Source organism: Xanthomonas sp. NCPPB 1826 (assembly GCF_056725285.1).
Genome location: NZ_CM161521.1, coordinates 400,151 through 457,368, shown reverse-complemented (window position 1 = coordinate 457,368; position 57,218 = coordinate 400,151). Strand labels below are relative to the sequence as shown.

Annotated in this window: 52 protein-coding genes (2 of these 52 running past the window's edge); 29 read left to right on the top strand and 23 right to left on the bottom strand. The window is 63.0% G+C overall.

The window, feature by feature from the left end; translation table 11 throughout:
* Window positions 1-122, top strand: partial view of a dihydroxy-acid dehydratase gene (ilvD, locus tag AC1PLA_RS01970; protein ID WP_167707617.1) — the 3' portion only. Its footprint begins 1,717 nt before the window's first position; the window shows 122 of its 1,839 coding nt (coding positions 1,718-1,839); its start codon lies beyond the left edge, outside the window; the stop codon is at window positions 120-122.
* A gap of 115 nt (window positions 123-237) precedes the next feature.
* Here ilvD and AC1PLA_RS01965 read toward each other — a convergent pair whose 3' ends face one another.
* Complete coding sequence (locus tag AC1PLA_RS01965; RefSeq protein WP_481105470.1) at window positions 238-1,257, bottom strand: integron integrase; 1,020 nt, start codon at window positions 1,255-1,257, stop codon at window positions 238-240.
* Between the two features lie 170 nt (window positions 1,258-1,427).
* Here AC1PLA_RS01965 and AC1PLA_RS01960 point away from each other — a divergent pair, with 170 nt between their 5' ends.
* The 10 genes from AC1PLA_RS01960 to AC1PLA_RS01915 all read left to right on the top strand — a co-directional run bounded on the left by AC1PLA_RS01960 (window position 1,428) and on the right by AC1PLA_RS01915 (window position 9,652).
* Window positions 1,428-2,096, top strand: a complete 669-nt coding sequence (locus AC1PLA_RS01960) for a S1 family peptidase (RefSeq protein WP_481105469.1) — start codon at window positions 1,428-1,430, stop codon at window positions 2,094-2,096.
* 71 nt (window positions 2,097-2,167) lie between these two features.
* Window positions 2,168-2,380, top strand: a complete 213-nt coding sequence (locus tag AC1PLA_RS01955) for a hypothetical protein (protein WP_481105468.1) — start codon at window positions 2,168-2,170, stop codon at window positions 2,378-2,380.
* A gap of 128 nt (window positions 2,381-2,508) precedes the next feature.
* On the top strand, window positions 2,509-3,315 hold the full coding sequence (locus tag AC1PLA_RS01950; protein WP_481105467.1) for a hypothetical protein: 807 nt from the start codon (window positions 2,509-2,511) through the stop codon (window positions 3,313-3,315).
* Between the two features lie 57 nt (window positions 3,316-3,372).
* Window positions 3,373-3,753, top strand: coding sequence for a DUF6547 family protein (locus AC1PLA_RS01945; RefSeq protein WP_481105466.1), 381 nt, complete (start codon window positions 3,373-3,375; stop codon window positions 3,751-3,753).
* 754 nt (window positions 3,754-4,507) lie between these two features.
* The gene (locus AC1PLA_RS01940; protein WP_184620724.1) at window positions 4,508-5,047 is read left to right on the top strand and encodes an NIF family HAD-type phosphatase; all 540 of its coding nucleotides are present in this window, start codon (window positions 4,508-4,510) and stop codon (window positions 5,045-5,047) included.
* Between the two features lie 68 nt (window positions 5,048-5,115).
* Window positions 5,116-5,484 (top strand): hypothetical protein, encoded by a 369-nt coding sequence (locus AC1PLA_RS01935; protein ID WP_481105465.1) that lies wholly within the window; start codon window positions 5,116-5,118, stop codon window positions 5,482-5,484.
* Between the two features lie 364 nt (window positions 5,485-5,848).
* Window positions 5,849-6,325 (top strand): hypothetical protein, encoded by a 477-nt coding sequence (locus AC1PLA_RS01930; protein WP_039517390.1) that lies wholly within the window; start codon window positions 5,849-5,851, stop codon window positions 6,323-6,325.
* Between the two features lie 932 nt (window positions 6,326-7,257).
* Complete coding sequence (locus AC1PLA_RS01925) at window positions 7,258-7,716, top strand: DUF2846 domain-containing protein (RefSeq protein ID WP_146098511.1); 459 nt, start codon at window positions 7,258-7,260, stop codon at window positions 7,714-7,716.
* A gap of 415 nt (window positions 7,717-8,131) precedes the next feature.
* Window positions 8,132-8,707, top strand: coding sequence for a hypothetical protein (locus AC1PLA_RS01920; RefSeq protein WP_481105464.1), 576 nt, complete (start codon window positions 8,132-8,134; stop codon window positions 8,705-8,707).
* A gap of 135 nt (window positions 8,708-8,842) precedes the next feature.
* A complete protein-coding gene (locus AC1PLA_RS01915; RefSeq protein WP_212583612.1) occupies window positions 8,843-9,652 on the top strand; it encodes a hypothetical protein in 810 nt (269 codons plus the stop codon).
* A 110-nt stretch (window positions 9,653-9,762) separates the two neighbouring features.
* Here the strand turns inward: AC1PLA_RS01915 and AC1PLA_RS01910 are convergent, their stop codons facing one another.
* Window positions 9,763-9,984, bottom strand: a complete 222-nt coding sequence (locus AC1PLA_RS01910) for a SymE family type I addiction module toxin (RefSeq protein WP_003471083.1) — start codon at window positions 9,982-9,984, stop codon at window positions 9,763-9,765.
* Window positions 9,985-10,354: 370 nt separating this feature from the next.
* On the opposite strand from AC1PLA_RS01910, the gene AC1PLA_RS01905 reads away from it, so the two are divergent.
* On the top strand, window positions 10,355-11,227 hold the full coding sequence (locus AC1PLA_RS01905; RefSeq protein WP_212583613.1) for a DUF2971 domain-containing protein: 873 nt from the start codon (window positions 10,355-10,357) through the stop codon (window positions 11,225-11,227).
* Between the two features lie 38 nt (window positions 11,228-11,265).
* Here the strand turns inward: AC1PLA_RS01905 and AC1PLA_RS01900 are convergent, their stop codons facing one another.
* Entirely contained in the window at window positions 11,266-12,615 is a 1,350-nt protein-coding gene (locus AC1PLA_RS01900) for a Tle-like phospholipase domain-containing protein (protein ID WP_481105463.1), read from the bottom strand.
* Window positions 12,612-13,274: a hypothetical protein gene (locus tag AC1PLA_RS01895; RefSeq protein WP_481105462.1), complete on the bottom strand. Its 663-nt coding sequence runs from the start codon at window positions 13,272-13,274 to the stop codon at window positions 12,612-12,614. The genes AC1PLA_RS01900 and AC1PLA_RS01895 overlap by 4 nt, the downstream gene beginning before the upstream one ends.
* 803 nt (window positions 13,275-14,077) lie before the next feature.
* Between AC1PLA_RS01895 and AC1PLA_RS01890 the strand changes: the two genes are divergently transcribed.
* The 5 genes from AC1PLA_RS01890 to AC1PLA_RS01870 all read left to right on the top strand — a co-directional run bounded on the left by AC1PLA_RS01890 (window position 14,078) and on the right by AC1PLA_RS01870 (window position 18,161).
* Window positions 14,078-14,431, top strand: a complete 354-nt coding sequence (locus AC1PLA_RS01890) for a SymE family type I addiction module toxin (RefSeq protein WP_481105461.1) — start codon at window positions 14,078-14,080, stop codon at window positions 14,429-14,431.
* Between the two features lie 300 nt (window positions 14,432-14,731).
* Complete coding sequence (locus AC1PLA_RS01885) at window positions 14,732-15,040, top strand: hypothetical protein (RefSeq protein WP_146096778.1); 309 nt, start codon at window positions 14,732-14,734, stop codon at window positions 15,038-15,040.
* Window positions 15,041-15,770: 730 nt separating this feature from the next.
* Entirely contained in the window at window positions 15,771-16,142 is a 372-nt protein-coding gene (locus AC1PLA_RS01880) for a hypothetical protein (protein ID WP_481105460.1), read from the top strand.
* 778 nt (window positions 16,143-16,920) lie between these two features.
* Entirely contained in the window at window positions 16,921-17,724 is an 804-nt protein-coding gene (locus tag AC1PLA_RS01875; protein ID WP_481105459.1) for a hypothetical protein, read from the top strand.
* Between the two features lie 98 nt (window positions 17,725-17,822).
* On the top strand, window positions 17,823-18,161 hold the full coding sequence (locus tag AC1PLA_RS01870) for a YfeK family protein (protein ID WP_231103910.1): 339 nt from the start codon (window positions 17,823-17,825) through the stop codon (window positions 18,159-18,161).
* Window positions 18,162-18,253: 92 nt separating this feature from the next.
* Here the strand turns inward: AC1PLA_RS01870 and AC1PLA_RS01865 are convergent, their stop codons facing one another.
* The 3 genes from AC1PLA_RS01865 to AC1PLA_RS01855 all read right to left on the bottom strand — a co-directional run bounded on the left by AC1PLA_RS01865 (window position 18,254) and on the right by AC1PLA_RS01855 (window position 21,781).
* A complete protein-coding gene (locus AC1PLA_RS01865; RefSeq protein ID WP_481105458.1) occupies window positions 18,254-20,353 on the bottom strand; it encodes a methyl-accepting chemotaxis protein in 2,100 nt (699 codons plus the stop codon).
* Entirely contained in the window at window positions 20,350-20,847 is a 498-nt protein-coding gene (locus tag AC1PLA_RS01860) for a hypothetical protein (RefSeq protein ID WP_481105457.1), read from the bottom strand. The genes AC1PLA_RS01865 and AC1PLA_RS01860 overlap by 4 nt, the downstream gene beginning before the upstream one ends.
* A 499-nt stretch (window positions 20,848-21,346) precedes the next feature.
* Window positions 21,347-21,781 carry a winged helix-turn-helix transcriptional regulator gene (locus AC1PLA_RS01855; RefSeq protein WP_039513244.1) on the bottom strand — a complete coding sequence of 145 codons (435 nt, stop codon included), beginning with the start codon at window positions 21,779-21,781 and terminating at the stop codon, window positions 21,347-21,349.
* 134 nt (window positions 21,782-21,915) lie between these two features.
* On the opposite strand from AC1PLA_RS01855, the gene AC1PLA_RS01850 reads away from it, so the two are divergent.
* Both AC1PLA_RS01850 and AC1PLA_RS01845 read left to right on the top strand, forming a co-directional pair.
* On the top strand, window positions 21,916-22,803 hold the full coding sequence (locus AC1PLA_RS01850; RefSeq protein WP_184230427.1) for an SDR family oxidoreductase: 888 nt from the start codon (window positions 21,916-21,918) through the stop codon (window positions 22,801-22,803).
* Window positions 22,804-23,348: 545 nt separating this feature from the next.
* Entirely contained in the window at window positions 23,349-24,794 is a 1,446-nt protein-coding gene (locus tag AC1PLA_RS01845) for an OprO/OprP family phosphate-selective porin (RefSeq protein WP_047127880.1), read from the top strand.
* A gap of 152 nt (window positions 24,795-24,946) precedes the next feature.
* On the opposite strand, the gene AC1PLA_RS01840 is transcribed toward AC1PLA_RS01845, so the two are convergent.
* The 3 genes from AC1PLA_RS01840 to msuE form a co-directional block, all read right to left on the bottom strand.
* Entirely contained in the window at window positions 24,947-25,978 is a 1,032-nt protein-coding gene (locus AC1PLA_RS01840; protein WP_039517461.1) for a methionine synthase, read from the bottom strand.
* A 28-nt stretch (window positions 25,979-26,006) separates the two neighbouring features.
* Window positions 26,007-26,990, bottom strand: a complete 984-nt coding sequence (locus AC1PLA_RS01835; protein WP_481105456.1) for a DUF1852 domain-containing protein — start codon at window positions 26,988-26,990, stop codon at window positions 26,007-26,009.
* A 168-nt stretch (window positions 26,991-27,158) separates the two neighbouring features.
* Window positions 27,159-27,752, bottom strand: coding sequence for an FMN reductase (gene msuE / locus AC1PLA_RS01830; protein ID WP_181098365.1), 594 nt, complete (start codon window positions 27,750-27,752; stop codon window positions 27,159-27,161).
* Between the two features lie 97 nt (window positions 27,753-27,849).
* Between msuE and AC1PLA_RS01825 the strand changes: the two genes are divergently transcribed.
* The 4 genes from AC1PLA_RS01825 to AC1PLA_RS01810 all read left to right on the top strand — a co-directional run bounded on the left by AC1PLA_RS01825 (window position 27,850) and on the right by AC1PLA_RS01810 (window position 32,653).
* The gene (locus AC1PLA_RS01825; protein ID WP_104576500.1) at window positions 27,850-28,764 is read left to right on the top strand and encodes a LysR family transcriptional regulator; all 915 of its coding nucleotides are present in this window, start codon (window positions 27,850-27,852) and stop codon (window positions 28,762-28,764) included.
* Window positions 28,764-29,429, top strand: a complete 666-nt coding sequence (locus AC1PLA_RS01820) for an epoxyqueuosine reductase QueH (protein WP_481105455.1) — start codon at window positions 28,764-28,766, stop codon at window positions 29,427-29,429. Before AC1PLA_RS01825 ends, AC1PLA_RS01820 begins: the two co-directional genes overlap by 1 nt.
* 114 nt (window positions 29,430-29,543) lie before the next feature.
* Window positions 29,544-30,410 (top strand): methylenetetrahydrofolate reductase, encoded by an 867-nt coding sequence (locus AC1PLA_RS01815; RefSeq protein ID WP_219722229.1) that lies wholly within the window; start codon window positions 29,544-29,546, stop codon window positions 30,408-30,410.
* A gap of 284 nt (window positions 30,411-30,694) precedes the next feature.
* A complete protein-coding gene (locus tag AC1PLA_RS01810; protein WP_104573302.1) occupies window positions 30,695-32,653 on the top strand; it encodes a choice-of-anchor X domain-containing protein in 1,959 nt (652 codons plus the stop codon).
* Between the two features lie 959 nt (window positions 32,654-33,612).
* On the opposite strand, the gene AC1PLA_RS01805 is transcribed toward AC1PLA_RS01810, so the two are convergent.
* A complete protein-coding gene (locus tag AC1PLA_RS01805; protein ID WP_481105454.1) occupies window positions 33,613-34,371 on the bottom strand; it encodes an SDR family oxidoreductase in 759 nt (252 codons plus the stop codon).
* 98 nt (window positions 34,372-34,469) lie between these two features.
* Here AC1PLA_RS01805 and AC1PLA_RS01800 point away from each other — a divergent pair, with 98 nt between their 5' ends.
* Complete coding sequence (locus AC1PLA_RS01800; RefSeq protein ID WP_481106142.1) at window positions 34,470-35,414, top strand: AraC family transcriptional regulator; 945 nt, start codon at window positions 34,470-34,472, stop codon at window positions 35,412-35,414.
* 106 nt (window positions 35,415-35,520) lie between these two features.
* On the opposite strand, the gene AC1PLA_RS01795 is transcribed toward AC1PLA_RS01800, so the two are convergent.
* From AC1PLA_RS01795 to AC1PLA_RS01785, 3 genes are read right to left on the bottom strand one after another with little or no spacing between them, the layout of a single operon-like run.
* Window positions 35,521-36,975: an efflux transporter outer membrane subunit gene (locus tag AC1PLA_RS01795; protein ID WP_481105453.1), complete on the bottom strand. Its 1,455-nt coding sequence runs from the start codon at window positions 36,973-36,975 to the stop codon at window positions 35,521-35,523.
* Window positions 36,975-40,124: an efflux RND transporter permease subunit gene (locus AC1PLA_RS01790; RefSeq protein ID WP_065047128.1), complete on the bottom strand. Its 3,150-nt coding sequence runs from the start codon at window positions 40,122-40,124 to the stop codon at window positions 36,975-36,977. The genes AC1PLA_RS01795 and AC1PLA_RS01790 overlap by 1 nt, the downstream gene beginning before the upstream one ends.
* A 9-nt stretch (window positions 40,125-40,133) precedes the next feature.
* Window positions 40,134-41,408: an efflux RND transporter periplasmic adaptor subunit gene (locus AC1PLA_RS01785; RefSeq protein ID WP_065047130.1), complete on the bottom strand. Its 1,275-nt coding sequence runs from the start codon at window positions 41,406-41,408 to the stop codon at window positions 40,134-40,136.
* Between the two features lie 237 nt (window positions 41,409-41,645).
* On the opposite strand from AC1PLA_RS01785, the gene baeS reads away from it, so the two are divergent.
* Together baeS and AC1PLA_RS01775 are read left to right on the top strand one after the other, a co-directional pair.
* Window positions 41,646-43,025: a sensor histidine kinase efflux regulator BaeS gene (gene baeS, locus AC1PLA_RS01780; protein ID WP_481105452.1), complete on the top strand. Its 1,380-nt coding sequence runs from the start codon at window positions 41,646-41,648 to the stop codon at window positions 43,023-43,025.
* Window positions 43,025-43,729 carry a response regulator gene (locus tag AC1PLA_RS01775; protein WP_481105451.1) on the top strand — a complete coding sequence of 235 codons (705 nt, stop codon included), beginning with the start codon at window positions 43,025-43,027 and terminating at the stop codon, window positions 43,727-43,729. Before baeS ends, AC1PLA_RS01775 begins: the two co-directional genes overlap by 1 nt.
* A gap of 82 nt (window positions 43,730-43,811) precedes the next feature.
* Here the strand turns inward: AC1PLA_RS01775 and AC1PLA_RS01770 are convergent, their stop codons facing one another.
* The 7 genes from AC1PLA_RS01770 to AC1PLA_RS01740 form a co-directional block, all read right to left on the bottom strand.
* On the bottom strand, window positions 43,812-44,951 hold the full coding sequence (locus tag AC1PLA_RS01770; protein WP_104561743.1) for an MFS transporter: 1,140 nt from the start codon (window positions 44,949-44,951) through the stop codon (window positions 43,812-43,814).
* Between the two features lie 132 nt (window positions 44,952-45,083).
* A complete protein-coding gene (purU, locus tag AC1PLA_RS01765) occupies window positions 45,084-45,935 on the bottom strand; it encodes a formyltetrahydrofolate deformylase (RefSeq protein ID WP_016901474.1) in 852 nt (283 codons plus the stop codon).
* A gap of 68 nt (window positions 45,936-46,003) precedes the next feature.
* Window positions 46,004-46,396 carry an XVIPCD domain-containing protein gene (locus AC1PLA_RS01760; RefSeq protein WP_016901471.1) on the bottom strand — a complete coding sequence of 131 codons (393 nt, stop codon included), beginning with the start codon at window positions 46,394-46,396 and terminating at the stop codon, window positions 46,004-46,006.
* Window positions 46,397-46,748: 352 nt separating this feature from the next.
* Window positions 46,749-47,624, bottom strand: coding sequence for an NAD(P)-dependent oxidoreductase (locus AC1PLA_RS01755; protein WP_245104374.1), 876 nt, complete (start codon window positions 47,622-47,624; stop codon window positions 46,749-46,751).
* A 37-nt stretch (window positions 47,625-47,661) separates the two neighbouring features.
* Window positions 47,662-48,780 carry an NADH:flavin oxidoreductase/NADH oxidase gene (locus tag AC1PLA_RS01750; protein ID WP_481106141.1) on the bottom strand — a complete coding sequence of 373 codons (1,119 nt, stop codon included), beginning with the start codon at window positions 48,778-48,780 and terminating at the stop codon, window positions 47,662-47,664.
* Between the two features lie 60 nt (window positions 48,781-48,840).
* Window positions 48,841-49,722, bottom strand: coding sequence for an NAD-dependent protein deacetylase (locus tag AC1PLA_RS01745; protein ID WP_481105450.1), 882 nt, complete (start codon window positions 49,720-49,722; stop codon window positions 48,841-48,843).
* Window positions 49,719-50,384, bottom strand: coding sequence for a TetR/AcrR family transcriptional regulator (locus AC1PLA_RS01740; RefSeq protein WP_065047144.1), 666 nt, complete (start codon window positions 50,382-50,384; stop codon window positions 49,719-49,721). Before AC1PLA_RS01740 ends, AC1PLA_RS01745 begins: the two co-directional genes overlap by 4 nt.
* Before the next feature lie 525 nt (window positions 50,385-50,909).
* Here AC1PLA_RS01740 and AC1PLA_RS01735 point away from each other — a divergent pair.
* Together AC1PLA_RS01735 and AC1PLA_RS01730 are read left to right on the top strand one after the other, a co-directional pair.
* Window positions 50,910-53,393, top strand: coding sequence for a TonB-dependent receptor (locus tag AC1PLA_RS01735; protein WP_481105449.1), 2,484 nt, complete (start codon window positions 50,910-50,912; stop codon window positions 53,391-53,393).
* Window positions 53,394-53,494: 101 nt separating this feature from the next.
* Entirely contained in the window at window positions 53,495-54,502 is a 1,008-nt protein-coding gene (locus tag AC1PLA_RS01730; RefSeq protein ID WP_349780192.1) for a phospholipase C/P1 nuclease family protein, read from the top strand.
* Between the two features lie 119 nt (window positions 54,503-54,621).
* On the opposite strand, the gene AC1PLA_RS01725 is transcribed toward AC1PLA_RS01730, so the two are convergent.
* Complete coding sequence (locus AC1PLA_RS01725) at window positions 54,622-55,557, bottom strand: alpha/beta fold hydrolase (protein WP_481105448.1); 936 nt, start codon at window positions 55,555-55,557, stop codon at window positions 54,622-54,624.
* Between the two features lie 89 nt (window positions 55,558-55,646).
* On the opposite strand from AC1PLA_RS01725, the gene AC1PLA_RS01720 reads away from it, so the two are divergent.
* The gene (locus AC1PLA_RS01720; RefSeq protein WP_481076107.1) at window positions 55,647-56,075 is read left to right on the top strand and encodes a MerR family transcriptional regulator; all 429 of its coding nucleotides are present in this window, start codon (window positions 55,647-55,649) and stop codon (window positions 56,073-56,075) included.
* A gap of 64 nt (window positions 56,076-56,139) precedes the next feature.
* Here the strand turns inward: AC1PLA_RS01720 and AC1PLA_RS01715 are convergent, their stop codons facing one another.
* Window positions 56,140-57,218 carry the 3' portion of an MFS transporter gene (locus tag AC1PLA_RS01715; protein WP_481105447.1) on the bottom strand. The gene runs 211 nt beyond the window's last position, so 1,079 of the gene's 1,290 nt are visible here — the last part of the coding sequence; the start codon falls outside the window, past its right edge; its stop codon occupies window positions 56,140-56,142.

The window sequence follows — 57,218 nt, the reverse complement described above, 5'->3', positions numbered from 1 at the left end:
AGGGCTGGAAGCCGGTGGAAGTGCGCCCACGCAAGGTCACCACAGCGTTGAAGGCGTATGCGCTGCTGGCGACCAGTGCGGATAAGGGTGCGGTGCGGGATAAGGCATTACTGGACGGCTGAGCTGTTGCAGCGTTGCACCGGCGGCGGCACCCGTCGCCGCATGCGTGAAACGCACCGGCAGCGGAGCGGCGCTTGCGAGCCAACGCGGCAAGCGCCTATCACCGGCATGGCAGCCTCACTCGTCGCCGACCACGCAGCCGAGCCCATCCAGCGGACTGCGTACCGCAGACGCACCGCGGCCCAGGACATGCGTATAGATCTGCGTGGTGGCCACGTCCTTGTGACCCAACAGCTCCTGCACCGTGCGGATGTCGTGGTCAGCCTCCAGCAGATGCGTGGCGAACGAATGCCGCAACGTGTGGCAGGTGGCAGGCTTGGCGATGCCGGCACGCCGTCGCGCCACTTGCACCGCACGCTGCAGGACTTCCTCGGACACGTGATGGCGACCGACCCGGCCACTGCGCGGATTGCGCGACTGGCGCGCAGACGGAAACAGGTATTGCCACCCCGGCTCGGCGTCGGCATTGGGATACTTGCGTGCCAGGGCATGCGGCAGGAAGACCCGTCCGGTACCGGCCGCCAGATCGGCGGCATGCACCACCAGCGCCCGTTCGTGTTGCCGTTGCAGCGCCTCTCGCAGGCTGAGCGGTAACGGCACCCGGCGGTCCTTGCCGCCTTTGCCATCGCGCACCACGATCTCGCCGCGCGCGGCATCCACATCCTTGACGCGCAGCCGCAGGCATTCTATCAACCGCATCCCGCTGCCATATAACAGGCTGGCCATCAACCAACACGGACCTTCCAGCGCTGCCAGCAGCCGTGCAACTTCCTCGCGCGCGAGCACCACCGGAATGCGCCTGGGCCGCTTGGCGCGCACCAGGTTCTCCATCCACGGCAGCTCGATGCGCAAAACCTCGCGATAGAGAAATAACAGCGCCGCCAACGCCTGGTTCTGCGTGCCCGCAGACACCTGCCCATCGGTGGCCAGCCGCGTCAGGAACGCCTCGACCTCCGCCTGCCCCATCTGCGCCGGATGACGCTTGCCGCTGGCCAGGATGAAGCGCCGTATCCAGCTCAGATACGCCTGCTCGGTGCGCAGGCTGTAGTGCTTTACGCGCAGGCGGTCGCGCACCTGATCGAGCAGCCGGACCGGTGGACACGCTGTTACGCCGTCGTTTTTATAGGTGTATTTCATACTCCTGCGTCCTTGCTGGATAACGCGACAAGCATCCGCATGGTCGTGCCCGCTTACTATCGTGCGATCCCTTGACTGGGGATAAGGGTTACCCCGTTCACAAAGCACTCGCGATCGAAGATACTCGCCACAACACCGCGTTTCGGCGGTCCAATAGTAGTTAGCCGCTCATGGTGCCTTCCAACATCCTGTTCCGCACCTTCTTCATAAAGGCTGAGCAATACGGCACAGCTTTTACGCTTGAAGTAGGCGGGGAAGAGTTCTTGGTGACCGCCCGGCACCTGCTTGATCGGTCCAAAGCAGATATACAGATTCAGCTCTTTCACAGCGAACGCTGGCACTCACTGCCAGCTAGAGTGATAGGACACGGAAAGGGCGAGGTAGACATCTCTGTGCTCAAGCTTGAGCATCGACTTAGCCGGGCCGAGCTGGCCGTAACTCCTACAATCGCAGGGCTAGTGCTAGGACAAGACGTGTACTTCCTCGGCTTTCCCTACAAGTTGTGGAGCAATGTTGGGGATCTTCTGGGAGGCATGCCTTGCGCTTATGCCAAGAAGGGCACCGTTTCTGCCTACCAACTACATGATCCACAGGTCCTACACATAGATGCAATCAACAACGAGGGCTTCTCTGGTGGCCCACTATTTTTCTACTCTCACCAAAGTCCCACCGAGGTTCGTGTAGCAGGCGTGGTTTCAAAGTTCCGCATTGAGCACGAGCAAGTTCTAGACGCTAAAGGCGAGCCAACTGCTATGACTGTTCCTTACAACACTGGATTTCTAGTCGCATATGGAGCAAAACACATCCTTGGCCTCATCGAGGGCGGAGAGCGCGGCTAACAATTCATTCAAGCCGAACCGGCTTCGCCGGTCGGCTTAATTCAGGCGTTAGGCCTTACAGGAGATGATCAATGGAAGTCACTATCGGCAAGCAGCCAATCAACGGGAAAATGAACGTCATTGTTAGCCTCCATGAAGAGATCGACGGGAAGGGATTTGACATCGATCTGAGCATTTGGGTTGATGATTCAGACTCCCGTGCCGAGCTTTCCAAGCGGGCTCGCAATGTTGCGACAAGTCAATTAAAGCACGCGCTATTGGCCCTTGAGAACGGAGATCAATAACAATCAATTCGAATATTTATTTTTTGATCATGGCGCCCCCTTTTGGGATAAGGCCTAACAATTTATTCAAGCCGAACCCGCTTCGCGGGTCGGCTTAATTCAGGCGTTAGCCGTCAGGAGAGATCACGGTGCCCGAACCATTAACCATCGCAGGCGCAGGGCTCGCGATTCTAGGATCGAAGGACATTCTAAATAAGCTGCTAGGACCGAGCGCAGACTATCTTGGCGCAAAGACGGCCGGCTTAGTTGAGAAATGCGATATCAATCTCGACGGAATTTTCTCCAAAGCGTACAAGAAGCTTGGTGAGAGAGCAGATGAAGCAGGTAGCGTCAATCCGCGCGTCTTGAAACACGTGGTCGACGAGGGAAGATTCGTCGAAGATGAGCTAGTTGCAGAATATTATGGCGGCCTTCTGGCAAGCTCAAAGACAAACGATGGACTAGATGATCGGGGTCTGCCGCACTTGACTCGCGTCAAAGCGATGTCGGTTTACCAGATTCGGCTTCACTTCTTTATTTACCACTCGATCTTGCGGATATTCGCTAACAATCCGGCGAATATTGGCGTGCAAGAAGAGCGCAGAAAGCTACGCTTGTATTGTCCCTACACAGGAGTTACTTCCGCGCTTCTCACGCAGCCAGCTGAAGCAACTAGATTCCATAGCATATTCACTCATTCAATCAACGGTCTCTATTCGCACGGCCTCATAGACAACTTTTCTTATGGCCCGGCCGAACACCTACAAAAGGCTTTCAAGGGTGCGACGACCCCTGGCTTTATCGTTGCACCGACCTTCGCTGGAACTGAGTTGTTCTTATGGGCAATAGGGGCGAAAGATCCCGATGCTCATAGTTTCTTTTCACAAGACGTCAATTTGATAGACAGCCCTCTACCAATGCTCCAGTCTGCCTTAGCCGTGCAGGATCCGGGCTAACAATCCATTCAAGCCGAGCTGGCTTCGCCAGTCGGCTTAATTCAGGCGTCAGGCCTCATGACAGATCCCGTGGCCCAAATATCCGTTTACCGAGACATCATCGATCAACTAGTTAGTGAGACTCGGATGTATAGCGCTTTAGCCAAGCGCGCCGAGGAAAACGAACCATTTCCAGTCGAGAGCGAGCAGTCGGATTTTAACAAGCTGTTATCGTCCCTCACCCAACAGCAGCAAGCGCTTCTTTCCAAGATATTGTTAAAAGAGCGGCACGGTGCAATCCACGATACATTAGCTGCACTTACCTGGTGGATTGACTCTCGAGGCGTTGGCCTTACCGTAAATGGCCGGCCGATGCCAGTTGATCTCAGCGGCATGGGGCTGCATGGTGACTATGTTGGCAGGGCCGATGGCTGGGAGTGGCCCAGCGATGAGGGCTAACAATTCATTCAAGCCGATGCCGCTTCGTGGCACGGCTTAACTCAGGCGTTAGGCGATGGTGGAGCAAATGCGTGGTGGTTGCCGCTTCGGTGGGTTCGCAGGCGTGCATGCAGTTGGCTCCGGGCGCCGGTCATCACTGTTGTGAGTTGCGGTAAGTTCGGTGCTTCGCCCTTGCACGTCATTGCCCCCCGCTGCGCTCGTTGCATTTCGCTTCGGTAGCAGTCCTCACCGGGGCGTCGCTGGGCAAGCGCCATCCCGCAAGCTGTTGCACACTCGGTCCAGGCGGCAGTGCTGGGGAGCATGGTTGCACCATCCAACCTTTGCGGTCACTCACTGCCTAACAACTCATTCAAGCCGAAGTTGCTTCGCAACTCGGCTTAATTTAAGCGTTAGGCACCATGCCAAAGTGTTTCGTAATCGAGGACGAGAGCCACGCCGAGCAGATCGGTGAGTACGCGTCGCTCGACGAAGCCTGGGCAGAGTTAGGGCGGCTGGCCGCTATTCCGTGGGACCAACGTCCAAACGTTGCACCTTGCCCGAGCTGGCAAACTTGCGGCCGCACTTACAAGATCATCGAGTACGAAACCTCAAGCACGCCATGGCGAGAGCTAAGGCAAGTTTCCGGCCTTGACGTAAGCGTCAATGGTGTAGCTTGGGGCTCCGAGGCGCCGCGTTATGGTGCCTAACAATTCATTCAAGCCGAACCCGCTTCGCGGGTCGGCTTAATTCAGGCGTTAGGGCCCACACGCATTTCATGACACTCTTGGTTCTAGATCTCGACGAGACGCTCATCCATGCAACCGAAGGTTGCCTGGATCGTGATCCCGACTTCGAGGTTGGGCCGTACGCTGTGTACAGACGACCGGGCCTTGACTCGTTTCTGTCTACGGTAAGTTCGCACTTTGACCTAGCGGTTTGGACTTCTTCTACTCGTCTTTACGCGGCGCCGGTTGTCGCAGCCATCTTCCCACCCGACATCGACCTCAAGTTCATATGGTCCCGCGAGCGCTGCACGATGCGCTTTGATCCAGAGCATCAAGACTATGAGTGGGCAAAGAATCTTGGCAAGATAAAGCGCCGGGGTTATCGGCTTGAACAGGTGCTGATGGTAGATGACACTCCCGCCAAACTAGCCAAACACTACGGAAACCTCGTCAGGGTAAAGCCGTTCTTTGGTGATCTGGCGGACCAGGAACTGTTCCAGTTAGGTGAGTACTTGCCCACACTAGCAAAGGCACCAAATGTCAGGAAGATTGAAAAGCGTTTCTGGCGCAAATCCGCTAGTGAGCCCTAACAATTCATTCAAGCCGAACCCGCTTCGCGGGTCGGCTTAATACAGGCGTTAGGCGGCAGAGATACATCATGGCAACTGGCAGCGTCTTCATAATCAAGCCAAGCATCTCGCTAGCTGAAACGGCTGAGCGCATCGGCGCGGCATTGGCCACGCGGCTGGAGCCTGAAATGTCTGGGCGCTTTGAGGAATATCCGTCGTTCGTTGGGGCGACCTCGGATCTGGAGATCGTCTTGCTTGGCCCTCCTCAACTCGAGCACGACATTCGTGAAAACCCAACGCAAGACTACGCACTCCAAGTAGCTCCGCTCACGCAAGTCGAACCGGATCGCTACTTGGAGTTGCATCAGCAATTGTTGGCAGGAGGCGTTGAGGTTGTGGCCTACGAGCTGCCGCCTAACAATTCATTCAAGCCGAACCCGCTTCGCGGGTCGGCTTAATTCAGGTGTTAGGCCGCTAGAGCGGTATCACAAGAGTCTCTAGACCATGTATCAGTATCAGCGGCTCATGCGGCGACGCGGTTCCAATACCTACTCAGACGACGAGCGTCGCCAGCTTCTTGAGCTTCTTGAGACTGCTCCTGGGGTGGCGGGCGTTACGCTCATTGAGAGACATCCCCGGGGCGGTTACCGCGTAAAATTCGAGTTGTCACGTGACTCAATTGATGCGTTCGTCTCAATACTTGATGAGCATGACTGGATGTCAGTGATGTAATCGACGGGCTGACTGGCACGCGGCCTAACAATTCATTCAAGCCGAACCCGCTTCGCGGGTCGGCTTAATTCATGCATTAGCCACTAGAACATGCATCTCGCACTGAACCACAAAGACCCAACGTTGACGGTTGTCTATGAGCTGTCCAACGAGCTCAGGGACGATCCGGAACACGTTCAGATCGTCCAGGCCCTTAGCCTGAACAACGACAAGCCATTTCTGGGACTCAAGCCTGTTAACGGCTTGTTCGGCTCAAATGAGTGGTGGGAAAGCATCAAATCAGGACATATCAAAACCGTCCATGTGACCGGCACGATCCGGGATTTGGTGTTCGCGGGACAGGACTCCCGATGGGGCGATAGCGTCAACTCTTTCAACCTCCAACAAGACGATGGCACCGTCGTGCTCGAGAGCATCTATGCTCACGAAAAGCACGACCGCAAGCTTTTTCGTGTTGGAGCCAAGGTCTCCTGCTGGTATGCGCTACTAGAGTTGAAGTCCCAGCCAGCCCCGGACGGGGGAGTCAACTACGCCAGAACTTTGCTAGAGATGGCGGTTTCGGCATAGCCTCTAGTGGCTAACAATTCATTCAAGCCGAACCCGCTTCGCGGGTCGGCTTAATTCAGGCGTTAGACCGCTTATGAAGCTAATCGCGGCTCTAGTCATTCTTCTACAAGCCTCAACGGGCTCGTCCCAGCCTGAGGACCAGTGCCCGACACTGCCCACCGACTCAACAATGACGTGGACTTATCAGCAAGGCCCGGACTTCGGCGTCTGCTATGCGGTGGACTCTGCGACAAAGAAGGATGCATTTGGCGTTTACCTAGGCTTCGCTCCAAGCTTTCATCCAGAGTCGGCCAAGATGATCGGTAGAGGCAACGTTGGTGGTCACAAGGTCAAATGGTACGGGCGTAACCCGAGCAGTGATCCGTCGGAGTTCTCACGAGAGACGCTGGTTAGGCTCGATCGCCAAGGTAGCGTTGCCCATGTGTGGATCACGGCCGAGTCTGAGCAACAGTTAGCGCAGCGACTTGCAGTTCTTAGTCGGCTGCACTTCCAATGATCGGCACGCGGTCTAACAATTCATTCAAGCCGAACCCGCTTCGCGGGTCGGCTTAATTCAGGCGTTAGGCCGTGGTGGAGCAAATGCGTTGGTGGTTGCCGCTTCGGTGAGTTCGCGGGCGTGCATGCGGTTGGCTCCGGACAGCAGTCATCACCGTTACTGATTGGGGTAAGTTCGGTGCTTCGCCTTGGCACGTTGTTCCCGCGCTGCGCTCGTTGCAGTTGGCTTCGGTGGCAGCACGCGCCTCTGCATCGCTGGGCAAGCTCCATCCCGCAAGCTGTGGCACACTCGGTCCAGGCGGCAGTGCTGGGGAGCATGGTTGCACCATCCAACCTTCGCGGCCACTCACTGCCTAACAACTCATTCAAGCCGAAGTTGCTTCGCAACTCGGCTTAATTCAGGCGTTAGGCCTCGTCAAGCCTCAGGGGGAATTCAGATGAAGATCCAACATGCTGTAGCAGCTGGGCTAGTCGTCACCACCATGTCCGGATGCGCGACGGTGACATACGGAGACAAGAGCGCCGAAGCTACGTTGCGTGAACTGCAGCCTGTTCCCGGGAGAGTTAGCCTGTACGTATGTCGAGAGAAAGCCGCGTTTGTCGGAGCAGGCAACCGCACAACTGCAATCGTTGACAATAAGCCGATCGGAACCTTGAAGCCAAACAACTTCGCACATGTCGTTGTAGAACCTGGCCCTCATAGCGTCTACATCGAGCACAACCCTGGCGGGAAAAGTGGCGTGCTAAATCTGGACACCCGCGCCGATGAAGTCCCAATCATCTGGGTAGGAATGACGGGCCACGGCTGGGGCGTACTCACCGTGGATCAGTTCAAGAGCAGGAGCGAAGCGGAGTCTTGTGTCAGGCAAGCCCAGTACGCCATTCCGACAGAGTAGCCTTGCCGTGATGCCTAACAATTCATTCAAGCCGACACCGCGGTGCGGCGCGGCTTAATTCTGGCGTTAGGCCGTGGTGGAGCAAATGCAGTGATGGGTGCAACTTCGGTGAGTTGGCTGGCATGCATGCGGTCGGCTCCGGGCAGCAGTCATCACCCTTGTGGGTTGCGGTAAGTTCGGTGCTTCGTCCTTGTCCGTCATCACCGCGCTGCACTCATTGCGTTTGACTTCGATGGCATCACGCGCCGCTGCATCGCTGGGCAAGCTCCGTCCCGCAAGCTGTGGCACACTCTGTCCAGGCGGCAGTGCTGGAGAGCATGTTGCACCATCCAACCTTTGCGGCCACTCACTGCCTAACAATTCATTCAAGCCGAAGTTGCTTCGCAACTCGGCTTAATTCAGGCGTTAGGTGCCAATGGAAGATTCCTTGCCGATTTGGCCACAGCACGAAGCCTTCTACATACAGAGCATGCTCTTTCATACAAGGCAGGCATGTGTTTCCATCGACGTCATAGCAGAGTTGGTAAGTCGCTTGTCTAGCGAGCGCAAGGCCGGTATCGCGTCAGACTTCGATTGCTCGATCGCGCTAGATCATGTACAAAACATTGTGTTTCGCGCGGCAGCCATTTCTCGTTACTTTTGGCCGTCCAGAAAGCGTTTTAATGATCGTGGCACCAGGCTTAGGGCTGCGTTTGAGGTCAATGAAGACTCTGTTCTACGCAACCGTGATCTTCGAGATGCAGCAGAACACTTCGACGAGCGCTTAGACAACCACCTAAAAGACGGGATTTTCGGCTACATCATCCCTGAATGGTTCGGCCCGCTACACAAGCAAGAGGTGCATACTCACTACTTTCGTGCGTACTTCATCAACACTGGACACCTCCGGATTCTAGATCAGGAGTTCTTTGTTCAACCCATTGTTGAGGAGATTATTCGGGTGCATAACTTACTGGTCAGCTTCGATGAGAACGGTGGGCGGATGCCGTGAGTTGGCACCTAACAATTCGTTCAAGCCGAAACCGCTTCGTTACGGCAATGGCATGGCAGGAAAAGCTTGCCATGCCATTGCCTCCACTACGCGGTTCGGCTTAACTCGGGCGTTAGACGGCATTCGGAGCCCTAAATGACTCTTTGCATCGCATGGAAGCAGGAAAATGCAATTCACCTAGCTGCGGACTCGCGGCTGACGATCGCTAGCAATTCTTACGCTGACGTTGGCATCAAGGTACTAGCCCTTCCCTACCGAATCCTTCAGCCGGCACATCCAGATCAGTCAGGAGCTCGGGATGTGGCTTACCAAGGACGGCTCGGGATGTGCTTTGCTGGAAGCGCGGTTAATTCGCTGATGATCAAAGAGTCCGTTGCCGCAGTCCTGCAGGATCTTCAGTACGCGCCAGGCTACACGGACGTGAGTCTGAAAGGGATATGCGAGTTCATCTTCAAAGCGTACAAACTAATCTCCAAAGAGATCTGCAAAACTGCAGCAGGCCCTAAAGGAGTCGCAGACTTCATTGTGTGTGGTCAATGTCCGTCTACCGACCTGCTGAGAGCGTTCAAGTTTTCAACCAACAGGAATAACGTGCACTCGCTTAATGAAGTGCTCGTTGAGTCAAAGCACGAGTTCCTAGGATCTGGATCAGCACACGTGGATCGGAACGCCACCCTAGTTCGGAATATTGACTATCTCTCTGTACTTCGCGACATTATCGATGATGAGTCAATAGAATCGGTTGGGGGCAACATCCAGTACGGAACGCTGCACAACAACGATTTTACCGTCTATGGCATCGTGGAGCTCAAGGACAGCGTTCACTATTGGCGAGGCGCGCTTGACATGAACAGCAACTACTTTATGTCCGGGCATTCCGATCTGATTTCGGGCATCTCTTACATTGACCCCTTCGACACCTTCGGGAGGTCGGGTGCCGTCTAACAATTCATTCAAACCGACGCCGCTTCGCGGCGCGGCTTAACTCAGATGTTAGGCCCGTAAAAATCAGAATGCCGTGAGCGGATGTTTGTCCACTCACAGCATCGTCCGCATTACTCTTCGGCAACGATCGTGATGCCACGTTTAGTAACTTGAACTCGTGCTTTCTGGCCCACCCTAAACCCTGCCGCTTGCAACCAATCTCCGCTCAAGCGTAAAAACGGAACTTGTCGCGGCTGGGTGCGACGCTCTATGTCTTTGTGCTGGCTTTCGTAATACTGATAGCCAATTGTCAAAAAGCGCGGCTTCGGCGCTGTCCGGTGTTGCTTAGCCATGATGGCATCCTTCGAGATTGTCCAATTTTCGCCTCCTGTTCAGAGAGGCGGCCGGGCGCTTGAACACCGCTCGAAGACGGCCCGCAGATTTCCCCTTTCGGGTGTTGTATAGCTGCGCGCCGCCCGGCCATGAAAACAATGGGCACAAAAAAACCGCATGGCTTTCGGGTGCGGTTGCCGCTTCGAGAAGGTGTGTTCAGCACCTACTGATAATTTAGCCGGATGCGAGCTAGCGGTCAACTCGCAGGCACAGGCCTAACAATTCGTTCAAGCCGACCCCGCATCGTGGCGGTGCCAGGGTGCTATACGCTACGCTAACATGCAGTCGCCGCCCCGCTGCGGGGCGGCTTAACTCAGGCGTTAGGCGGCTATGAAAGATCACGGCGCACCAGAAAGGCTATTCAAGTACCTTTCGCCAACCCGCATCGGAATTCTGTCCGACCGACTGGTTCGCTACACGCCATTAGGGGCATTCAACGACCCGTTCGAAGGAAGACCCGAGATTACGGGGCTTGCCTCGAAGGAAGCAGCACTTGCCTCTTTTACTGCAGCAATTCCCGGTGAACTTGAGGTCGCATATAGCAGCCTCCCCGCGGCACTGAGGGCCCAATTTTCCCTTCAGCAGTGGGTGCAGTTTGCAACCCCATTGATGCAACAGCAGCAAGGACAGTTTCTGGCCATGCTCGGCGCTGTATCAAACCAACTCATCCCGACGATCCCTGTCAAGATGGATGAAGTCTTGGGCGTCCTTTCACTGTGTGAGATTTCGGATAGCCTTCTCATGTGGGCTCACTACGGAATGAGCCATACAGGGTTTGTGTTGGAGCTAGATCCAGGACATCCATACTTCAACGCCCGCCGAACAGATCAAGATGAGTTTGGCCACCTGCGCCAGGTTCGCTATCGAGATGTCCGCCCTAGTGCGTCTCTCATCGACCTGGACGGGACAGAGATGTTCTTGGTCAAAAGCAAAGAGTGGTCGTATGAGCGAGAGTGGAGGGTTCTTCGCCCGCTCAAAGATGCGCACAACATGGTTAATGCAAACGGCGAGGACATTCATCTATTCCAGTTGCCGCCCGACTCAATTAAGGCGGTTATTCTTGGCGCAAGGGTATCAACCACACTTGCAGATCAAGCCCGGCTGGCAATTTCCGGCAACAGCGCAATGTCACACATCAAACTACTTAGGTGTGTTCCAGATGAATCTTGCTTTGCAATCAAGATTGTCGCGGACGCGGCCTAACCATTCATTCAAGCCGAAGCCACTTCGCGGCTCGACTTTCACATCGATCGTGTAGGTGCTTGCTCAATCGTCTCCTGCTGCGACCGCTGCGCATCCAAGGCCTGAGACTGGCGGACGCTTTCCTGCAGTGGAGGCACGGCCTCAGACAGATCCACCTTGGCCCGGAAGCCCGGCGTCTGGCCAAGAATAAAAATGTTTCCTTGGTGTAGGGTCACGCTCTGCAGCTGATCGTCACGAAGGATGCCCGCGCGCTTGGCTTCGACGGTGGCGTGCATTGCAACCTCATCAGAGGTGCCCTCTGGCAGCTTGCTGTGAATCGATCGATACAGAGGGTCGTTTGAGACCATCGCAGGTGCAGGCGCAACGCAGCGCTCCAACGACTCACCAATTGGCATCTTCCAGCCCGGTGGCACATACGCTGGCGCATCCTCGCTTTGCATGCGCTGCTGCACCTCCTGCCACCGTGTCGCAGCCATTTCCGTGCGTCCAGCACCTGGGGGAAGCGGATCGCGCAAGTGATCGATGCCATCCGCCAGGCTCATCCCTTGGATGACCCTCGCATTGAAGGTCACGCCCATCCTCAACGTCGCAACATCGCCGCGATACTTGTCGATCATCGGCGCATGTTGCCGGGCCAGCAGCTGCGTTTGAGGGTCTTCCAACACTGAGCGGTCCGGTTTGCCGTTGGCGTCCAACGGCAGGAAGTTGTGGATCCGATGCGAATCTCCCAAGTCCTTTGCGACCATCGGATTGCGTGCATCCAAAAGACTGCTGTCGTTGGCGTAACCAGCCCCATCCAACGCAGTGATCTCATGCGACGCGGCATATAGCTTCACCTGCCCGTAGTGCTTACTTGCAGCACTCACGGCATCACCTGCCATCACGTGATTGATCACGTCGTTGCCACCTTCCGGAATGCGCCGGTCTAGGCTGACCGCGCCATAGGCGTTAAAGGTCTCTCCCTTGAGGCCGAAGTGGTGGGCAGTGACCTGGGCGAGGTTGCCGCCCAGAGAATGACCGGTAACGGTTACTTCCGGTGTCCTGCCGTCCTTGCCGAATTTTTCGGCATATTTCAGCGCGTGCTGAGCTAGCTCAACCGCATCGGCGGCCTGGTTGTTGTGTCTGCCCGTGACCATGCCGCCGTCGGCGTAGAGACCATCCTGCTTTGGTTGACGATCAAACTCGGTTCCACGGTGGGCGACAACAATTTCGCCCGTATCCGCTCGCTGATAGATGATGCCCTGATAGCCAGATGGGCGATCCATATACTCAAGACGTTTGTAAGAGACGCCACCAATATCGACAGGACTACTATCAGGCCCAGTCTCACGCGGCATCTTGTAGGAATCATCCGCAAGCGCTGCATATTGCTGACTTGTGAGGCTCATGGGGCCACCTTCTCAGCGGTTAAGGTGATCTTGAATATGTTGTTGCGTGCACTATCGTTGAACTGATCAATACTCGTCTTACCACCATCAGGAAAGTTATCCATATCTTCTTTTGGATAGCGCCCCTTCCAAAAGTAAGTAACCTTAGGGGTAGAACTTAGTATTTCACTCTTGAATAGCGCTGGCTGAAAGCGTGTATCCGCTTGTTTGCCGGTTGCTTTCAGCGAGATACCAACACCATTGAGTTCAAAATTACACACACCCTTTCCGTAATAATCCGCATCGACCATGCCATCTGCATAGATCGTCGCCACATATGTCGTCGGATCTATTTTTTGAAAATTGATGGGTATCCCATCTTCTTTTGACTTACTCCAAACACCCGCAATAGGCTCTATCGGCGTGCATTGCTCATGGTTCGTCATTTGATAAAAGGCGGTACCCGATATCCACTCAAACGGACCCGGCGCATCCTCGATCGTCATGGTGAGCTTGTAAGCTTCCGTCGGATGTTGATTTTTCCGATAGACCGGATCTCCGTCAGCCGTGGTCTCGCCGTTTTTTTCGTATTTCTCAGACGCAGCATTCATTGGGTTGCACCCCGTCAAAAGGACTAGGAAAAGACATCCGACAATCTTGATCTTGAAATATACGTTCATGCCACCCTCGGTGCCCTGCGCGTTTAGAGTTGGGAGCGAACGGCCTGCCGGAAGGCAGCTTTGCGGGGACATGAGCATCCGCGTGGACCGACGCCAAAGGTTGCGATGCCAGGGTGCCTGCTGCGTCATAATTTTCGTGAAAATTTAAGGAGACTTTTAGGGACTTTGGCACAGTGAAATTGAAATTTCTATCACACCCCGACCATCCACAGCGACCCGCTGCTCTCTGTCATCGCAAACAAAAGAATGCTGCTACTGGGGGGGATAGGGGAAATCTGACGTGCGATTGCGGTACGGCCTGAGTCGCAGTGACTGCAAACCAAAGATCTATCATCAGCCGTCCGGCACCCACAAAGCAGCTACTGGATCTTGGACAAATCCAGGAACACCGTTTGTGCAGCTGGAAGATCCTTTGTCGGAGTGTAGCGAATGCGCATTGGTCGACCCGCTCTTGTCCAATGCCCAGCTCTGACTTGGTCGAGTAAAGCGCCAACGTGCAGATCTTCTATCAACGCTATCAAGAGCGTCAGCATCAACCGGTTGACATGTCACGCAGCGCGTAGCAGTCTCCTCGGCAAGGAGCGTAGAAACTCCCCTAACAGCGGTACCCACCTCCGTCAAACCGGTGGGTTTTTTGTGCCTGCAGCTTCTTGCGGGTGCAACCGACGCAATGCTCTGCGTCGGGAGGGCGGCTAATACAACACCCCTTGGGGAAATACGCCCGCCGACTGTTAGCGGTTTCTAACCTCCCGACATCCCGTCGCACCCGGCGGCGGGGCCTGTTCGTCAAGGAGGGCTTTGCCATGCGTCGATCCACGTCCCGCCCCACCTCAGCGCGCAAGCGCGCCACGGTGCCGCCGCCCACCGAGATCGGCTGGCGCTCGCTCGACCCCTCGATCACGCCGCGGCGCTACCTGGAGCGCACACCCATCCCCGAGCCCCGCCCCGATCCCGGCAAGCCGCGCCGCCCAGGCCACCCGCGTGCCCCGCAACACTGCACCGTCGGCTACGGCTACTACCCCGACAGCCACCAACGCATCCCCACGCTGCGCCTGCGCGGACGCTGGCTGGAGCAGCTGGGCTTCACCATCGGCAGCAAACTCAACATCCGCATGCGCAGCGGCGAGCTGATCGTCAGCGTGGCACCCAAGGACTAAGCAGATGCGCCGCGCAGCATGCACGCCAACGCCCGCATCAAGCGCAACGCGTTTAGCATCACACCTTGCGCGCTCACTGCTCCTCGCGCAGGACAAAGATGGAGCACCAAGCCGTCGTCCTGCATCTCACGTTAGATTAGCTTGACTATGGCATAGCACATGGTCATGGGCAGCCGCGCTGGCATAACGAGCGTTTGTTGCAAAGGCTTGCAGCGATTGACGGCCATGGACGACTCGGCGAGGATCGTTTTTACGCCACACGGGCAGCCCCGGCAATAGTCAGGCGACTTGGAGGTTTGGATGAAGTTGATGCTTCTATTGGGTGTGGTGCTTGCCCTTGGCAATATCGTCGCATCGGTTGCAGTGCTTCGCGTTTCGGTGCTGTCGCCATCACAACGCGCATTGCAACTTGCCCTCATCTGGCTTGTTCCAGTCATTGGCGCGGTGGTTTGTGCGGCATTTGCTTCTTCTCAGGCAGCTGGCTCCACGTCGTCCGATACAAGTGACCCGCTCTATCTGTCATCCGATGGTGGCGCATCGGGTGGTCAGGACGCTGGTTTTTCCGGTTGCGATGCGGGGGACTCTGGCTGTGCCGGGAGCAGTGACTAATGGCGACGCCTGGCAAGTCGTTCAAGCCGGATCCAGTTCGCGGTTCTGTTTAATCTAGTTGCTGGACCGCTAAGGATATTTCGAGAGAGACAGATGATTCTTTGGGGATGGGGCGAGCGAGTGCTGACCTTCGACCTGGCAGAGCATGAGCACTGCCAGAGGTGCGAGCAAGAGCAAGTCTTTACACTGCGTCTCAAGTACACGTACGGACACTTCTACCATCTTTTCGGATGGGTTATCTCCAAGCAGTACCAGCTCATTTGCCCCGTTTGCTCCCACGGCTGGATAGTTAACGCTTCGGCGGCGGAAGCGCAGATTGGGTGCAACCCAGTTCCGTTCCATCAGAGATCAGGATGGATTGTCATGCTTGTCCTTGCAGCAATCATTGGATTTGCCGCCGTGACGTATCAGCATGCGGCGTGACAATTCATTCGAGCCGAAGCCGCTTCGTAGGTCGACTTAATTCAGGCATCATGCATGCCAGCGACTCGCTCCGCACTCGAAGTTTCGGCAGGCAATCTCACTTCAGCTGTGCAGCGTAAGTCGGGCAATGAGACAGGCACCTCTTCCGGTGAGGTCACCGAGCATGTTGTTGGTCTTGCCCACAACCTTCTAATGGCATCCAAGGCTGGGACACTTCATGCTCTATTTGGTGACAGCGGTGTGGCCGACTATCCCGGTCTTCCCTGGGTCAAACGATACCCTGTAGTCTTTCCAGCAATTCTGAGGCTTGAGTCTCTACTTTTTCCCGGGCAGCATGGTCAGCGATTCATTCGAGCCGATCCGCGCTTCGCGGGCCGCCTTAATTAAAGCGTTAGACACCGGGACAAAATTGATGCGCGGCAAGATAGAAGGTTGGAAAAACGGTTGGTACGGAGTCACTCTCGGGGTATCTGTCACAGAGATTGATCGAATGATTGGCCTTCTCACAAGACTCCGTGATGACCCAGACCAGCACTTTCATGTTTCAAGCGACTATTCGGGCTCAGGAGGACTCGCTGACATTGAGGTCTACGTCGCCGAGGCTGATACAACAAGCAACATGCAAATTGGTAGTTATGCACTTGCACCGGGCAACGAAACAACACCAAATGGCCCCTGAAAATTCATTCGAGCCGACGCCGCTCTACGGCGCAGCTCAATTCAGACGTTAAAATTCATCTTGGAGTCTATCTGTGGCGGAACGATACAGGGACAGGATCGAAGCTTTCTGCAAAGAGAATTGCATTGCAATCCCGCCGGGTTTCTATCGACGCTCAGCCAGTAGATACGTCGCAATCGATCTTGAGTCTTTCTCTCCAAAGCTCGTAGCAAAGACCTGGTTCAATCAAGAGGACGTGGCTTACTACCTCACCAACTTATCTCCAGGAAAGCGCTTTCGCATCCTAGATTTTAAGGATTGTCGCGAGTTGCTCTACGCTGGTGGCCGATTTTCCCGTGGCGATGAGTTCTAATAATTCATTCAACCAAAGCCGCTTCGCGAACCTACTTAGTCCAGACGTTAGGCCGCTCTACCCATGCGCGCACATTCGAAATCAACAAAGACGTCAGTTGGCTATCGCGCGCTTCGGCTATTCGCTGCGCTACTCGTGTTCTTCGGTATTTCCGTCACGCTCACCTGGTGGCATCACACCAGGACTCTCTCGCGCTGTGCCACTTCGGCCTCCATCGCGAGAGACCCGGTCGCATGTCATGCTGGCTTTTGGCTATTCGGCATATCCTGGGCCGGGCTTGCCACCTTTTTGTTTACGCTCTTTGGCGTCTGCTTGTTCCTTTCATGGGGATGGGCCCTGACTCGCCGCGAGCGGAGCTAAAGCCTTAAAATTTGTCCAATCGCCCAGCGATCCGATCTACTACTCAAGCACACCGCCAAGGAAAGCATGTTCTCCATCTTCAAGAAGAAAGCCGCTCCGTTATTGATCGTTCGCGCCGATGGGCGAGAGTTGTGCCGCGTTACCGAGAGCGATGTCCCGTGTGAGCTCAAGCCTTCCGCATGGTTGAAGGCCAATAGCGTCCTGGAGTTTGCCGACTCGGCGGGAGAGGTGCATCGGCATGAACTTGGTGCTGCGACGGGGTGGTTCCACTTTTCCGTTCGCGTGCATCCCAACCTCGGGTGCCAGGCAGACTGTGTCATTTCGCAGACCGAGCAGCTCGATCCAGATGCGTTTGCGAATGGCCAAGCATCCGGGATCAGGTTTCAGCCGTTCTTTCTGCCGGGCGCCAGCGTCAGCAGTTCCGCGCTTGCAGGCAAGGGGTTGTTTGCCAGGGGACTGCACTTCAATGGAATCGTCACCAGTGGCAATGTGATGCTTTCCTGTGAGTGCGACCACTGCAAGCGTTCGTTCCTGATCCGCTCCTATCACGCGGGTTTTAGCAACGCGGGATACTTTTACTCGGGGTCCGGCAAGTACACCATCACCGTCGATAGCTATCTGCCTGGCAGCCCTGCAGCGCTGTCCGAGCCGGATACCGAAGCGCTTGCTGCGCTGGAAGACGCACTGCCGTTGGCGCCGGATGGGTCCAGCTACGCCTACCTCAATCCCTTCCGCTGCCCGCATTGTTCCGAGCCTTACATCGATTTTGAGGCGAGCCCGGGGTTGAGGGCGAGCGAGTACTACGGGAATTACTTCGAGGGTTCGACGCTGCTGCGATACGCGCCGCCCGATGTTGAGCACTCTTCCTGATGACTCCATTGTTGCATTGCCGCTGGTCTGTCCCAGGTCGCAAAGCAACGCTTTCATGCGCTACCATTCGGTCGATGAACGTTAGATCGTGTCTTGCAGTGTTCCTGCTCGGTGCCTGTGCATCGGTTTCGGCCCAAGGGGTTTCGCCCGCCACCACGCGTGAGGTCGATCAGCTTTTCAAGGTCCTTGCGCAATCCAACTGCGAGTTTTCGCGCAATGGGTCGTGGTACGCGGCGCCCAAAGCCAGTGAACACTTGCAGCGCAAGTACGACTACTTGCAGAAGAAGGGGCTGGTGAGGTCTACCGAATCCTTCATCGAGCTTGCTGCCACCAAGAGCAGCATGTCGGGCACGCCGTATCAGGTGCGTTGCGGCAACACTGCGCCGGTATCCAGCCAATCCTGGTTCACTGGCAAACTGCGGGAGCTGCGCAAGTAATCGGCAGGCGTCGGCACCAGAGCATCTGCCTGCAGCGTCGCCTGATGCAGGCGCTGGCAACTGCCGCTGGACAGCAGATACGCTGATGTAAATCAGGCAACGCGCAGCCTCTGCACTGCCTCAGCGCTGCCATCGCGCTCATCGGCCACAAACGCACTCACTGCATCTTCCAGCTGCGCGGCATGATCGCCCATGGCGCGTGCGGCGGCGCTGGCGTCCTGCATGCGGGTAACGCCGTCGCGCATGTCGGCGTCTACGCCGGCGAGGGTGTGATGCACCTGCGCGATGCTGCCGGCTTCCTGTTGCGAGGCGACAGCGATCCTGCTGAGCGTGCTGCTGACCTGGCCGATGGTGGCGACGATGTGCTGCATGCCTTCGCCGGCGTGGCGTACCTGCTGCACGCCGGCCTGCATATGCGTGACCGATTCGCCGATCAGCGTCTTGATCTGGCTGGCGGCGGTGGACGAGCGCAATGCCAGCGCGCGCACCTCGCCCGCAACCACGGCAAAGCCGCGGCCTTCTTCGCCGGCGCGCGCGGCCTCGACAGCGGCATTCAGGGCCAGGATATTGGTCTGGAAGGCGATGCCGTCGATGACCGAGACGATGTCCTGGATTCGGCGCGAGGCCTGTTCCATCTGCTGCATGGTGCCCATCGCCTGGTGCATGGTGTCGCCGCCGCTGCGTGCGGCCTCGGACGCGGCGTCGGTGAGCTTGTCGGCGTCGGCCGCCTGCGCGGTGTGCTCCTGCATGGTGCCGAGCACGGCCTGCATCTGGGTGGCGGTGCGGCCCAGCGTGGCCGACTGCCGCTGCACCTGCTGCTCCAATGCATCGTTGTGGGTCAGGATGTGGCCGGCGGCGTGATTGATCGCGGTGCTGGAGCTGCGGATCTGCGTGATGATGCGCGCCAGCTCGTCGGCGGTGGCATTGGCGTCGCGCTTCATCTGCTCGAACACGCCTTCGCAGTGGCGGTCGATGCGCTGGGTCAGATCGCCACGCGACATCGCCGCCAGCATGCGGCGCATGTCCTGCAGGCTGTCGTCGGTGATGGCCAGGAACTGGTTGACGCCCTCGGCCAGCTGGCCGAGTGTGCCGCTCCTAGCATTTCCCTGCAGGCGGGCACCGAGCTCGCCACGCGCAGCCTGGGCAATGACCGTGGCCAGTTGCTCCTCCAGCGCCAGGTCCTGGGTGCGGTCCTGCCACTCCACCACCACGCCCAGCGAGGCGCCGTCGTCATCGCGGACCGGGGTGATGTTTTCCTGCAGCTGCAACGCTGCCAGCGCGCGCGTTTTGCTGCTGCCTGCGTCATGCCCCAGCTGCACCGCATCGGCCAGTGCTGTGTGCAGCACGTGCGCATCGACCTGCGTGCTCAGTTGCTGGAACGATTGATTGCGATAGATGGCGGCGCCCTGCCCGTCGACGATGGCCACCGCCATTGCCGATGCATCCAGCGCCAGGCGGATACGGCGATTTTCCAGCAGCAGTTGCTGCTGTTGGGCGATGCGCTCTTCCACCTGCACGCTCATGCGCACCAACGCCTGCGCCAGCGAGCCGCTGCGGAAGGGCTGCTGCAGGATGGCCGGCGGCAAGGTGGCGCCGGTGGCCAGGGTGTCGGCCAGTTCGGCCAGCGCTTCGGCCTCGTGGTCGAGGGCATCGACCTGGCGGCGCAGCTGGATGGCCATCACGCAGACGAAGGCGGTTTCGACGATCACGTAGCCGGCATGCAGCACCACGATGCCGAAGCCGCTGCCGACGGTGAACGCCTGCACCGGCATGCCACGCGATTGCAGCCAGTAGAACGTCAGATGATGCACGGCGATGGCGCCTGCGGCGACCACCACCGGCAGCCAGTCGCGGTAGTACAGCAGCAGCGCCAGGATCACGAACACGCCAAAGTGCATTTCCACCAGGCCATGCGCCTGCTGGATGGTGGCCGCGACCAGGGCCATCAGCACCAGCGCGTTGGTGATGCGGGTCAGGCGCGTGCCGGGGTTGGCCTGCACTTGCCAGGCCATCAGTAACAGGCTGGGCAGCGTGACCGCCAGAAACGTGGTCCATTGGCCCTGGTACCAGGCCAGGCCCAGCGAGCCGACGCTCTGCAGCACGGCCAGCCATAGAAACAGCCGGTCGGCCTTGATCGCCAGGCGGGTGGCGTAGGTGGAGGTCGGCGGCGCCGATGCGGACAGTTCCATCATGACAGCGACTCCACGGCACAGGGACAAGGGGACACCAGCGCGGCACCCGGGGTGCGCGCCAGGACATCGGGTAACCAGCGCGACCAATTCGCAGTGCCGGCGGTGCCGCACACCGCGCCGCCGTCTGCGGGGCCGGCGTAGCGCGGTTGGCCGTCAGTGCCGAGCAACCACACGGCATAGCCGCTGCCACGCAGCGCGGGGGTGTCGAGCATGCGCACCTGGCCGCCACGCGCACGTACCGCGTTGCTGAGCACGGCCCAGGCGCGATCGGCGGCCGGGTCGGTGCAGGCGCAGGCACCGGCGACACCGATCAGCATCGGCGCCTGCTGCGCGGCCGGCAGGCTGGCCTGGACCTGCGCCCACGCATTGGCGACGTCGTTGGCTTGCGCGTGGGGCGTGGTCCAGGCCACGGCGATCCAGCCGCACCACAGCGCGAGCAGGGCAGCGCCCAGGGTGCGTCGCGTTGAGGCGGACAAGGTGCCGAAGACGGGCATGGCGCAGCGGATTCGCGAGATAAGGTGAGCCCCTTATCGGATGCCGGTGCATACGCTTGAGCCGGCTTGCGATTGAAATTAGCGATGGCTGCGATAGCGTGCGTCAGGCCCGTTACGCCGCAAGGGTTTGCAGGCGACACGCGTCGTGCTTGCGCTGGCGGACGTTTATCCGGCGAGGGATTTTGTGAGTACGCGTTCACAGATCGACGGCGTGTCTGCCGCGTGCGTGGCAGGCCGTGGTGGCTGTGATGTCGTCACTCTGGAGTCGGGTCCAGGTGCCAGGGCGTGCCCTCGACAGCGGCGATGGACGGCGAGCCCGCTACTCAGCCGTCCACGCTTCCGGGCCAAGCACCGATGCTTCAACAAGGCACACCTGGCGGACGCGGAATCCATCCACCGCTGCGCCTAGTGCACGCGCCTAGGCGGTCAACCAACGCGCCGAGGCGCCCACCTGGCAGTCAGCGCCGTCAGCTCGCTTGCCGATGCTGCCGGCCGGCGCTTACGCCATCGCTTCGTCGGCATCCAGCGCAACCGCCGGCTGCTGGGCATGATCGAAGCGTTCGCGTGCGGAGCGGATGGCCGCATGGTTCTCGCCTGCCCAGTTGAGCAGCTGCGAAATCGGGCCGAGCAGCGCCACGCCGAGCTTGGACAAGGCATATTCCACGCTGGGCGGCTTGGTCGCGTAGACCTTGCGGGTGATCATGCCGTTGCGCTCGAGGTTGCGCAGGGTCTGGGTCAGCATGCGCTTGGAGATGTCCGGCACGGCGCGCTGGATGGCGCTGAAGCGGGAGGGGCCGGGGATCAGCGTCAGCAGGATCAGCATGGTCCATTTGTCGCCGATCTGATCGAGCACGTCGCGCACCGGGCATTTGGTGGCGTCGAACGGCATACCTTGCAGGGACGGCGGCGGCGGAAACAGAGCAATCGCGTTCACTGGGATATCTCACGGTAACCAGGGGGTGGAAAACTGCCTCCTTGCGGAGGTTCGAACGGCCCTGACAATAGGTGCGCGGACCAAGAGTCTAGATAGTAGACCACACCTCTTATCAATACCTACTGGAGTTCACCATGGCACACACCTCCCCCCTGATCCTCGTCACCGGCGCCAGCGGGCAGCTGGGCGCATTGGTGGTCGAAGCAATGCTGGCGCGTGTCCCGGCCGCTCGGATCGTAGCAACGGCCCGCGATACTGCGTCACTCGCACAGTTCGCAAAACGCGACATCACCGTGCGTCGCGCCGACTACGCGGACCCGCACAGCCTGGATCAGGCCTTCGCGGGCGTGGGCCGGGTGCTGCTGGTGTCGTCCAATGCGGTGGGCGAACGCGTGCCGCAGCACCGCAACGTGATCGAAGCCGCCAAGCGTGCCGGCGTGGAGTTGCTGGCCTATACGAGCGTGCTGCATGCCGATACCAGCACGCTGTCGCTGGCACCCGAGCATGTGGCCACCGAGGCGCTGCTGCGCGAGAGCGGCGTGCCGCACGTGCTGCTGCGCAATGGCTGGTACACCGAGAACTACACCGGCTCGATCGCGGCCGAGGTGGCGCATGGCGCGGTGATCGGCAGCGCCGGCGAGGGCAGGATCAGTGCGGCCACGCGCGCCGACTATGCCGAGGCCGCCGCAGCGGTGCTGGCCGCCGACACGGCGCAGGCCGGCAAGGTCTACGAGCTGGCCGGCGATACTGCCTTCACGATGGCCGAGTATGCCGCCGAGGTGGCGCAGCAGTCGGGCAAGCCGGTGGCGTATCACGACCTGCCCGAAGCCGACTACGCGGCGGCGTTGGTGCAGATCGGCCTGCCGGCTGCATTCGCACAGGTGCTGGCGCAGTGCTCGGCCTCCTCGCGCGGCGGCAGCCTGTTCGACGACAGCCACACGCTGAGCCAGCTGATCGGCCGCCCGACCACCCCGCTGCGCGATGCGGTGGCGGCGGCCTTGCAGGCGACGCCGGCTGGCTGAGCCGAGCCCTGGCACGGTGCTGCTCGACAGCCCGCAGCAGCATCGGCGCGGCGCTACGCCACGCGGTGCGTGATCCGGCAAAGGCGGGCGATGACCCGCCTTTGCCATGTTCTGATTCATCGTCCCTCGCCCGCTCGTTGGCGACGACGACGGCACGCTATGGCCGTGCGGAGCACGCGCTTCGGCCTTTGCGTCGGCAGCTGCTCCTAGCGGCACCATCTGCCCATGGCACCGCAGGTCCGATGGTCGGCGGCAGCAACCAAAGCGTCACATCCGCGCCTGATGCCCGCGCCGCGCGCCGCTGGGCCGGCCTTCCGCGCGTCGCACAACTGACACGCGCCAGACACGCAGCTGACACAGCGTTGCGCTGTGCGGGGCCGCCAGTGTCACCAAACTGACATCAAATCTAAATATAACTGCACGCATTGCCGCACCGTCAGGACGACCGGGCGCCTTGGCGGCGTGCCGGCGCCGTGTTCGCCGCCCGCCGGGCGGCGCCGGCCTGACGCTGCCGCCGACCCGTTTCCCTTGCACGAGCCGGACCAATGAAAAAACGCAATCTCGCCACCGTCCTGTGCGCCCTCAGCGCGACCGCCAGCGGCAGCACGCTGGCCGCCGAGTTGGAGCTGTACGTCGACCGCAAGACCAAGCAGATCTTCGCCGAGCCGGCCCCAGGCCGCGACAAGCTGGGCAAGTTCGTGCAGGTGGACGAGAACGGCAAGCTGCCGGCGTCGGCGATGCCGGCCGCACCGGCACTGCCGCCCGCCCCTGCGGCGCCGGTGCCTGCCGACACCGCCATCGCCCAAGCCGCACCTGCACCCGTACCGGCTGCGGCACCGGCCAAGGCTGGCGAGGCCGGCAAGAAGTGGTACGACAAGCTGAGCCTGCGCGGCTACACGCAGATCCGCTACAACCAGGGCATCGGCGGCGACGCGCAGGATCTGCGCGCACCCGGCGACCGCTTTATCGGCAACGACCAGAGCCTAGGCATCCGGCGTGCGCGCCTGGTGCTGAGCGGCGATCTCAATGAGCACGTGTCGCTGTACTTCCAGCCGGATTTTGCGAGCACGCCGACCGGTTCGACCACCTCCAACTTCGCGCAGCTGCGCGATGCGTATGCCGACATCTACTTCGACAAGAAGCGCGAGTACCGCGTGCGCGTGGGCCAGTCGAAGATGCCGTACGGCTGGGAGAACCTGCAGTCCAGCCAGAACCGTCTCACCCTGGACCGCGCCGACGCGCTCAACTCCGGCCTGCGCGACGAACGCGATATCGGTGCGGTGTTCTACTACAGCCCCACCGTGGCCAAGGGACGCTTCCAGGATCTGGTCAAGTCGGGCTTGAAGGGCTCGGGCGACTACGGCGTGATCGGTGCCGGCGTGTACAACGGCCAGGGCGCCAACCGCGCCGAGCGCAACGACAGCATGCATGCGGTGGTGCACGCCACCTACCCGTTCAAGTTCGCCAACGGCCAGTACCTGGAAGTGGGTGCCGATGCCTACAGCGGCCGCTTCGTGCCGACCGCGGCGGCAGTCAACATCGGTGGCCGCAGCTTCACCCCGGCCATCACCGACCCGAACGGCTACACCGACCAACGCGTGGCCGCGCACATCATCTACTACCCGCAGCCGTTCGGCCTGCAGGCCGAGTGGACGGTGGGCCGCGGCCCGGAACTGGATGTCGCACAGCGGCGCATCCGCACCCGTTCGCTGAGCGGCGGTTACGTGCAGGCGATGTACAAGCACGATGGCAGCTACGGCACCTTGCTGCCGTACCTGAAGTGGCAGACCTACCGCGGCGGCTCCAAGTTCGACACCAATGCGCCGCGCATGCGCCTGGACGAAGTGGAAGCCGGCGTCGAGTGGCAGCCGATGGATGCGCTGGAACTGGTGTTCGCCTATTCGAAGATGAAGCGCACCGACGTCACCACCGCGCCGTATCCGGTGGTGGAAGGCGACTTGCTGCGGCTGCAGTTGCAGGTCAATTACTGAGCCCTGCACCGTGATGGAAGACCAACAAGCCCCCGCATGCGGGGGCTTGTTGGTTATTGCGTCGCGAGCCGTGGTGGCGACTTGCGTCGGCACGATGGCGCTAGCCGCAGCCCTGTTGCTTCGGCCGCCGACCCGGCGCCGGCACCGGCGCGTTAGCGGGCCGCCAGTTCCGCGCGAATGATGTCTGCGCCTGCGCTCAGGGCCTTGAGCTTGCCTCTTGCAACGTCACGGGCCAGAGGCGCCATCCCGCAATTGGTGGACGGGTAGAGCTTGTCGGCATCGACGAAGCGCAGCGCCTTGCGCAGCGTATCGGCCACTTCTTCCGGCGTTTCGATCGTATTGCTCGCCACGTCGATGGCCCCGACCATCACCTTCTTGCCGCGCACCAGTTCGATCAGGTCGATCGGCACGTGCGAGTTGTGGCACTCCAGCGAGATGATGTCGAGCGTGGATGTCTGCAGCTTGGGAAACGACTCTTCGTACTGACGCCACTCCGACCCCAGGGTCTGCTTCCAGTCGGTATTGGCCTTGATGCCGTAGCCGTAGCAGATGTGGACGGCGGTTTCGCACTTGAGCCCTTCGACCGCACGCTCAAGGGTGGCAACACCCCAGTCGTTGACCTCGTCGAAGAAGACATTGAAGGCCGGCTCGTCGAACTGGATGATGTCCACGCCGGCCGCTTCAAGCTCCCTGGCTTCCTGGTTGAGGATGACGGCAAATTCCCACGCCAGCTTTTCGCGGCTTTTGTAGTGCGCGTCAAAGAGGGTGTCGATCATCGTCATGGGGCCGGGCAGCGCCCATTTGATCGGCTGGCGGGTCTGCTGGCGCAGGAACCTGGCATCGTCCACGAACACCGGCCTGGGGCGGCTCACCGCCCCAACGACGGTGGGGACGCTGGCGTCATAGCGATTGCGGATCCTGACGGTTTCGCGCTTTTCGAAATCGACGCCGCTGAGGTGTTCGATGAAGGTGGTGACGAAATGCTGGCGGGTCTGCTCGCCGTCGCTGACGATATCGATGCCGGCGTGCTGCTGTTCCTGCAGCGACAGGCGCAATGCATCCTGCTTGCCTTCGATCAGTTCCTCGTCCTGCAGCTTCCAGGGAGACCAGAGTTTCTCCGGCTGCGCGAGCCAGGACGGCTTGGGCAGGCTGCCGGCGGTGGAGGTAGGGAGCAGCTTTTTCATGATGAGTGGTGTCTTGCGTTCTTGTTGATTAGACAGCGTGGTGGGAAACCCACTGCGCGAGAATCTTGCCGTAGGGCCTGATGAAGTGCTCCTCGGTGAATTTGCCCTGCGTCACCGCGAGCTGGCTACGCTCTTCCCGGTCGTAGACGATCTGGGTAGAGGAATAATCCTGATGCTTCAGGCTCGGCTGGTAGACGGCCCCCGCCGCGGAATTGGCGTTGTAGATTTCCGGGCGGTAAATCTTCTGGAACGTCTCCATGGTGCTGATGGTGCCGATCAGCTCCAGGTTGGTGTAGTCGTTGAGCAGGTCGCCGAAGAAGTAAAAAGCCAACGGGGCGACACTGTTGGGAGGCATGAAATAGCGCACCTGCAGGCCCATCTTCTCGAAGTAGCGATCGGTCAGGGAAAATTCGTCCTGCCGGTATTCGATGCCGAGCACGGGGTGCCGGTTGCCGGTTCGGTGATAGACCCTGCTGCTGGAGACGCTGATGCAGATGACCGGTGGCTTGGCGAAACGCGCCGTGTAGGCGTCCGAGTCCACGAAGTGCTTGAACAGCTTTCCGTGCAGGCTGCCGAAATCATTCGGGATGCTGAGGCCGGATGCGTCCTGATTGTGCGCCGGCAGCAGCACGCTGAAATCGTAGTCGCGCACGTAGGAGGAAAAATTGTTCCCTGCGATGCCATCGATGCGCGCGCCAGTCGTCTTGTCGAGGATGCTGGGTTTCAATATCTCGATCAGCGGGAATGCATCGCCGCTTTCGTTCTCGCCGATGTTCATCTCAACAGAGATGATGTCCAGCTCCACCGCGTAGCGGTCGCGGGTGGGGTTATCCCAATGCGCCAGGTCGTTGCAGCGGTTGTTGATCATCGCAAGCGTGTTGCGCAGGTTTTCCTGCCGACGCTGCCCCCTGGCCAGGTTGGCAAAGTTCGTCGTGTTGCGCGTATTGGCAGCGGGACGATAGTCCTCGTCAAACCGCTGACGTTTGATGCTGAAGGTGAATTCCTGAGTCATTGCAAGCTGACGCCTTGTTTCCGAAATTGAATACGAGCGCAGGTCTCGGCGCAGGGGTGGATTCCTGCTGGATGGATGCCGGAACTTCGGATCGGTGGGCCATCGCCAACGAATCCTGTAGCCGGCAAAGGGTGTGGTGGCCCGCCGCGCAACCGTGGCCGGGTGGCCTCAGGCCGCGGCCACGTTTTCTGCGGCAATGGCACCTGCCTGCCGCGTCAATGCGATCAGCGGCAATGCCCGCTGCACCGCCAGCCTGGCCCGCTCGGCCAAGGCTTCGTTGTGCACGCGGTAGTCCAGGAAGTCGCGGTCGGTGGCGTAGACGCCCAGCGGCAACGTGCGCGCCTGGAAGAAGCTGAAAAGTGGCCGCAACTGGTGGTCGATCACCAGCGCATGGCGCTCGCTGCCGCCGGTCGCCGCCAACAGCACCGGGGTGTCGATCAAGGCATCCTGGTGGATGAAGTCGAAGAAGTGCTTGAACAGCCCGGTGTAGGAGCCGCGATAGACCGGCGTGGTCACCACCACCACGTCCGCCTGCTCCACGGCGGCGAGTTCCTGCTCCACCGTTGCCGGCAGCTGCGAGCGCCAGACCGCACCGGCGAACTGCGGCGCCAACGCCCCGAGTTCGACCAGATGTTGCTCGCACGGCACGGCATCGGCAATCAGCGCCAGCAGGTGTTCGGCCAGGGCGACGGCCTTGGAGGGGCGCTGCAGCCCGCCGGAGACCGCGACGACGCGGAGGGGGTGTGGCACGTTGACAGTCATGTGGGTTGACCTGAAGCGACGAACCCCGATGCTAGGGCTCGCATTCAATGAAGTAAAATGGTGTTATTTCAACAATCCATGAATTCGGATCATCTGAATGCTTGAGCGCATCCATCTCACCATCGTCCAGCAGGTCGAGCAGCAGGGCTCGTTGACCGCCGCTGCCGGCGTGCTGAACCTGACCCAGTCGGCGCTGAGCCACAGCATGAAGAAGCTGGAGCAACAGCTGGGCACCGACGTGTGGCTGCGCGAGGGACGCAACCTGCGCCTGACCCAGGCCGGCCAGTACCTGCTGGCCGTGGCGAACCGGGTATTGCCGCAACTGGATCTGGCCGAGGAGCGCCTGGGCCAGTTCGCACAGGGCGAACGCGGTGCGCTGCGCATCGGCATGGAATGCCATCCCTGCTACCAGTGGCTGCTCAAGCTGGTGGCGCCCTATCTGGCCACCTGGCCGGATGTGGATGTGGACGTCAAGCAGAAGTTCCAGTTCGGCGGTATCGGTGCACTGTTCGGCTACGAGATCGATCTGCTGGTCACGCCCGACCCGCTGTACAAGCCCGGGCTGCGGTTCGAGCCGGTGTTCGACTACGAGCAGGTGCTGGTCGTGGCCCGGAGCCACACACTGGCGTCGGCCGCCTACGTCAAGCCCCAGCAACTGACGCGGGAAGTGCTCATCAGCTATCCGGTGGACCTCGAGCGCCTGGACATCTACAGCCAGTTCCTGCTGCCGGCCGGTGTCACGCCAAGGCGCCACAAGGCCATCGAAACCACCGACATCATGATGCAGATGGTGGCCAGTGGCCGCGGCGTGGCCGCCATGCCACGCTGGCTGGTGGAGGAATACGCCGCCAGGATGGACGTGGTGCCGGTGCGGCTGGGTGCGCGCGGCATCCCCAAGCAGATCTTCCTGGGCGCACGTGAGGCGGATATCGCCGTCGACTACCTGCGCGCCTTCATCGAACTGGCCCGCCAGCCTGCCAATGGCACCGCCACGACATCCGGAGCCCACTGATGGATACCACCGCAACCCGCACGCCACTCCCCTTGCCTGCCGGCCACGATAAGGTGTTGCTGCATTCCTGCTGCGCGCCATGCTCCGGCGAGGTGATGGAGGCCATGCTGGCGTCCGGCGTCGACTACACCATCTTCTTCTACAACCCCAACATTCATCCGCGCAAGGAATACGAGCTGCGCAAGGACGAGAACATCCGTTTTGCCGAGCAGTGCGGCGTGCCCTTCGTCGATGCCGACTACGATCGGGACAACTGGTTCGAGCGGGCCTGCGGGATGGAGAACGAACCCGAACGCGGCGTGCGTTGCACCATGTGCTTTGACATGCGCTTTGAACGCACCGCGCTGTATGCGCACGAGCACGGCTTCCCGGTGATCACCAGCTCCCTGGGCATCTCGCGCTGGAAGAACATGCAGCAGATCAACGACTGCGGCGTACGCGCAGCGGCCAGGTATCCCGGCTTGATGTACTGGGAATACAACTGGCGCAAGGGCGGCGGTTCCTCGCGCATGGTCGAGATCAGCAAGCGCGAGAACTTCTACCAGCAGGAATACTGCGGCTGCGTCTACTCGCTGCGCGACACCAATCGGCACCGCGTGGAAAACGGGCGCAGTCGCATACAACTGGGCGTGAAATTCTACGGCGATGCGGAACAGGACGATTGAGTGCAAGCGGGTCTTGGGCCGCGGCCGGGATCTCGATGTGCTCTTGGCCCCTGCCCGCTCGATCGGGGCTGACGCAGCGGCGCAGCCACTCACCACCACAGGACGGCAACACCCTTGATCGATCCGGACACACCCAGCCTCGCCAGCACCATCACCGAGGCCTATTCGCTGGAGGTCAGCGCAAAGCACATTGCCGGGCTGACTGCTGCGGCGCCCCGGATCATGCATGGCGCAACCATTGCCATCCCCTACCTGCCCAACCAGGACGACGACGCGCGGCTGGCCGCGGCACGGATGGTGCGCACACTCGGCTTTCAGCCGATGCCGCACCTGTCCGCGCGCCGTATCGCCTCGCGCGAGCAGCTGCACGCCTTCGTCAGCCGCGCCGTCGAGGACGCCGGCGTCGAGCGCTGCCTGGTGATTGCGGGCGATCCACCTGCTCCGCTCGGGCCGTTTCCGGACAGCTTGTCGCTGATCGATACCGGGATCTTTGAGCGCTCCGGCATCCGGACCATCGCCGTGGCGGGGCATCCGGAAGGGCATCCAAGCATGCCTGCAGCCGATCGATGGAAGGTGCTGCAGCGCAAGTGTCGCAGCATCGCCGAGCGCGGCATGGCGCCGCTGATCGTCACCCAGTTCGCGTTCGATGCCGACATCGTGCTGACGTGGCTGCAGGCGCTGCGCGCGCACGGCATTGCACATCCCGTGCGTGTGGGCGTACCCGGTCCTGCTGGCGTGGCGGTGCTCGCACGCTATGCCGCCAGCTGCGGTGTCGGCGCATGCGCATCGATGCTGTCCAAATACGGCATCTCGCTCGGCAAGCTGTTGGGCACCGCTGGGCCGGATCGTTTTGTGGAACGGCTGGCCACTGGCCTGACTGATGCGCACGGCGAGGTCCGCATGCACTTCTATCCGTTTGGCGGCATCGCACAGACTGTCGCGTGGGTGGAGCAGTACCGCTCCCGCTCCGCGCGCGTTTAGGTGGACTGAGGCGCGCCAAATTCAGCGCTGCAGATCGACCGCAGACCTGTGCGTTGTAGCAAGCAATGCGTCGTGGACCTCGACACGTCCACGACCTCGATCACAGTCTGTACTTTTTATTCCTGGCGGTTTGTTTGCCGCGCGTGAGGTGCTGCAGCGCACAGCAGACCTGTCACAAGCGCGCGGTATAACCATCGGCGAATCGCGGCGAGGGGGCGCTGCATCCGATGCCGTTGCCATGCGCGGCGGCATCGCTTCTGCAACGTTCAAGGAGAGATGTCGCCATGCCGAAGCCGTCGCTGTTGTCCTTGCTGTGCACCCTGTCGCTGGTCTCCACGCCGCTTGCCGCGGCCGAGCTGCAGCCCAAACAACTGGCTGGCCCACCGGAGGAGTTCGCGCAGATGCGCGCACCCGATCCGGCCGAGTCGGCGATCCTGTCCAAGAGCGCCTTGCTGCCGGTGGAGTTGGCGCCGGCCGGCAAGTCCGCACGCTGGCAAGGCACCTTGCCGGTGGAAAACGGCCATCTGCGTTTCATGGTGCTGGCCGGCGACCAGCCGTGGGAGGCGGCGGTGACTGCACCACGCGTTGCCGGCGCACGTGCCGCTGCTGTTGCACCGCAGTTGCAGGCACAACGCACACTGCTGGGCAGCGCCGAGAGCGGCACTGGCGGCATGCGTTACGCGGTGGAGTCCGCGCAAAACGGCAACTGGGCGCTGACGCTGCAATCGGCGGCACCGGTGGCGCAACGCGGGTATGTGCTGATGGAAGGCGATGCGCGCACGCAGCTGGCCTCGTACCCGCGCCATCGTCGGCAGCAGGTCGGCCAGTCGCTGACGCTCAACGCCTTGCTCAGCGGCAACGATGCAGCCGGCGCGAGCTTGCTGGCCGCGCAGGCGGGGCAGATCGAGACAGCGAGCCTGCGTCTGATCGACCCGCAAGGCGGCATTCGGACGCTGCCGATGGCCGATGACGGACAGCACGACGATGGCGCTGCCGGCGATGGCGTGTATGGCGGCACGTTCCAACCGACAGCCGAAGGCACCTGGATTGCACAGGTGATCGTGCGCGGTCGCGACCAGGCCGGGCAGCCGTTCGTGCGCACCAGCGAGCATGTGTTGCCGGTGCTGGATACCTCCCTGCGTCTGCTCGGCAACGCGCTCAGCGCACGCGCTGCCGACGGCACCCGGCTCAGCATTGCCTTGCCGGTCGCCGCGCGCGGCAAGGCACCATCGCATTACCGCGTGTTTGGCCAGGTCTGGGGCACCGATGCCAAGGGCAAGGACGTGCCGGTGGCATGGATCGGCGGCATGCTGACGCCGCAGCAAGGCCAGCTGCCGTTGAGCCTGGACGAACGCTGGGTCGCGCGTGCCGGCGCACGTGCGCCGTTTACGCTGCGCGGGCTGCGCATCGAAGACCCGGACCACTACATCCCGCTGGTACAGGCCGACACGCTGCCCTTGCAGCTGCCCGCGTTGCGCCGCGCCAGCATCGCGCGCTCTGCCGCTGCGATCGACGAAAGCATGCGCATGGGCCCGCGTCCGACGACGCTGGCCCGTGCCACTGCGATGGCGCAACCGCAGGCCGCGGGGTCGCAACTGGTGCTGGTGCATGGCTATTGCTCCAACGGCGTGTGGCCGCAGGCGCAGTTCACCAATGCGTCCTCGTTCCTTGATGCCAAACAGAACCGCAGCAACGACCAGTTCGCACAGCGCTTGGCGCAGTTCGCCAGTCAGTGGTCCTCGTTCGCGACGGTGGCGCACAGCCAGGGCGGCATGGCCGCGCTGCATCTGTATACCTACTACTGGAGCGGGCTAGACAACGCTACGGGTGGGCGGGTGATGCAGTCGGTCGGCACGCCGTACCAGGGCACCAATCTGTCCGGCATTCTGGCGGCGGTGGGCTCGTGGTTCGGCGTGGGTTGCGGCACCAATACCGACATGACCTACGACGGCGCCAAAGCCTGGCTGGCCGGTATTCCGGCCGATGCGCGTGCCAAGGTCAACTACTACACGACCTCGTTCGCCAAGACCAACTGGTACACCAACGACTACTGCAACGCGGCCTCGGACCTGGTACTGAACGACCCGGAAGATGGCACCGTGGAGCAGGTCAACGCGCAGCTGCCGGGCGGCGTCAATCGCGGCCACACCACCGGGCAATGCCACACCACCGGCATGCGCGACCCGGCGCAGTATCTGGATGCCAGCCGCAATGCAGTGATGAACGCCAACGCGGCGAAGTGATGCGGTTCTAGCAATGATTGAACGCTGTGGGTGCATCGGTTTCTAGAGCGGATGATCTGCGGCTTGGTTGCAAGGCCCTTGCCCGCCCACCCTCGCGGGACACGCCGCAAGTACGTCCATGTAGGCTCTTACGCGGCATCCATGCCGCGTAAGGTCCCGCGACGGTGAGCGGGCAAGGACCCATTGAGATGGTCGGTGTGCGTGGTTGCAAGCGGTGCATGAACTGCGCTGATCGAATCACCGTACGTTCGATCAACCCCTCACCATTTTTCCATCCCAACCCGAGCAGCAGGCGGGCTTTCAACACACAAGCCACAGACTGTTGATTTGCCACCGCAAGCCGAGCAACAAGCTCTTAAGAAAGCAGCCGACTAACTCTCTGGTGCGGTGTCCTTGCCGGTTGCGGGACCCTCGGCGGCATGGATGCCGCCGAGGAGCCTCCACGGATGGATTCACGGCGTGTCCCGCAAGCGGTGAGGGCATCGCACGCTCAACCCACCTAGCTTTTGACTCAAGGCTTGGAGCGCGCCTTGACGGAGCTAGGGTTCGAAGGCTTGGTTGCTTTATGCGTGGTGTCGCGATGCACTTGGACTATGTGGATAGATCAGGTGTAGAGCTGCTGATCTACGGCTTGGCTGCAGGGCCCTTGCCCGCCCACCATCGCAGGACACGCCGCAAGTACGTCCCTGTAGGCTCTTACGCGGCATCCATGCCGCGTAAGGTCCCGCGACGGTGGGCGGGCAAGGACCAGTCGAGATAGTCGGTGTGCAGGGTTTTAAACAAAGATACCGATCAACTCTCTGGTGCGGTGTCCTCGCCGATTGCGGGACCGTGTGGCGGCATGGATGCCGCCACCGAGCCCCCAGGGATGGGTTCACGGCGTGTCCCGCAAGCGGTGAGGGCACCGCGCACTCGACCGACTCAGCTTTTGATTTCGGTACAGCGGTCGAAAGGTTTTACTAGCCACTCCAAGCCGCTTCGGAAGCCCACAGTTCTGCATCCGCGCCTGCAGGAATAGACATCGGCGCGGCCGGATCGGTGGCTGCGCGCCAGATGGCCTGCGCGACATCGATCGACTGCGTTTCGGGGCCGGCGGATGCGCTCATGCGCGCCATCGTCTGTTGCATAAACGTTCCATAGACCTCGTCATCAAGACCGCGAAGACCCGCGCGGGCATTGGCACGAAATTGCGTCTCCCCGCACGAGCCCGGCGAGACGATGCGCACGCGGATACCAAAGTCCTCCAGCTCGGCGGCCAGCGATTCGCTCAGCGCATTCACCGCGGCCTTGGCTGCGCGGTAGGCACCGATCAGTGGGAGGGGTTTGAGCGTTGCGCTCGACGACACGTTGACGATGACCCCGGCGTGGCGCGCGCGCATCTGCGGCAAGACCGCCTGGGTTACCACAAGCGTGCCGAAGGTATTGGTCTCGAACAGATCACGCACCGACTGCAGGCTTACCAGTTCCAGCGGCGCGGGCGCACCGGAGCCTGCATTGTTGACGAGAACGTCGACCGTGCCGGCCGCAGCGATCGCGGCCTGGATGCTCGCGGCATCGGTGACATCGAGCTGCAACACCCTCATTCGTGGCGACGCAGGAAACAGGTCTTCGCGTGGAGTGCGCATGGTGGCGACCACATTCCAGTCGCGCTCTAGGAAGTAATTGGCGGTCGCCAAGCCAAAGCCGGATGAGCAACCAGTGATGAGTACGGTTTGCATGAAGCGCCCTCGGTGATGTTGTGAGGGATGTACGTTAGGCGTCGAACATCGTACTTGCGATATTCTAAAGTGCTTAATTCATTTGCGAGAGTCCAATGCTGCCCGACCCGCTTACCGAGGTTGTCCTGCTGCTCAGGCCGGCGGCACGGTTTTCCAAGCTTGTCGTGGGCGCCGGTGCGTGGTCGGCACACCGCTCCGATGCGCCAGGCCCGTTTTATTGCGCAGTGATCGAAGGGACGTGCCGGCTGACGCTCGAAGATGGCGAGGCGCGTGTTCTTGAAGCAGGCGACTTCGTGCTGGCACCGGCCATGCTGGCCGTCACGCTCTCCAGCCTGCAGGCGTCGACCGGGCAGGCCCACACGGTGCCGACCAACATGGGCGATGGCACTTTCCGTATCGGCGCGCAGGACGGCCCGGCGGATCTTCGCATCGTGATTGGGCATTGCAGCTTCGGCTCGCCCGATGCCGCGCTACTGGTGTCGCTGCTGCCCCGGCTGGTGCATGTGCGCAGCGAGCCGCGACTTACCACGCTGGTGACTCTGGTTGGCGAAGAGGCACGTGCAACCCGGCCCGCACGCGAGGTGGTGCTTGCGCGGCTGTTGGAGGTGCTGTTGATTGAAGCATTACGCTCGCTGACAGCGAGCGACACGACGCCAGGACTGGTGCGCGCGTTATCCGACGCGCGGCTGGCGGCGGCAATGCGTGCACTGCACGGTGCACCGGCGCATGCGTGGACGGTCGATGCATTGGCCAAGGAAGCGGCGCTGTCGAGATCATCGTTCTTTGCGCGCTTCAACCGGGCAATGGGCATGGCGCCGATGGAATATCTGCTGGCATGGCGCATGGCGCTGGCAAAGACGCTTCTGTCAGAACAAGGGCTTTGCGTAGCGCAAGCCGCGCAACGTGTGGGGTATGGCTCGGCAAGCAGTTTCAGCGTTGCCTTCACCCGCCATACCGGCAGCCCACCATCGCAGTACGCGCGCGAGCGTGCTGCAGCGCCTGCAATGTCTGCAATGTCTGCAATGTCTGCAGACGCTTTGTAACGGCATCAGGTGTGCCAGACCCGAGCGCGCAGTGTCGCCTGCAGCTGCAGTGAGAAACAGCTGCAACTGCAGGCAAGTGCCCTCGCACTGGCGCATCGATGCATGACTACCGTTGCGCTACCGATGGCGGCTGCGATTGCGCATCGGCGCCGCCGCCGAGCACCTTGTACAAGGTCACCCGGTTGCTTGCCTCGGTCAGCCGCAGGCTGATCAAGGTCTGTTGTGCGCTGTAGAGCGAACGCTGCGCGTCCAGTGCCACCAGATAACTGTCCACGCCGTTGCGGTAGCGCGCATCCGACAGGGTGAAACCGCGTTGTGCCGCATCCACCAGGGCGCGTTGTGCATCCATGCGTTCGTCCAGCTGGGTGCGTTCGGCCAGCGCGTCGGCCACTTCGCTGAAGGCGGTCTGGATCGCCAGTTCGTATTGGGCGATGGTGATGTCCTTCTGAAGCTTGGCCACATCCAGTTCGGCCTTCAGGGCGCCGGCGCGGAAGATCGGCAGGCTCACGCTGGGCGTGAACGACCAGGTGTGGTCGCCATCGAACAGGCTGGACAAGGCATCGCTGCCGCGCCCGACGTTGCCGGTGAGCGAGATGGAGGGGAAGAACGCCGCACGCGCCGGGCCGATGTCGGCGTTGGCGGCCTTGAGCGTGTGCTCGGCCGACAATACGTCCGGGCGCTGCAACAGCACGCGCGATTCCAGCTGCGCCGGCAACGGTGCCAATGCCACGCCGCTCTCGATCGCATCGGCAGCCGGCAATAACGCCGCCGGTACCGACGTGCCCACGACCAGGTTCAGCGCATTGCGCGACTGCGCCAGCTGGGTGGTGAAGCTGGCGACATCGGCGCGCGCGCTTTCCACGCTGGTCTGGATCTGCGCCAGATCCAGCCCGGAGACGATGCCGTTGTCGTGCTGCAATTGGGTCAGGCGCAGCGTCTTGCGCTGGCTCTCCAGGGTCTGCTGGGCGAGTGCCAGCCGCTGCTGATCGGCGGCCACGGTGAGCCAGTCGCTGGCCACTTCGGCCACCAGGCTCAGGCGGGTGCTGCGCTGGGTCTGCTCGCTGGCCAGATAGGTTTCCAGCGCTTCGTTCTTGAGGCTGCGGATGCGCCCGAACAGGTCCAGCTCCCAGCTGCTGATCCCCACCTGCCCGGTGGCGCTGCGGATGATCTGCGGCGCGCCGGTGAAACTGGTTGCGGCCGCGGCACGTTGCGCCGTGTGCGAGACGGTGGCGTCCACCGCGGGAAACAGGTCCGCACGCTGGATGCGGTACTGCGCACGTGCCTGCTCGATATTGAGCACGGCCACACGCAGGTCGCGGTTGTTGTCCAGCGCCAGTGCGACCACCTGTTGCAGGCGCGCATCGACCAGCACCTGCCGCCAGTCCAGCCCAGCCGCAGCGGTAGTGCGGCCATCGGCACTGTCGCCATGGGTCGCGCTGCCGGTGTCGCCGACCACGCCAGGTACCGGTGCGTCCGGGCGCGCATATTGCGGCGCCATGCTGACGCAGCCGCTCAATGCGATGGCACAGGCCACCGCCAGGCTGAGGGATGTCGTGCGCATCATGGCGTTACCTCGGAGGTGGAAACGACGGGGGAATGCGCGGCAGCCTTGCCGGGAAACAGGCTGCGCACCATCACGTAGAACAACGGCACGAAGAAGATGCCCAGCACGGTGGAGGCCAGCGTGCCGCCGAGCACGCCGGTGCCCAGCGAATGGCGTCCGCCGGAGCCGGCGCCGCTGCTGATCACCATCGGCAGCACGCCGAGCATGAAGGCCAGCGAGGTCATCAGGATCGGGCGCAGGCGCAGGCGTGCGGCGTGCAGGGTGGCCTCGATCAAGGGCTGGCCTTTCTCTTCCAGCTCCTTGGCGAACTCCACGATCAGGATGCCGTTCTTGGCGGCCAGGCCCATCGTTGCCAGCAGGCCCACCTGGAAGTAGATGTCGTTGGACAGCCCGCGCATCCAGGTCGCCAGCAGCGCGCCGACGATGCCCACCGGCACCGCCAGCATCACCGAGATCGGGATCGACCAGCTCTCGTACAACGCGGCCAGGCACAGGAACACGAACACCAGCGATACCGCGTACAGCATCCAGGTCTGGGTGCCGGCCGCCTGTTCCTGATACGACATGCCCGACCAGGCGTAGCCCACGCCCTTGCCCATGCCGTCCACTTCGCCGGCGACCGCGGTCATCGCATCGCCCGAGCTGATGCCGGATGCGGCGCTGCCGGTGATCTCCATCGATTCGCTGCCGTTGAAGCGGGTCAACACCTGCGGCGCATACGCCCAGGCGCTGCTGGCGAACGCCGAGAACGGCACCATGGCAGCGTCGCTGTTGCGCACGTACCAGCGGTCGATATCGCCGGGCAGCATGCGCGCGGAGGCTTCGCCCTGCACGTACACGCGCTTGACCCGGTTGTTGTTGAGGAAGTCGTTGACGTAACGCCCACCCATCACCGTGGAGAGCGTGGTGTTGATGTCGGCTGCGGCCACGCCCAGCGCGCCGGCCTTGGCATCGTCGATCTGCACGCGGTAGGTCGGCGCATCGTCCAGTCCGTTGAAGCGCACCGCGGTCAGGTTCTGATTGCCGTTGGCCAGCTGCAGCAACTGCTTGCGTGCTTCCACCAGCGCCTCGTGGCCGTTGCCGGCGGCATCCTGCAACTGCAGGGTGAAACCGGAACTGGTGCCCAGCCCGTTGATGGCCGGTGGCGTCAATGCAAACACCTGCGCGTCGGGCAGCGTCATCATCATCGCGCCGGTGATGCGCTGGGCCACTTCCTGCGCCGAACCCTCGCGATCGGCCCAGTCCTTGAGGCGGATAAAGCCCATGCCCGAGTTCTGGCTGCTGCCGGCCAGGCTGAAGCCGGAGATGGTCATGATGCCCTGCACTTCCGGCTGCTTGAGGATGAACGCGGTGGCCTGGTCGATCGACTGCTGGGTGCGTTGCTGGGTGGCACCGGCCGGCGCGCTGAACATCACCATCAGCATGCCCTGGTCTTCCTCGGGCAGGAACGCGCTGGGCAACCGCCAGAACAGCAAGCCAAGCACCACCAGCAACAGCGCGTAGACCAGCGAGCCGAGCTTGCGATGGCCGACCACGCGCTCCACACCACGCCCATAGCGCTCGGTGCCGCGATCGAAGAGGGTGTTGAACCAGGTGAAGAATTTGCCCAGCATGCCCTTGCGCGAGACATGGCCGCCCTTGTCGATGGGCTTGAGCAAGGTGGCGCACAGTGCCGGACTCAGGGTCAGCGCGACCACGAGCGACAGGATCATCGCCGCGGCAATGGTCACCGAGAACTGCCGATAGATCTCGCCGGTGGCGCCGCCGAAGAAGGCCATCGGCAGAAACACCGCGGTGAGCACCAGCGCGATGCCGACCAGGGCGCCGGTGATCTGGCCCATCGAGGTGTGCGTGGCTTCACGCGGCGACATGCCCTGCTCGGCCATCAGGCGCTCGACGTTTTCCACCACCACGATGGCATCGTCTACCAGAAGGCCGATCGCCAGCACCATCGCGAACATGGTCAGCGTGTTGATCGAAAAGCCCAGCAGCGACAACACCCCGAAGGTGCCCATCAGCACCACCGGCACCGCAATCACCGGCACCAGCGTGGCACGCCAGTTCTGCAGGAACAGGTACATCACCACGACCACCAGCACGATCGCTTCGATCAGGGTCTTGACCACTTCCTCGATGGAGATGCGCACGAACGGTGTGGTGTCGTAGGCGACCTCGTACTTCAGGCCGGCCGGGAAGTACGGCTTGAGTGCATCCAGCTTGGCTTCCACCAGCTTGGCTGCGTCCAGCGCATTGGCGCCGGTCGCCAGCTGCAGGCCCATGCCCGAGGCGGCCTTGCCGTTGAACTTGGAACTGGAGCCGTAGGATTCCGAGCCCAGCTCCACCCGCGCGACATCGCGCAGGTACACGGTGGCGCCGCCGGCATCGGACTTGAGCACGATGTTCTCGAACTGCGCCGGTGTGCGCAGCTTGCTGCGCGAGGTCACCGTGGCATTCAACTGCTGGCCCTGCAGCGCCGGCAATGCACCGAGCGCGCCGGACGAGACATCGGCGTTCTGCGCGGCGATCGCGCTGCTGACATCCGAGGGCATCAATGCATAGGTGTGCAGTTTCTCCGGATCCAGCCACACCCGCATCGCGTACTCGGCACCGAACACGTTGACGCTGCCGATGCCGTTGAGGCGGCTGATCGGGTCCTGCAACGAGGACACCATGTAGTCGCCGATGTCGGTGCTGTCCATGCTGCCGTCTTCGGAAGTGAAGGCCAGCACCATGAACATGCTGCCGCTGGCCGACTTGGTCACGGTCACGCCGTTGGTCTTGACCTCGTCGGGCAGCAGCGCCTCGCCTTGCGACACCTTGTTCTGCACCTGTACCTGCGCGGTGTCCGGGTCGGTGCCGGACTCGAAGGTCAGCGTGAGTTGCGCGGTGCCCGCCGAGCTGCTGCTGGAGGACATGTAGAGCAGATTGTCCAGGCCTGTCATCTGCTGTTCGAGGATCTGCGTGACCGAGTTCTGCACGGTCTCTGCAGAGGCGCCGGTATAGGTCGCACTGACCGTCACCGAGGGCGGTGCGATGTCCGGGTATTGCTCCAGCGGCAGCGAGAAGATCGAGATCGCGCCGGCCAGCGTGATGACGATTGCGATGACCCAGGCAAAGATGGGACGGTCGATGAAGAAACGAGCCATGGGAGTTCCTCAGTCGGCCTTGGGCGTGGCGCTGGCCGGCGCTGCAGGCGTCGGCGTGGCCGTACGCGCAGCGGCGGCGGGTGCGCTCGGTGCGGCTGCAGCAGCTGCATTCGGCGCTGCCGCTGGGGTAGCTGTGGTGGCGCTCACCTCGCGTGTCTTCACCGGCATGCCGACCTGGATCTTCTGCAGGCCCTGCACGATCACGCTCTCGCCCGCAGACAGCCCTTCGCTGACCACCCAGCGATCGCCCACCGCATCGCCGGTCTTGAGCACGCGCTGCGCCACCTTGCCATCGGCGCCGACCACCATCGCCACCGCCTCGCCCTTGCTGTTGCGGGTGACGGCCTGTTGCGGCACCAGGATCGCCTGCTCGTTGACCGCCATCGACAGCACTGCCTTGACGTACATGCCGGGCAATAGCAGATGATCGGGGTTCGGAATCACCGCACGCAGCTTCACCGTGCCGGTGGTGGCATCCACCGCGGTATCCACCACTTCCAGCGTGCCGGTGCGCGCGTAGGCAGTGCCGTCTTCCAGCAACAGTTTGACCTCGGCCTTGCCATCGACCGCCTTGAGCTGGCCGGCATCGAGCTTGCGCCGCAGCTGCAGCAGCTGCGCGCTGGACTGGCTGACATCCACATAGATCGGATCGAGCTGGTTGATGGTGGTGAGCACATCGGTCTGGTCGGCGGTGACCAGCGCGCCCGGGGTGAAGCTCGAGGTGCCGATACGGCCGCTGATCGGCGCGGTGATGCGGGTGAAATCCAGATTGAGCTTTGCGGTCTGCAACGCCGCCCTGGCCGCGGTGACTGCGGCTTCGTTCTGGCGCAAGGTGGCGGTGGCGTCGTCGCCGTCCTGCTGGCTGACCGCATCCAGCTTGACCAGCGTCTGATACCGCTGCGCCTTGGGCCTGGCCGACAGCACCGCCGCTTCGGCCTGCGCCAGCTCGCCTTGCGCGGACGCATACGCGGCCTGGAACGGCGCCGGCTCGATCTGGTACAGCACCTGCCCGGCCTGCACCTGCTCGCCTTCGGTGAACAGCCGCTTGCGCAGGATGCCGCCCACTTGCGGGCGCACCTGCGCGCTTTGATAGGCCACGGTGCGCCCGGGCAGCGTCTGGTCCAGCGCCAGGCGCTGCACGTCCACACGTTGCACGCCCACTTCCACTTGCCGCTGCTGCGGCGCTTGCGCAGGCGAACACGCCGCCAGCGCGACGGTGATCATGGCGGCCAGCAGCCACTGACGCGGCACCACGGCAGAACGGGAGGAAGCAACGCAACGCATACGGCGCACTCGGGAGTGATCGGAGGATGCGCACGCTACGCTGCGAATATGGAGCAAATTTGAAGATTTGCATCGGCAGACAGCAGGCGCTTGCTTTCGGGGTTTAATGAAGTCCCAATACGGTTGTGCACGACATGCGCTGCATCGGCAGCTGCAGTCGCCGCTGCTGCAACCTGGCGTGACTGCAGCAAGCACCCCGTGCCTGACCTCGTTCGCAACAAGGTTGTCCCAGCCTCGATGAAACTCGGAATCACCGCCAAACTCTTCCTCGCCATCCTCAGCGCCTGCATTGCAGTGCTGCTGATCAATGGCCTGGCCGGGCAGCTGTTGCTCAGGAAGCAGTTTCTCGACTATCTCAGCGAGCAGGGCATCGAGCGGATGCTGGAAGTGTTGCCGCGCGTGCAGGCCGACTACGCCAAGCACGGCGACTGGAATTTCATCCGCGACAATCCCGACGCCTGGTTCGTGCTGATGCGCCCGGAGCTGCCGCAGAACCTGCCGCCACGCGCACCACCGATCTCCGATCAGACCGGCGCGGTGTTTCGTTTCGCGCTGCTGGATCGCGACTACCGGGTGATCATCGGCAACCCCGATGTCAGCCGCACCGACACGCTGCGCCCGGTCGTGGTGCACGGGCAGACGGTGGGCTGGATGGGCATGCTGCCCTTCGAGAAGGTGCTGACCGCCAACGACGCGCGCTTCTACCAGGCCCAGCAACGTCTGTGGTGGACTGTCGGCGCGGCGTCCATCGTGGTGGCCGCGCTGTTCGGCTGGCTGCTGTCGCGCACCTTGCTGCGGCGCGTGCGCAGCCTGACCGCGGCAACCCATCGCCTGGCGGCCGGCGACTACGGCACGCGACTGGAGGCGCGCATGCGCGATGAGCTCGACCAGCTCGCGCGCGACTTCAACCAGCTGGCGCAGGCACTGGACAACAACGAACGTGCGCGTCGTGATTTCATGGCCGATGTCTCGCACGAGTTGCGCACGCCGCTGGCGGTGTTGCGCGCCGAGCTGGAAGCGCTGCAGGACGGCATCCGGCCGATGACGCGCGAATCGCTGACCTCGTTGCACCAGGAAGTCGGCCAGCTCGGCAAGCTGATCGAGGATCTCTACGACCTGTCGCTCACCGATGTCGGCGCGCTGGCCTACCGGCGCGCGCCGATCGATCTGAGCGTGGTGCTGCAGTCCACGTTGGCCGGCATGCACACGCGCATTGCCGCAGCCGGGCTCACGCTGCAGGCCCACGGCATCACTGCGCCGTTGCATGTCGACGGCGACGAGCGTCGCCTGCAGCAGCTGCTGTCCAACCTGCTGGAAAACGCCTTGCGCTACACCGATGCCGGCGGCCAGTTGCGGGTGCAGTGCGCACGGCGCCCGCACCTGGTGGAGATCGTGATCGAAGACAGCGCGCCCGGCGTGCCGGCAGACAAGCTCGATCGCCTGTTCGAGCGCTTCTATCGCGTGGAAGGCTCGCGCAATCGCGCCAGCGGCGGCAGCGGGCTGGGCCTGGCGATCTGCCGCAATATCGTCGGCGCGCACGACGGCGAGATCCACGCCACCGCCTCGCCCTTGGGCGGCCTGCGCGTGACGCTGCGGCTGCCGGCCCTGGAGGCCTGATGGACGACACCACCACAGCACCGAACGCACACGTGCTGATCGTCGAAGACGAACCGCGCCTGGCCGCGGTGCTGGGCGAGTATCTGCATGCTGCTGGCTATTCGCATCATTGGGTGGCCGATGGTGCGCAGGCGATTTCCGCGTTTCACGCGCAGTCGCCGGATTTGGTCCTGCTGGACCTGATGCTGCCCAATCGCGATGGCATGGAGATCTGCCGCGAGCTGCGCAGCCTCGGCGCGGTGCCGGTGATCATGGTGACCGCGCGCGCCGAAGAGATCGACCGCCTGCTCGGGCTGGAGATCGGTGCCGACGACTACATCTGCAAGCCGTTCAGCCCGCGCGAGGTGATCGCACGGGTGCGTGCGGTGCTACGCCGCCACCGGCACGATCCCAATGCGGTGCCCACGCATGGATTGCTGATCGATGAGGCCGCCTGCCGCGCCAGCGTGGCCGGGCGCGACCTGGACCTGACCCAGGTCGAGTTCCGCCTGTTGCGCACGCTGTGCGCAGCGCCGGGGCGCGTCTACTCGCGCGAACAGTTGATGGACCACGTGTATGTGGACCACCGCATCGTCACCGACCGCACCGTGGACAGCCACATCAAGAACCTGCGCCGCAAGCTGGCCGAGGTGGGCGGCGAAGAATGGGTGCGCTCGGTCTACGGCGTGGGCTACCGCTTCGAGTATCTACCTACCGAAGCGTAATCAATATCCCCCCTTCGTAGGAGCGTGCCTGCGCGCGACGCACTCCCGACACCCCAGCAACCACAGGCGCGATCCCCAACACTCACACCTTCAACCAACGCGTCGACACCGCAACGCCCACCATCAGCACCGCAACACCGAGCAAGGCGCCGACCAGGCCGATGCCATGCGCGGCGAAACCGATCAGCGCCGGCCCGGCCAGGATGCCAGCATAGCCGAGTGTGGTGACCGCAGTGATGGCGATGCTCTCCGGCATGCGCGTCTGGTTGCCGGCCAACGAGAACAGGGCCGGCACGATATTGGCGCAGCCCAGGCCGACCAATACGTAACCGGCCAACGAGGCCTGCCATGGGCTCACCAGCGTGAGCACGCAAAAGCCCGCGCTGGCCAGCAGCGCGCCCACCACGATCGAGCGGATGCGCCCCAGGCGCTCCACCACCGCATCGCCCAGCAGGCGCGTCACCGTCATGGTCAATGCAAACACCACATAGCCCACGCCGGCGGTGCTCGGGGCGACCTGGTGCACATCGGCCAGGAACACCGAGCTCCAGTCCAGAATGGTGCCTTCGGCCAGGAACACCACAAACGCCAGGATGCCGATGAACAGCACGATGCCCCTGGGCAGCGCGAGCAACGGCCCCTGTTGCGCCACGCGCTCGGTCCGCCAGTGGCGTACCGCCAGCGCGCCGACAAGCAGCATGGCGATTACCCCGGCAACCGCCGCGCTCGACGGGGAGAGCTGCGCAGACAGCAGCAAGGTCATCGCGCCGGCACCGACAAACCCGCCGATGCTGAAAAACGCATGGAATCCCGACATCATCGCGCGCCCGGCATCGCGCTCGACCACCACCGCCTGCATGTTCATCGCGCAATCCATCGCGCCCACGCCGGCGCCGAACACGAACAGCACCGCGCCCAGCAACCACGGATCGGCGACCACCGCCAGCAACGGCAGGCTGAGGCAGATCAGCGCCGACGTCACCGCCATGACCGCACGGAAACCGAAGCGCGCCGACACCGCGCCGGCCAGCGGCATCGCCAGGAACGAGCCTGCTCCCAGGCACAGCAGGATCAGGCCAAGCGCGCCATCGTCCACGCCGGTCCTGGCCTTGGCGAATGGCACCAGCACCGCCCAGACCGCGGCAGCAAAGCCTGGAATGAAGAACGCCGCGCGGGTGGCGTGCTGTTGCGCGCGAGCGCTGGAGCCGGGGATTAGCGACATGCAAAAAATTCCAGGAGGAAGCGGCAAGGAGAGTGCGACGGTGGCACCAGTCCCGCGCGCTCGCTGGCCGGACTGGCCCGACCACGGCTCCATTGCGCGTGCTGCAACCGTCCGTGGGGATATGCGACGCTGCTAGCGAAACACCACCGTGCGATGGCCATTGAGCACGATGCGATGCTCGACATGGCGACGCACCGCACGCGCGAGCACCAGCGATTCGGTATCGCTGCCCAGCCGCACCAGGTCGCGCGGCGTCATCGCGTGATCCACGCGCGCCACGTCCTGTTCGATGATCGGGCCTTCGTCCAGGTCTTCGGTGACGTAATGCGCAGTGGCACCGATGATCTTGACCCCGCGTGCGTGCGCCTGGTGATACGGCTGCGCGCCCTTGAAGCTGGGCAGGAAGCTGTGATGGATATTGATCGCCCGCCCTGCCAATGCGCGGCACAACGCGGGCGAAAGAATCTGCATGTAGCGCGCCAGCACCACCAGATCGATCTGCAGCGCCTCGACCAGCGCAAGCAGCTGCGCTTCCTGCGCGGCGCGCGTGTCGGCGCTCACCGGCAGATGGTGGAAGGCGATGCCATAGGAGGCGGCCAGCGGCGCGAAGTCGGCGTGGTTGGACACCACCGCCGCGATATCCACCGGCAATTGCCGGCTATGCATGCGGAACAGCAGATCGTTGAGGCAATGCCCCTGCTTGCTCACCAGCACCAGCAGCCGCGCGCGGCGGCGCGCATCGTGCAGCTGCCAGTCCATCTGGAATTCATCGGCCAGCTGCGCAAAGCGGCGTTCCAGCCCGGCAATGTCGGTGCCCGGCGGTTTGTCGAAGTGCACACGCAGGAAGAAGCGGCCACTTTCGTCATCGCCGAACTGCTGTGCGTCGAGGATGTTGCAGGCCAGATCGAACAGCAGCCCGGTCACGCGATAGACGATGCCGGTGCGGTCGGGGCAGGACAGGGTGAGGATGTAGTCGGAGCGCATCGGCACAATGATAGCCAATGCGCCCGGCTGCGGGCGCAGTGCTTGCGCCCGTAACTTTCCGCTGCGACTCAGCGCGGCGGCAGGCGCAGCATCAGCCGCCGATTGATCTCGTCCAGTTGCGCCATCGATGCCTCCACCGAGGTCTCCATCGCTTCCTGGGTGGTGATGTGCGCACGCAGATGCGCCGGGTCGGCGAGCTCGCCACGCACCAGAAACACGTTCTCGCCCACCTCGCCGACGTGCCGGCTGAGCACCACGTAATCCACCTGGTCGAAGCCATGTTGCTTGGCCAGCGGCAGCAGGCGCGCGGCCATGCGCACGCTGGCCTCGTCGGTGGGTTTGTTCAACTCGGCATCGAGCGCGGCCACCGCTTCGCGGATCTGCGCGAACAGATAGTGGTCCGGATGCTCGGGGTGGTCCGGGCCCACTGGGCCCTGGTCGACGACCGGTACGGCGGTCATCGTGTACCACCGGCGCAGGTCAGTGCGCGCGGTGTGCGCTCGGTCGAACCGAGCGTGATATGCAGGTGTCGCATCGCATCCTCCCTGGAGCGGCGGCTGTCACGAGCCGGCATTTTAGAAGGTCTGCTGCATGTTGAGGTGAGCAAGAGGTGGACCGTGTTGCTGTGAAGCGAAGCGGCGTGAGAGTGGGGAGCAGATGGAGCTGACGGCGTGCGAAATCTGCTGCACGTTGCGTCGCCTCATCCCCTCACTCCAAGCCACGCTCCGCGCCCCGGCCCGCGCCAGTGATGCGCAAGCCGTGCCGCCCCGCCGGGACGGGAGAGTGGCTAGCTCCGCCTGGCGGAGGCTGCGATCAGGCCTGCCCGGCCCGCCGCGCCGACACCTCTGCCAGCACCGCCCAGTCGGCGTTGCCGTCGCCATGCGCGATGGCCTCGTCCAGCCCGGCGCGCAGCAACTCGCCCAGTGGCATCGGCACCTGCTTGTCGGCGCCGGCCTGGATCGCCAGATCCACATCCTTGCGGCCCAGGGTGGCAGTGAAGCCGGCGGGCAGGTATTCGCGCTGCATGATCAGGCGGCCGTAGCCCTGGTACGCGGGCGCGGCGAACAAGGTGCTGGTGAGCATGCCCAGGAACTGGGTGGCATCCACGCCGTGGCCGCGTGCCAGGGCGCTGGCTTCGGCCATGGCGCCGATTGCGCTGGCCAGGCAGAAGTTGGCTGCCAGCTTGACCGCATTGGCCTGCTCGGGAGTGTGGCCGATCTCCCAGGTGCGTTGACCGAGCACGTCGAACATTGGCTGCACGCGCGCCAGCGCCGCCTCGTCGCCGGCGGCCAGAATGTTGAGCTTGCCGGCTTCGGCCACATCGACCCGGCCAAGCACCGGTGCGGCCACGTAGGCCACGCCGCGTTCGGCATGCAGGGCGGTCAGCTCGTGCGCCAGTGCCACCGAGATGGTGGCCATGTTGACGTGCACGCTGCCGGCCGGCAGCGCGTCCAGCACGCCTTGCTCCAGCACGGTGGCACGCACCGCGTTGTCGTCGGCCAGCATCGAAAACAGCAGCGGGCCGTGCGCGGCGTCGCGCGGTGCATCCACCACCGTGGCACCAGCCTCGCGCAGCGACTGCGCGCGCTCCGGCGAGCGATTCCACACACGCAGTTCAAAACCGCCGCGCAGCAGGTTGTGCGCCATTGGCAGGCCCATCGTGCCCAAGCCCAGAAATCCTATCGGCATGCGTTGTCCTTGTTCGTTATGACGTCTATCGGATGGATCAGCTGGCAAATACGCCACGCGCATCGCGTGGCTCGCAGCGCAGGTATTGCGGCGAGGGCGTGACCGATGCGCCGAGTGCGGCAGCGGCATGCCACGGCCAGCGCGGGTCGTACAGGATGCCGCGCGCCAGCGCGATCGCATCGGCCTGGCCGTCCTGCAGGATCACCTCGGCCTGCGCCGGCTCGGTGATCAGGCCCACGCCGATCACCGGCGTGCTGACCTGCGCCTTGATCTGCTGCGCAAACGGAATCTGATAGCCCGCCTGTACCGGAATCTGCTGGCGCGGATCCAGCCCGCCGCTGGAGACATGGATGTAGTGCGCACCGCGCGCATCCAGCGCCTTGGACAACGCGATGCTCTGCTCGAGATCCCAGCCGCCCTCTACCCAATCGGTGGCGGAGATGCGCACGCCGATGGCAATCTTGTCCGACACCGCCGCGCGCACCGCGTCGAAGATGCGCAGCGTCAGCCGCATGCGGTTTTCCAGCGAGCCGCCATACGCATCGCTGCGCCGATTGCTCAGCGGCGACAGGAACTGATGCATCAGATAGCCATGCGCGGCATGCAGCTCGATCAGCGCCAGCCCCAGGCGCTCGGCGCGCTGTGCTGCATCGACAAAGGCCTGCACCACCGCATCGATGCCGGCCTGGTCCAGTGCCTGCGGCAACGGCTGACCGTCACGGAACGCCAGCGCCGATGCGGACACGGTCTGCCAGCCACGCGCGTGATTCGGCGCGATCGCCTCGCCGCCGTTCCACGGCAGATCGCTGGAGGCCTTGCGCCCGGCATGCGCCAGTTGGATACCGATCGGCATCGGCGACCACCGCCGCACCGAGTCCAGCACCTCGCCCAGCGCCTGCTCGGTGGCATCGTCGTACAAGCCGAGGTCGGCGTAGGAGATGCGCCCCTGCGGCTGCACCGCGGCCGCTTCCAGGATCAGCAGGCCGGCACCGGATTGCGACAAGGTGCCCAGATGGATGCGGTGCCAGTCGCTGGCGCGGCCGTCCTGTGCCGAGTACTGGCACATTGGGGCGATGACGATCCGGTTGGCGAGCGCAAGCGGACCGAAGCGGATGGGGGAGAACAGCTGGCTCAAGGGGGCATCCACAGATGACACGGGGATGCCCATTGCACTGCGCCACGCGCGTGGGCACAACCGCTGCGATGGATCACTGCGTCATGCCGAACGCGCACTGGCGTCGTTGACGCTGTGTGCACGCAGCGGATCGAACGGGGTATGCAGGAACGCCAGCGCCTGCGCGCATGACTGTTCGACCTTCAGGCTGAGCAGCTCGTCCGCGCGGGTGCGCCCGAAGTTGAGCGCGGCGATCGGCAGGCCGGCCTTGGCCGCGGCCTGTACGAAACGAAAACCCGAATACACCATCAGCGACGAGCCCACCACCAGCACCGCATCGGCCGCCTGCAGATGCGCAAATGCACGCTCCACACGCTCGCGCGGCACGTTCTCGCCAAAGAACACCACATCCGGCTTCAGCACGCCGCCACACAGCGGGCACGGCGGCACCACAAAACTGTCGAAGGCCACATCGTCCAGATCCGCATCGCCATCGGGCGCCTGCGCCGCGTCCAGGTCGGCCCAGCCGGGGTTGGCGTGCTCGAGCAGCAGCTGGAATTCGGTACGGGGCATGCGCCGCTCACAGCCCATGCAGCGCACCACATCGAGCCGGCCATGCAGATCGATCACCGCCTGACTGCCGGCAGCCTGATGCAGGCGGTCCACGTTTTGCGTCAGCAGCAGTTCCAGCTGGCCGCGCGCTTCCAGTGCGGCCAGCGCGTGATGGGTGGCATTGGGTTGCGCCAGCCCGAAGCGCGGCCAGCCGACCAGACTGCGTGCCCAATAGCGCTGCCGCGTGGACAGCTCGCCCATGAAGGCCTGGAACGTCACCGGTTGCGGACGCTTCCAGCCGCCTTGCAGATCGCGGTAATCGGGAATGCCCGAATCGGTGCTGCAACCGGCGCCGGTGAGCACGAACAGGCGCCGATGGCGCTCGATGAAATCCTGCAACGCGTTGCCGTCCTGAGCGGGTACCGCCGTCATCGCGCAACTCCGGTGGCCATGAGGTAACTGTGCAGCAACACCACCAGTTGCGCCTGCAGCGGCGCAATCCGCACCGCAGGCGCACCCTCCTCGAGCAGGCTTTTCACCGGCCCGGTGATGGCCGCCATGCCGATCTCGGCCACCGCCTCGCAATCGTCGAAGCGCACATCCGCGGCGGTGGCCAGCGCAGCGGCAAACGCCTGCTGCGAGCGCTTGCGCGCCTGCGACCCCAGCGTGGCGCCACCATGCAGCTCGGCAATGGCGTACAGCGCGCGCGAGACGTCCACATGCTGCAGCTTGGCCTGCACGAAGGCATGCACCAAGGCCTCGCACTGCTGCGCCAGCGTGCGCCCGTGTTGTTGCGCGCAGGCCCGTTCCACCGCGTCGATCACCGCCTGCAGATGCCACTGCAGCAACGCGATCAACATCGCCTGCCGATTGGGGTAGTACTGGTACACGCTGCCGACCGACACGCCGGCACGCTCGGCCACCCGCGTGGTGGTGCAGCCCTGCAGTCCGTCGGCCACCAGCACCTGGATGCTGGCCTGGCGGATGACCTCCACGGTAGCGCGCGAGCGCGCTTGCTGCGGGGCCTTGCGCGGTGCTGGCAGGGGGAATGAGGTACTCACGAAGGCGACTGTACACACGGATGGATGGCACATAGTCTGGGGGCCTTCTTGGTGATTCCAAGCAAGCGCCCCTCTCCAGCTCCGCACCCGTGGCGCTGCGCGACGGTGCCGAGCGCCCGATTGCTTCACCGTGTCGCTGGCGAAGGCACTGCGTAACGCAGGCTTTGCGGTCAATGCGCCGATGCGGTCAATCACGATCGCATCGCCGCCGATCTCGACGACCACATCGGTCCAGGCAGCGTCGAACAAGCGACTGCCAGCGTGGCGCAGCTTGTGATGTCCGAGCTGGCATCGGCGCGATGACACCGAGGGTGGGACAATTGACCTGATGATGCGCACCGAATGACACACAGCCGGCAACCTGCGCTCACGGTTGAAACCGCTTAAAAACAGGTGCCACGTCACAGATCGGCACGCGGGCCCGCTGACTTAGCGTGATCGGGCGCACACGCAACGCTGCGGAAACATGACGCCGCGACAGTGGGCAGCTCCCCCGCTGACCCCACTCCTGCCATGCCCTACACCCACATCCGGACGCGCTCCGGAGTGCGTCGTGCCGTGTCGCGTCGTCCGCTCGCCGTCCTGCTTGCACTGACCCTGGCCACCCCCGCGCTGGCGCAGGAGGCCGCACCCGCCACGCCTGCCACCCGCAAGGGCGAGGACGGCATCTTCTCGCTGGACCGGATGATCGTCACCGGCGCCGGCCAGGCCCAGAATCAGTTCGACGCCTCGTATGCGATCACCGCGCTGACCGCCGAGCAGATCGACAAGCTGGCCCCGCTCAACCTGGCCAGCCTGATCGGCTCGATGCCCGGCATCTATGCCGAATCCACCGGCGGCGAAGTGCAGAACGTCTACCGCATCCGCGGCATTCCCGACGAAGGTTCGTTTGCGGTGATCCAGGAAGACGGCATCAGCCCCTACCCGGACAACAACGGCTACTTCTACAAGACCGAAGGCCTGGTGCGCCCGGACCTGATGGTCGAATCGGTGGAAACCGTGCGCGGCGGGCCGTCGCCGATCTTCGCTTCCAATGCCGCGGCCATCGTCAATTTCGTCACCCGCCAGGGCGGCGACACGCCCGAAGGCGCAGTGCGCACCACCGTCGGCGACACCGGGCTGTATCGGCTCGATGGCTATTGGTCGGGCAAGCTTGCCGACGGCTGGTACCTGGCTGCCGGCGGCTTCGTGCGGCGCAACGACGGCTACCGCGACGTGGGCTTTCCGGCCGACGAGGGCGGGCAGTTCCGCATGAACCTCACGCATACGCTGGAGCACGGCAAGCTGACCTTCACCGCCAAGCATCTGGACGACAAGAACGCGTTCTACATGCCGATCCCGCTGTACGACCCGCGCGACACCTCGCGTTCGCTGGACCCGTTGATCGACCGTTTCACCGGCACCTTGAGCAGCGCGCAGCTGAAACGCGCCAGCATCGTCTCTAGCGATGCCAACGGCGCGCCGCAGCGCGAGTTGCGCGACCTGTCCGATGGCCGCCACATGAAGTTCAACCATCTGGGCGCCAACCTGGACCTGGCCTTCGACAACGGCTGGAGCCTGTCCAACAAAGCCATCGTCAATCGCCTGGACATGACCTTCGACGCGCTGTATTCCAGCAATGCGCCGCAGGACGCCGCCGCGTATGCCAACAGCCGCCGCGCCGCCGCCAGCGCCGCGTTTCCCGGCCTGAGCTCGCTGGGCTACGTCTACACCGACGACGGCAGCCGCTTCGATCCGGCCAGCACCGACGGCCTGGTGATCCAGGGCCAGTACCGCGCCATGAACGTGCGCGCCGATTCGTTCGCCGACGACCTGCGCCTGCATCGCCGCTTCGACTGGGGCGGCGACACCCACGACATCACGCTCGGCGTGTACGGCGCCTACTACGCGCGTTCCTACAATTCGCGTTACCAGAGCTATCTGCTGGAGATGCGGCAGAACCCGCGCACGATCGACCTGCTCGGCTACGACGCGGCCGGCAACGTGGTCGGTGGCGTGACCAAGGACGGCGTGGTGATCTACGGCGCCGACCGCACCCAGGGCAAGGCCTACACCAGCATGCTGGCGCCCTACATCGCCGACACCTGGCAGGTGACCGACAAGCTGCGCCTGGAAGCCGGCGTGCGTCACGAGCGCTACCGCTACCGCGCCTGGAGCATGCTGCGCAGCACCGGCAACCTGGGCATGGCCGACACCCTGGCCGACGATGCCGCGCGCCTGTTCACCGGGGCCCGCGCGCACACCGCGCTGGACGTGGGCGTGACCAACTGGACCGCAGGCTTCAACTACGATATCAACCCCACCGTCGGCATCTACGGCCGCGCCTCGCGTGCGCACCGCGCGCCCAGCGAGGGCGCCAACGAAGGCAACGTCAACATTCCCACCGCCGACCAGTTCGAGCTCGGCACCAAGCTCAACTTCGACACGCTGGACGTGTTCGCCACCGCCTTCTACACCAAGTACGACCCGTACAACATCGGCACCAGCGCGGTGAATCCGCAGACCGGCGCGGCCGAATCCAAGGACTACCGCGGCAGCGTCACCAATCCCGGCATCGAACTGGCGGCGGTGTGGACGCCGGCGCAGTGGCTACGTCTTGATGCCAACCTGACCTACAACGACACCAAGGTGTCCGACCTCACCGAAGTGGTGGCCAATGGCGCAGTGGCCGTGGTCGACGTGGACGGCAACATGCCCAACCGCCAGCCGAAGCTGTACGGCAATGCCGGCCCGACGCTGTTGTTCACCACCGGTGCGTTCGATTGGGAAACCTCGTTGCGCTACGCCTATGTGGGCAAGCGCTACGCCGACCTGGAAAACACCACCGAGCTGGCCGCCTACAACACCCTGGCGGCCAACATCCTGGTGCGCAACGGGCCGTGGGACGTGCAGCTGTCGGTGGACAACCTGACCAACACCTTTGCGCTGACCGAAGGCAACCCGCGCACCGACACCATCTCCGGCCAGGGCACGCGCGCACCGATCTACGGCCGGCCGATCTACGAGCGCAACTCGCGGCTGGTGGTGACCTACCACTTCTGAGTGCGCTGGCGTCCGAGGTGTCGCAGCCTCGATGCCAGCGCTCCACTTCCCGATCCATCGCCTGCAGCGCCGCAGCTGCGCTGCAGGCCACAAGGACTGCCATGACAGCTTCCCGTCTTGCCTGTGCGCTGCTGGTTGCAGCAGCGACATGTTCCGGCGATGCCGCCGCCTGGGGCCACCGCGCGCATGCCGCCATCGACAGCGCCGCGGTGCAGGCCCTGCCCGACGACGGCCCGGTCTTTCTCAAGCAGTACGCGCAGGTGATCGCCGACGGCGCCACACTGCCGGACGGCTGGCGCAGCGAGAGCGAACCCTTCCTCAAGATTGACGAAGACCCCAACCACGGCTGGTTCCGCGAGCAGTTCGCCTTCATGCAGCACCCGCCGCGCTCGCGTTATGCCTTCGTGCTGGCGCTGTACGACGAACAACGGCGCATCGCCGGCAGCGACCCACAACTGGCGCAGCGCATGAACGTGCGTTGGGCCGGCACCTTGCCGTACGCCGCCACCGAAGGCTACCAACGCATCGTGGCGACCATGCGGCAACTCCGCACGCTGCGCGCCAAGGGCCAGGACACCCGAGAGCTAGAACGCAACTGCGCGTTCTACGTCAGCTGGTTTGCGCACTACATCGGCGATGGCGCGCAGCCGCAGCACGACAGCATCCATCACGACGGCTGGCAGGGGCCGAACCCGCACGGCTACAGCACCGACCCGAAGGTGCACGGCAAGTTCGAGAGCGATTACGTGGAGAAGATTGCGCTGACCCCGCAGGACCTGCTGAGCCGCATGCCGGCCCTGGCGCACCAGGATGGCGATGTGTTCGAGCAGATCCTGGGCTTTCTCGACATCGGCACCGGCCGTGTCGAGCAGGTCTATCGCCTGGAAAAGGCCGGCGCCTTCGACGACGCATCCAGCAGCGATGGCCGCGCGATGGTCTATCGCACCGCCGGCGATGGCGCGGCGATGCTGCGCGACTTGCTGGTGCGCGCCTGGCGCGAAAGCGCGCTGCGGCCCGGCACCTCCACGCCCCCCAGCATGGACCCACGCCATCCGCAGTACGACCCGGCGACCGGATCTGCACCTGCCGGCAGGTCGCCCACGCTGTAACTGGCGATGGCGACAGGGGTGTGCCGCCATCGGCGTGCCGACCTGCGCGGCGGCAACGGGCGCCGCGCGGGCAGCACAGCGCAGCGTGCCATGCGGATCGCGCGTGCCATCACGCCGCGTCAGTGGGCGTTGGCGGCCTGTTCGACAAAGCGCAGCAGATCCTGATTGAAGCGCGGGCTGTCTTCCAGAAACGGGGCATGCCCGGCGTCGGGATACAGCACCGTCTGCGCACGCGGCTGCAGCTGCCGTGCACGCGCCAGCGTCGGCCCGGTGGTCACCAGTGCATCGCGTGCGCCGTACATCAGCAACACCGGCAACTGCGTGCGTTGCAAGCCGGCAACCTCGATCGACATGCCCTGCACGGCCCGTTGCATGTCCCACGAGGCCAGCGACGCGTTGGCCAGCAAGGTTTCAAACACCGGCGCCGGAGGCTGGGTGGCAAAGCACAGCCGCAGGAAGTCCTGCACCGCCTGCAGGTGCATGCGCAGGTCGTCGGAGACCAGATCGCGATAGATCGCCGGATGCGCGCCCAGCTGCTCTGCACGCAATTCGATCACGCCATCGACATACACCACGCCGCCAAGCCCTTCGTCGCCGTAACGGGTGAGGTAGTTAGTGATCACCGCACCGCCCAGCGACCAACCCACCAGCACCGCATCGCGCGCGTTTGCGGCCTTCACCACGGCGGCAAGGTCGTCGGCCCAGCGCATGCCGTCCCGATACGCGGACGCTGCCGCCGGTTTGCCGGACAGCCCATGCCCGCGCAGGTCGTAGGTGATCAAGCGATAGCCCTGCAGGCGCGGATCGGCCAGCTGCGCGTCCCAATCGATGCGACTGCCGAGCAGGCCATGCACGAACACGATTGCCCGGCCATCGGTGGCGCCATGCTCCTGCACCGCCAGGGCCACGCCGTCGGGCGCGGTGACGGTGTAGCTGCGCGACGCCGGGGGTGAGGCCGGGCCCGCCGCCGCCAAGGTTGAAGAGAACAGCAGCAGGCAGGCCAGCAGGTAGCGCGTCGGCAACATGCCAATGACGGAGAGAAAGCGAACAAGCATCGAAGTGAGCTCCAGACAATGGGAGCCACCATCCTCGAACCTCACACCAATGTGAGGGTCAAGCGTTGTGTGCAACGTATGCTGGGCGCATGGCCACATCGTCCGAACACTCACTGAGCATTGGCGCGCTGGCGCTGCAGACCGGCGCCAGCGTGCGCTCGCTTCGTCACTACGACGCGCATGGGCTGCTGACCTCCTCGCGCAGCGCCAACGGCTACCGGGTGTTTCCCGCCGCCTGCGTTGCGCAGGTGCGGCAGATCCAGCGCCTGATCGCCACCGGCTTCAGCCTGGACGACATCCTCGGCTTCCCCGATTGCATGCGTCTGGTGGAAGGCGCGCAGATGTGCCCGGAAACCGCGCAGGCGCATCGGGCACGCCTGCAGCTGATCGAGCGCCAGCTGGCCGACCTGGAGCGGCGCCGTGCGCGTTTGCTGGAAACCCTGGCACAGGGTGCGGCGGATGCCGCGACCATGCTGCCGCCTGCAGCGCAGACCAGACGCAGCAAGCGGGCGCGCTAGAGCGGCTGACAGACACCGCGCAGTCTTGCAGCCAGTCGTTCTTGGACGCGGCGGTCGAACCGCGTCACTCGCCGCGTGCAGGATGCGGCGCAAAGCGCCCGTACGGCCGCGTGTCGTCGGCGCGCTGGCGCAGCACGTAGGCCGCGGCGAAGGCGAGCGCCAGCAAGGTCAGGCACATGCCGACCAGCGCGCCCCAGCCACCGTGTTGCCAGAACCAGCCGCCAAGCGCGCCGATCACGCTGGAGCCGGCGTAATACGCCAGCAGATACAGCGATGCGGCGTGACTGCGGTGCGCACCGCCGAGCCGGCTCACCCACGCGCTGGCCGCCGAATGCGCAATGAAGAAGCCGATCGTCAGCAACACGATGCCGGCCACCACCAGCGCCAGCACATGCGCCAGGGTCAGCGCCACGCCGAGGATGCACAGCACGATGCCGGTGGTGACCACCGGGCCGCGCCCGAAACGGTCCGACGCCGCACCGGCCACCGACGAACTGACGATGCCGAACACATAGGCGCTGAAGATCATGCCGATCTGGCTCTGGCTCAGGCCGAATTCCGGCCCGCCCAGCCGGAAGCCGGCGTAGTTGTAGAGGCAGACGAACACGCCCATCAACAGGAACGGCAGCGCGAACAGGAACGGCAGGTTGCGGTCGCGCAGATGCCCGGCCCAGGCGCGCAGATGGAAGCGCAGGTTGATGCCGTGCCGGCGCACGAAGTTGCGCGACGGCGGCAGCAACCAGAAGAACGCCAGCGCGCACAGCAGGTCGAACACGCTCAACACCGCCAGCGCGGTGCGCCAGTCGTAGTGGTCGGTCAGCACGCTCATCACGATGCGCCCGCTCATGCCGCCGAAGGCATTGCCGGCCACATACAGGCCGGTGGCCGCACCCATCTTGTTGGCCGGCAGTTCCTCGCCCAGGTACACCATCGCCACCGCCGGCACCCCGCCCAGCGCGATACCGGACAAGGTGCGCACCAGCACCAGCGCGCCCCAGTGCGGCAGGAAGGCGGCGACCAGGTTGAGCACCGCGGCCAGTGCGATCGATACGAACATCAACCCGCGCCGGCCCAGGTTCTCCGACACTGCGCCGGCACAGAAGATCGCCAGAGCCAGCGCGCCGGTGGCCAGCGACAACGGCA

Bases quoted from the DNA above. Each gene is read 5' to 3' on its own strand.
- AC1PLA_RS01725 (WP_481105448.1), bottom strand. From the start codon at position 55,557: ATGCTTGTTCGCTTTCTCTCCGTCATTGGCATGTTGCCGACGCGCTAC.
- AC1PLA_RS01940 (WP_184620724.1), top strand. From the start codon at position 4,508: ATGACACTCTTGGTTCTAGATCTCGACGAGACGCTCATCCATGCAACC.
- AC1PLA_RS01795 (WP_481105453.1), bottom strand. From the start codon at position 36,975: ATGCGCACGACATCCCTCAGCCTGGCGGTGGCCTGTGCCATCGCATTG.
- AC1PLA_RS01745 (WP_481105450.1), bottom strand. From the start codon at position 49,722: ATGACGGCGGTACCCGCTCAGGACGGCAACGCGTTGCAGGATTTCATC.
- AC1PLA_RS01890 (WP_481105461.1), top strand. From the start codon at position 14,078: ATGCGTCGATCCACGTCCCGCCCCACCTCAGCGCGCAAGCGCGCCACG.
- AC1PLA_RS01805 (WP_481105454.1), bottom strand. From the start codon at position 34,371: ATGCAAACCGTACTCATCACTGGTTGCTCATCCGGCTTTGGCTTGGCG.
- AC1PLA_RS01820 (WP_481105455.1), top strand. From the start codon at position 28,764: ATGGATACCACCGCAACCCGCACGCCACTCCCCTTGCCTGCCGGCCAC.
- purU (WP_016901474.1), bottom strand. From the start codon at position 45,935: ATGCGCTCCGACTACATCCTCACCCTGTCCTGCCCCGACCGCACCGGC.
- AC1PLA_RS01945 (WP_481105466.1), top strand. From the start codon at position 3,373: ATGACAGATCCCGTGGCCCAAATATCCGTTTACCGAGACATCATCGAT.
- AC1PLA_RS01850 (WP_184230427.1), top strand. From the start codon at position 21,916: ATGGCACACACCTCCCCCCTGATCCTCGTCACCGGCGCCAGCGGGCAG.
- AC1PLA_RS01925 (WP_146098511.1), top strand. From the start codon at position 7,258: ATGAAGATCCAACATGCTGTAGCAGCTGGGCTAGTCGTCACCACCATG.
- AC1PLA_RS01825 (WP_104576500.1), top strand. From the start codon at position 27,850: ATGCTTGAGCGCATCCATCTCACCATCGTCCAGCAGGTCGAGCAGCAG.
- AC1PLA_RS01955 (WP_481105468.1), top strand. From the start codon at position 2,168: ATGGAAGTCACTATCGGCAAGCAGCCAATCAACGGGAAAATGAACGTC.
- AC1PLA_RS01905 (WP_212583613.1), top strand. From the start codon at position 10,355: ATGAAAGATCACGGCGCACCAGAAAGGCTATTCAAGTACCTTTCGCCA.
- AC1PLA_RS01760 (WP_016901471.1), bottom strand. From the start codon at position 46,396: ATGACCGCCGTACCGGTCGTCGACCAGGGCCCAGTGGGCCCGGACCAC.
- AC1PLA_RS01920 (WP_481105464.1), top strand. From the start codon at position 8,132: ATGGAAGATTCCTTGCCGATTTGGCCACAGCACGAAGCCTTCTACATA.
- AC1PLA_RS01900 (WP_481105463.1), bottom strand. From the start codon at position 12,615: ATGAGCCTCACAAGTCAGCAATATGCAGCGCTTGCGGATGATTCCTAC.
- AC1PLA_RS01865 (WP_481105458.1), bottom strand. From the start codon at position 20,353: ATGATGGAACTGTCCGCATCGGCGCCGCCGACCTCCACCTACGCCACC.
- AC1PLA_RS01930 (WP_039517390.1), top strand. From the start codon at position 5,849: ATGCATCTCGCACTGAACCACAAAGACCCAACGTTGACGGTTGTCTAT.
- AC1PLA_RS01895 (WP_481105462.1), bottom strand. From the start codon at position 13,274: ATGAACGTATATTTCAAGATCAAGATTGTCGGATGTCTTTTCCTAGTC.
- AC1PLA_RS01885 (WP_146096778.1), top strand. From the start codon at position 14,732: ATGAAGTTGATGCTTCTATTGGGTGTGGTGCTTGCCCTTGGCAATATC.
- AC1PLA_RS01755 (WP_245104374.1), bottom strand. From the start codon at position 47,624: ATGCCGATAGGATTTCTGGGCTTGGGCACGATGGGCCTGCCAATGGCG.
- AC1PLA_RS01835 (WP_481105456.1), bottom strand. From the start codon at position 26,990: ATGACTCAGGAATTCACCTTCAGCATCAAACGTCAGCGGTTTGACGAG.
- AC1PLA_RS01790 (WP_065047128.1), bottom strand. From the start codon at position 40,124: ATGGCTCGTTTCTTCATCGACCGTCCCATCTTTGCCTGGGTCATCGCA.
- AC1PLA_RS01810 (WP_104573302.1), top strand. From the start codon at position 30,695: ATGCCGAAGCCGTCGCTGTTGTCCTTGCTGTGCACCCTGTCGCTGGTC.
- AC1PLA_RS01915 (WP_212583612.1), top strand. From the start codon at position 8,843: ATGACTCTTTGCATCGCATGGAAGCAGGAAAATGCAATTCACCTAGCT.
- AC1PLA_RS01910 (WP_003471083.1), bottom strand. From the start codon at position 9,984: ATGGCTAAGCAACACCGGACAGCGCCGAAGCCGCGCTTTTTGACAATT.
- AC1PLA_RS01775 (WP_481105451.1), top strand. From the start codon at position 43,025: ATGGACGACACCACCACAGCACCGAACGCACACGTGCTGATCGTCGAA.
- AC1PLA_RS01875 (WP_481105459.1), top strand. From the start codon at position 16,921: ATGTTCTCCATCTTCAAGAAGAAAGCCGCTCCGTTATTGATCGTTCGC.
- AC1PLA_RS01785 (WP_065047130.1), bottom strand. From the start codon at position 41,408: ATGCGTTGCGTTGCTTCCTCCCGTTCTGCCGTGGTGCCGCGTCAGTGG.
- AC1PLA_RS01730 (WP_349780192.1), top strand. From the start codon at position 53,495: ATGACAGCTTCCCGTCTTGCCTGTGCGCTGCTGGTTGCAGCAGCGACA.
- AC1PLA_RS01770 (WP_104561743.1), bottom strand. From the start codon at position 44,951: ATGTCGCTAATCCCCGGCTCCAGCGCTCGCGCGCAACAGCACGCCACC.
- baeS (WP_481105452.1), top strand. From the start codon at position 41,646: ATGAAACTCGGAATCACCGCCAAACTCTTCCTCGCCATCCTCAGCGCC.
- AC1PLA_RS01845 (WP_047127880.1), top strand. From the start codon at position 23,349: ATGAAAAAACGCAATCTCGCCACCGTCCTGTGCGCCCTCAGCGCGACC.
- msuE (WP_181098365.1), bottom strand. From the start codon at position 27,752: ATGACTGTCAACGTGCCACACCCCCTCCGCGTCGTCGCGGTCTCCGGC.
- AC1PLA_RS01740 (WP_065047144.1), bottom strand. From the start codon at position 50,384: ATGTGCCATCCATCCGTGTGTACAGTCGCCTTCGTGAGTACCTCATTC.
- AC1PLA_RS01960 (WP_481105469.1), top strand. From the start codon at position 1,428: ATGGTGCCTTCCAACATCCTGTTCCGCACCTTCTTCATAAAGGCTGAG.
- AC1PLA_RS01965 (WP_481105470.1), bottom strand. From the start codon at position 1,257: ATGAAATACACCTATAAAAACGACGGCGTAACAGCGTGTCCACCGGTC.
- AC1PLA_RS01840 (WP_039517461.1), bottom strand. From the start codon at position 25,978: ATGAAAAAGCTGCTCCCTACCTCCACCGCCGGCAGCCTGCCCAAGCCG.
- AC1PLA_RS01860 (WP_481105457.1), bottom strand. From the start codon at position 20,847: ATGCCCGTCTTCGGCACCTTGTCCGCCTCAACGCGACGCACCCTGGGC.
- AC1PLA_RS01720 (WP_481076107.1), top strand. From the start codon at position 55,647: ATGGCCACATCGTCCGAACACTCACTGAGCATTGGCGCGCTGGCGCTG.
- AC1PLA_RS01935 (WP_481105465.1), top strand. From the start codon at position 5,116: ATGGCAACTGGCAGCGTCTTCATAATCAAGCCAAGCATCTCGCTAGCT.